The sequence below is a fragment of the Azonexus sp. GW821-FHT04F04 genome (genome assembly GCF_059420025.1).
Genome location: NZ_JBWKSX010000010.1, coordinates 112,346 through 155,173, shown reverse-complemented (window position 1 = coordinate 155,173; position 42,828 = coordinate 112,346). Strand labels below are relative to the sequence as shown.

The following is a 42,828-nucleotide window of genomic DNA, read 5'->3' as shown; positions in this document are numbered from 1 at the left end:
CTTGGCAGGCGATTCCCATCGCCCATTGAAGCAGAGATTTCACTTAACCGGATGTCCTGATTCGCGGAGCCACCTCTGGCCTCCATGCGCCACCGTGCAGCTTATTTGATGAGGAAAGAAAATGTGGGTGCATCCGATCATTCAACGTCGCACCGGATAGGTTGGCGGGCCGCCGGGCGCGATCCGGGTTGCTTCCGGCAACTGCCAGCCCGCGCTCTGGGGTCCGGTGTCAAGCATCCTTGACAGAACAGATAGCCGTTGTTGCCTCACGAAGCAAATCTCCTGGTCGGTCCGGTACACGGATTGAAGCTATTTTTGCGATCCAGCTGCCCCATTGCGCAAAACGGAAAGTCTCATGACACTGCAGCCGCGTTTCGAAACCAAGGTACTCGTCGCATTCATTGCAGCAATGCTTGTGGTGATCGCCCTGGCAACGATGACCTGGAAGGTAGCGGACGACGCCGCTAGTGCTGCACAGACGGTCGAGCACACCCATGCGGTACTCAACAATCTAGCCCGTACTCGTGGCTACACGCTGCAGATCGAGTTGACCACCCAAAGCTTCCGATTGACCGGCGATCCGGCTAATCTCGTCGAACGCAACGCAGCCATTGCGGAACGAGAAAACACACTGGAGCATATCCGGCAGTTGACGGTCGACAACGCCCGCCAACAACAACGCTGGACGGAGTTGCGTGAAATTACGAACCGGCGCCTGGCCATCTCGCGGCAGATTGAATTGCTGCGCAAGACGCAGGGTCAGGGTGCCGCTGATGCCTACGTGGCCACCGCACCGCTACGTGCCACGCGCACCCGCACCTACGAGTTGCTCAGCGAGATGGATGCGGAGGAGCGGCGACTGCTGACCGAGCGCGAAGCAGGGTATGCGCAGGCGCGCCGAATGCTGGTGGTTGCCGGCGCCTTGGTGGCGGCGTTGCTGGCCGCCTTGCTCAGTGCGACCTATGCCTTGATCCGCCAACAACTGCGCGAGACCGAAGCCAGCCAACGCGCATTGGCCGACAGCGAGGAAAGCCTGTCCACCACCCTGCACTCGATCGGCGATGCGGTGATGGCGACCGATACCGCAGGGCGCATTACACGCATGAATCCGGTCGCCGAGCAACTCTCCGGTTGGTCGATCTCCCAGGCGCAGGGGCGCCCAGTGGACGAGGTGTTCCGCATTATCAGCGAGCGGACCCGCGAGCCTGCCGAAATACCGGTCGCCAAGGTACTGACCACGGGCGAAACCCAGGGACTTGCCAACCATACCGCGCTGATCGCACGTGACGGTACCGAGCATCCCATCGCCGACAGCGCCGCTCCGATCCGGGACACCCAGGGGAGGTTGCGCGGCGTGGTGCTTGTCTTCCGCGACGTCTCCACCGAACGCAAGGCCGAACACATTATTCACGAACAAAATGCCCTGCTGGAAGCTGATGTGCGGGAGCGCACCGCAAGATTGCAGGAAAGTGAAGATCATCTGCATAGCGTGATCAGCGCCGTGCCGGCCCTGATTGCCTTTGTCAATGCAGAGCGGCGCTATGTCTACGTCAATGACCAGTACCGTGCGCGCTTCGCGCCCGGTCGCGAGGACATCACAGGCTGCACGGTCGAGGAAATTCTCGGTGAAGAGCGCTATGCCGTGGCCTGCCCGCTGATCAGCAAGGTACTGGCCGGCCAGGCCCAAGGCTACGACTGGCAACCCTTTCCCGGGGTCTGGCAAACCATTCGCTACATGCCCAAGTACAACGCCGACGGAACGATTGCGGGGTATTACGTACTGGGTACGGATATCACCGAACGCAAGCACTTCGAAGAACGTATCCAGACACTCAACACCGAACTCGAGCAGCGCGTTCGGGAACTGGAGCACGTCAGTCGCGCCCTGCGTACCTTGAGTGCGGGGAACCGCACCATGTTGCGCGCCAACGAGGAGCAGAGCCTGCTGGAAAGCATGTGTCAAGCGATCGTCACCGCCGGTGGCTACGGCATGGCCGTCGTCTGGTATTGCGGCGAAAATGCCAACCCGGCCTTGCGTCCCATGGCCGAATGCGGCTACCCAGGCGGGATGGCGGCTCTCCGCCTGTTTGGTCTGAGCCTGACTGATAGCGCGCTGGGCCAAGGCGTGACGTCAACTGCCATCCGCCACGGGGAAGTCCGCCTGGTTCGCAACATGCGATCCGATCCAAACTATGCCCCCTGGCAGGACAAACTCCATGGCGCGACGTCCGGCTTGTCCTGCCCTTTGCGCGTCGGTGGGGAAATCATCGGCGCCTTGTCCATTTATGATCCTGAACCCGATTCGTTCGATGATGACGAGATCGCGCTGCTGACGGAATCCGCCGACGATCTGGCCTTCGGGCTTGCCACCTTGCGCACCCGGGCGGAACAGGAGCGCGTCCAGGCGGCGATGCACCACATGATGCGCCACGATGCACTCACCGGCCTGCCCAACGTAGTCGAGTTCACGGAAGCCCTCGTCGCTGCCATTGAAGACAGTTCATCGCCCAGGGTCCCCTTGGTGGCGCTGCAGCTCAACATCGAACGTCTCGGCGAGATCAACGACGTGCTTGGCTCCGCCCACGGCGATCAGATCGTGCGCGACTTCGGGCAACGCTTGCGCGAAAGCGCGCCTGCCTCCGCCGTCGTCGCCCGACTGCGTGGTGATGAATTTGGCGTTCTGGCACCAGCCCAAGACACTGCTGCGGCAATGGCCGTCGCCGACAATTTGGAACTGGGCCTGGCCCGCCCGTTCCCGGTTGCCGATATCGAGCTCGAGGTCACCGCCAAAACCGGCATCGCACTGTACCCCGCCCACGGATCGACTGCCCAGGAGTTGCTGCGCCGGATGGGCAAGGCTCTCTATCAGGCCAAATCGCGTGGCGTGGACCGGTGTCTCTTCGAGCCTACCCAGCATCAGGATCAGGTCGAGCGACTAAACCTGGCTGGCGAGCTTCGCCGGGCCATCGAGGGCGGCCAACTGAGGGTCTATCTGCAACCTAAAGTCGGCTTTGCGAGCGGACAGGTATGCGGCTCGGAGGCCTTGGTACGCTGGCAGCATCCTCGCCGCGGTCTGCTACCACCGGCTCTGTTCATCGGCCTGGCGGAACAGACGGGTCTGATCAAGCCGTTGACGGAATGGCTGATCGTTGCCGTCCTCGACCTGCTACGAGACTGGCAGGCAAATGACTGTGCCTTGCCGATAGCCATCAATCTTTCGACGCGTAATTTCCGCGACGAACACTTGTTCGACAAGTTCCATCATTGGCAGTTCGAGCGAGGCGTAAGCCGCGGCTTGCTGGAGGTGGAGATTACCGAGAGCGCGGTCATGGAGGATGCCGAGTACGCGTTGCGTGTTCTGCACGCCTTGCGCAGCGAAGGCATCCCCCTCTACGTGGATGACTTCGGCACAGGTTACTCGTCGCTGAGTTACTTGCAAAAGCTCCCGGTCGACTACATCAAGATTGACCAATCGTTCGTTGCCGCCATGTCCGACAACCGGGACTCCGCCATGATCGTGCGATCGACCATCGATCTGGTACACGATCTGGGCCGCAAGACGGTGGCTGAAGGCGTGGAAACGCGGGAGCACTGGGAACAGCTCTCGGACTTGGGCTGCGACATTGCGCAGGGATATTTCATCGCCAGGCCGATGCCTGCCGAAGAATTTCAGCGCTGGGTTGCGGATTTTAGCCATCCGGGAATCGAATAATTTGTGTTGGGGTTGGACGATTGAACGTAAGGAAGAGCCCCCAAGCGATTCCGGTAAGAGCGATACCTTCATTAGGTGCCAGGAATTTTAGTGGCCGATCAGAGCACAAACTGGCCATTGAAATTCAGTTTCCCGCATCAATATGGGGAGTCTCCGGGAATGGCAGCCCCTCGAGCTTGATCAATTCGTCACGATCTCTCGAACCGAATGGTGAGCACAAGGAGAAATGAGCGACAAAACATTGCTGGGGTTTTGTGGAGAGGCCATAAAAAGACATACCTTGGAAGGCATGCATCGCTGACAGCGACTGTTTCCTAGGCGTAGCGACCGACTAACGGAGTGAAAGAAGTGGAATACGAAGAAGCTGTGGTGATCTATCGCAGTCGCGAAACTGGGAAAGGCACGGGGCTGCCACTTGAGGAACCATGCGAGCATCTGAGTGCCCTCGTAAATTCTGTCTGGTACCTGCGTAACGAACGCGGCCTCATCGCGAAGGTGGGAACGACTTGTGCAAATGGCACTCCACTCCGCCAAACGATCATTCCCAATGACTGATCTCGCACCGCATTTGGAAAAACGAATTGACAGAGGTCATTGCTGTCCAACGCCCCGGCAAAAATGGCGCTATTTCTATAGCCATCAGCCGCCTCAATCCATCCTTCAGCCCGTCCGAGCGTCCTGTATACGCAATTGGTGCTAGAAAAAACAAATCGGCTGCAACGTCGGCAGATGCTATGTCTGCTGACATGCGTGCCTGAGCGCTCAGTTGCGTGCTATTACCACTCAAAACCCCAATGTCATTGCGGACCAAATTATCATTACATATCCGGCCTGATGGGGCTGTCGAAAAACTGAAGATTTCCATGAACGCTAAACAAAATTCACTGCTTGACAGTGGCATGGCGCTAGCTGCCATAACGGCATTCTTGTATTGCGCGAGTACTGCCTATACCGGAGGATTCCTTGGCCCACTCGGCCTCGATGGCGATGTCCTTGACCGCAACCTTCAGCAAATCCTGTATCACGGTTTTCTGATTTCATTCGGATCGGCCCTTCTCGCTTTGATCGCATATGTACTCTGCAGGTTTTTATATTCGCATGCGGTTTTGCCCGGAATTAACGATAAGTTGCGAAAGAACTGGAAACTGAAACGTCAGTTTCTAAGGCTGAAGCATCACTGGACGGGGAAGCGAAAAGACTCGGCAATTGAACTGCGTGAGAAGCAACACTCGAAAACGTTTGCCGTGCTCGCTGCTGTCTTCTTCGTGCTCATTTTTTTACTGGTATATTTCGAATTCAAGGGCAGAGAAGCCGCCGCTCTCGTTCGGACAAAGCTTGAAAGCAAGTCGTTCCTCGAACACGAGATGATTACGGTAGTCATCAACGGGCAAGCGCAGAAGCTTCTCTATTTGACATGTGGGGCGCGAAACTGCGCGGGCGTAGATCCCGGAACGAGGATCGTCCAGTACTTTCCACAAAATGGTCATTCATATGTTCTGCCGGTTCTGCCGGAGGCAAAAATGAAGGAACCGGCAAGTCAAAAAGCGCCATCGAAGTGAGTTGGTCAGCCATGTGCAATTTCGCACCATCGTCCGCTCTGCGGACACTGCCATCCTCTTGCTGGCGATCATTCTTGCCTGGCCGGCAGCTCCTCTTCAGGCATTTTTGGCGCGATTGCTCATCGCGGTGCCGATAATGGCGCTCCTCCTCGTCAATGTCCCGCCGGACTTTGTCGGGGTGATGCAGGATTTCAGGGAATATCTTCCGACAGCAAACGTTACACCGTTGGTTTACTGGAACGACTTCCTGCAAACCGGTGGGCCGTTGGCGCTGGCGATAGTAGCCGGCATTCTCGTGGTGTCGGCTGCCGATCGATGTATGCGTGCGTTTGAACGGTAGTTGATGCCGCCGTTATTACTCCGTCGGGTGTCGCACGATGTCACGTAATGCGTTGCCGGGCTTGAAGTGCGACGTCCATTTCCCGGTGATGGCCACCGAGGCGCCTGTCTTCGACTTATGACCCGAACGCAGCGTATGATAATTCAGGCAGAAGGTGCAAAATCAGCAGAGATTAACTCGTTCCGATCACGCAGTCTCTCTCTTAATGCAACCCGTCTTCCGAAGCACAACGGGGGGACTTTAGCCCCCGTTATGATTGATGTGTTCCGGAACTTACTCTTCGAGCAAGCTGCGCAGCATCCAGGCTGTTTTTTCATGGATGTCGATACGCTGGGTCAGCACATCGGCTGTTGGTTGATCGTTGGCGGCATCGACAATGGGGAACAATTTGCGCGCCGTGCGGGCTGCTGCTTCCTGGGCTGTGACCAGATGACGAATCATGTCGGTGGCCTTGGGCACGCCATCCACTTCCGGGATCGAGGCCAGCTTCACGAATTCCTTGTAAGTTCCCGGAGCGGGGAAACCCAGCGCACGGATACGTTCGGCAATGATGTCCAGGGCATTCCACTGCTCGGTGTACTGCCCCATGAACATGTTGTGCAGACTGTTGAACTGGGGCCCGGTCACGTTCCAGTGAAAGTTGTGGGTCATCAGATAGAGCGTGTAGCTATCGGCCAGTAGCGCCGACAAGCCCTTGGCAATTTTCTTGCGGTCGGCATCGGTAATGCCGATATCGATGACAGGGGGAAGTGATTTACTGTCTTTCATGTTCGATTTTCCTTTTCTGGTTTAGTGAGAGTGATCAGCCCAACGTGGTGTCCAGCACCATCATCAGGGCAAAGCCGGCCATCAGGCCGAGGGTGGCGCTCGTCTGATGGCCGTTACGATGTGTCTCGGGGATGACTTCGTGTGAAACCACAAAGATCATGGCTCCCGCCGCCAGCCCCAGACCGATCGGATACGCCAGCGCCAAGCCACCGGCCAAGCCTACGCCGAGCAAAGCGCCCACCGGTTCGAGCAGACCACTGGCCGCAGCAATCAGTACCGAATAGCCCGGCGCAACGCCGGCACTGCGCAGGGCAAGTGCAACGGCGAGTCCTTCGGGAATGTCCTGCAATGCGATGGCGGTGGTGAGCGGCAAGCCTACACCCATGTCCCCTTGAGAAAAGCTGACACCGATCGCCATGCCTTCGGGCAGGTTGTGCAGGGCGATGGCAAAGACGAACAGCCAGACGCGACCACAGATTTCGTAGCCCGGTCCGCAGGGCCCCGTCGTTTCATGCTCGTGCGGCGTGAACTCATCCAGACCCAGCATGAGCAAAACCCCCAGTGCCATCCCGAAGACAACGACTGCCGCACCGGTGCCCCGATTGCCGAGCAGCGACTCACCGGCTTCGAGTCCGGGCAAAAGCAAGGAAAAGGCGCTGGCGGCGAGCATCATGCCCGCCGCCAAGCCCAGCATGCTGTCTTCGACACGTTGTGGCATGCTGCGCATGAGCAATGCCGGCAAGGCGCCCAGTGCCGTGGTCGCAAAACCTGCCACACCACCGTAGAGCGCCAGGCGCAAGCCTGGCGCAGCATTGCCGGCAAGCACCTGGGTAATGCTTTGCCCGAACAGGACGATTACGCCGAGCAAGGCAAGCGCCAATCCCATTGCTACCAGTTTGTGCTGCTGCGCATGCATACGCTGCAGCACAAACCAAGAGGGGCGGGAAGCAAGCCCGTTCAGAGCAATTGTTTGGCCTCGGTCCATCGGCAATCCTGGTTCAAGCCATCATGCCCAGCGCCTTGGCAACACCGGCACCATAAGCCGGGTCGCACTTGGTACAGTTCATGATGTGGCGACGCTTGATTTCTTCAGGCGCATCGCCCATGGCGCGGGCGGTGTTGTCGAACAGACGCTGTTGCTCGTCCGGCCTCATCAGGCGGAACAGGGCGCGCGGCTGGCTGTAATAGTCGTCATCGTCCTCGCGGAAGTTCCAGTGATCGGCTGCGCCGTTGATCGCCAGCGGTGGCTCACGGAAATCCGGTTGTTCCTGCCATTCGTTGTAACTGTTCGGCTCATAGCCCAGCGTCGAGCCATAGTTGCCATCGGTGCGCATCTGACCGTCACGGTGGTAACTGTGCATCGGGCAGCGCGGGGCGTTGACCGGAATGTGTCCGTGGTTGACCCCCAGGCGATAGCGCTGGGTGTCGCCATAGGAGAACAGGCGGCCTTGCAGCATCTTGTCGGGGGAGAAGCCGATGCCAGGTACGACATTGGCCGGATTGAAGGCGGCTTGTTCGACATCGGCGAAGTAGTTGTCGGGATTGCGGTTGAACTCGATGACACCCACCTCGATCAGCGGATAGTCCTTGTGCGGCCAGACCTTGGTCAGGTCGAACGGATGGTAGGGTACCTTCTCGGCATCCGCCTCCAGCATGACCTGAATGCAGAGCGTCCACTTCGGGAAATCGCCGCGCTCAATGGCCTCGTACAGATCGCGTTGGTGCGTTTCACGGCACTTGCCGACGGCGGCTTCCGCCTCGGCATCGGTCAGATTCTTGATGCCCTGCTGGGTGCGCCAGTGGAACTTGACCCAGAAACGCTCATTCTGAGCGTTGATGAGGCTGAAGGTGTGCGAGCCGAAGCCATGCATGTGGCGGTAACTGGCCGGAATGCCGCGATCGGACATGACCACGGTGACTTGATGCAAGGCTTCGGGTAACGAGGTCCAGAAGTCCCAGTTGTTGCCTGCGCTGCGCAGGTTGGTGCGCGGGTCGCGCTTAACTGCGTGATTGAGATCCGGAAATTTCAGCGGGTCGCGCAGGAAGAACACCGGGGTGTTGTTGCCGACCAGATCCCAGTTACCTTCCTCGGTGTAGAACTTGATCGCAAAGCCGCGAATATCCCGTTCGGCATCCGCCGCACCACGCTCGCCCGCCACCGTAGACATGCGGGAAAACAGGTCGGTCTTCTTGCCGATCTGGCTGAAAATCTTGGCCCGGCTATACCGTGTAATGTCGTTGGTCACGGTGAAGGTGCCAAAAGCACCCGACCCTTTGGCATGCATACGGCGCTCGGGTATGACCTCGCGGTCGAAGTGCGCCAGCTTTTCCAGGAACCAGACATCCTGAAGCAATTGCGGACCGCGTGGCCCTGCAGTCATGACATTCTGGTTATCGACCACCGGACAGCCGGCAGCTGTCGTGAGTTTCTTATCCATGTTCGCTCTCCGTATCTTGTTTCAGTTTCAACAAAACGACATTCCTCGCGGGAAATTGGGGCGCAAACTGGAAACAACACCGTCACCCTGAAACGAGGAAAGTGGCTGGCTGGCGGATGGCTGGCTTGTCGGGAAACTGCAGCAACAATCCATTAGGATTTGCTACTGCATCCACTCTAGCTATGGATTTCGCAGGAAACAAGGTCATAAACAGGCACATTCACGGCAATAAACGCTTTGCCACCGACTAATGCATGCCGTGTTGACGTGTATCAATAAGTGCTTGGCTGCAAATGGGCTTTTCATGAAGCCTTGTTCGTGGAGTAGCTACAGACCAATCCCAAGGTTGGCTTGCGCCTGCAACTCGTCGGTCACCGTAATTTTCTATCTAACTGCAGTTCAGCCATTGGCGATATTCCGATTTCCAATAAGTTAGCGGTGGCATAGTAACAGTCAGCTCCATTCAGACTGAATAAGTAACAGGCTTTAATCTGACCAACTACTTCAATAGTTTTGACGTCTCATTACCTGCGGTGCGGCCATCCGGAAAGACGCGAAGATAATCAAAAAGGTCTGATTGGTGAGCGCCAACCATCTGTCCAGCTTTTAGCCCAGGGACGTTACGCGGATCACTGCGGAGCATCCCTTTGATCTGATCCCCAGTCCATTCGGTGACCTCGATCCACATCCATTCCCGACCGTTATCGCGGGTGGTGAAGGGCGCCTTAACAAGCAGATGCTCACCGGGCGTGAGTCCGCTCAGAAAGGCTTTCTGTAAGGCCGGCAATTGAGCGCGGGCATGTGCGCTCGCGGCACGTAGGGCTGCATCATGCTTGGTGTACACCACTTCATCCGGTTCAGCACCAAAAACGGCAATAACAAAATTGGTCTGGTGCTCGGTGACATCACGTCCGGGATAAGAATCAAAGCTCAAGACTGCTAGTGCATTGGCTGGATCCCCCGCCTCCGCCACGGTTTCCAGCAAACGCAGCCTTCCTTCTCCTTTGCCACCGGATAGGATGCCCTCCGACAGGCTGTTGCGTATTCCAACATGACGTAAGCCAGCGATCTTCAAATATAGCGCTCCCTTGTCATCGGGCGGGCCTGCCTCGACAAGTTGTTGGGCCAGAGCGTTGATCGTATTGCCTAAAGGACGATTGAGAGACCAGACACTATCGTTGATTACTAGGTCAGGCAGACCAAGTCGTGCCATGCCCAAAGAGATGGCACGGGTACGTCCGGCATTGTTGTAGGCATGAATTACGATCTGCTTGGATACGTTAGGGATTCCGCCTTCCCACGTTCTTAGGCGATTCTTTTCCCATGCTTCTGGAGTGAAAGCTTCGCGGGTCTCGTCATCCCAAATTATCGCGTCTTCCTGCTTTGCCAATTCGAGGATGAATTCTTCAGCACGCCGTAACCCTGAGGTTTTCTGTTGCGAAGGATGTGCGAAGCCAAGGATTAGTGCACGAGGTGCCTTTTGAAGCGCCAATGCTTGTTCTTGGCTCAGCCCGCGTCCAAAGTAGCGCAGAGAGTCAATTGACGGTGGCGCATACTCCTTTGCTACGTTGCTGCTGAAATTTGCGCTTAACAAGGCTTGGCTTTGTGCCGTCTTGTCGAGCTTGTCCACGATTTTCAACGCGAAACGCTTGTCCGCAGCCAAGGTACGGGCCGCTTTCGCAGGATCAGTGGCCGGTATCTTCAAATAGTACAGACCGATGGCAAAGCCCACCGCCTTTCGCTGCCAGGCTTCAGCCGGGAAGGGCTGACCGGGTGCTGCATGGGCCAAATTCAGGAAGAGCAGACCTACGACAATGAATTTGATTCGACTAAGTAACATTACGATTCGTCGCGTGAGTATTCCGAAGGAGAGGCTGAACGTGCCCAATGTGCCGGAATAGTCTATCAGCATTTTCTTTCGGGCATTTCAGGGTGAATCCCAGGCTTTCAGCCCGGTTATGCCGAACTCGGCGCTGAGGACTAGAATTGCCCCATGAACAAGATACTCGCTGCCATCGCCTTCGCCGCCGACAAACACCGCAACCAGCGCCGCAAGGACGCGGCGGCCTCGCCCTACATCAACCATCCTATTGCACTGGCCAATGTCCTGGCCAACGAGGCCGGGATCGACGATGAACGGGTGCGGATTGCTGCCATTCTGCACGACACCGTTGAAGATACCGAGACCACGGTACAGGAACTGGTCCGGCAATTCGGTCAGGAGATCGCCGATATTGTTCTCGAAGTCACCGACGACAAATCACTCCTCAAGGCCGAAAGAAAACAACAGCAGATAGATCATGCGCCGAGCATTAGTCGACGCGCCAAGCTGGTCAAACTGGCCGACAAGATATGCAATCTCCGCGACATCGCCAGTTCACCTCCGGCAGGTTGGTCCTTGCGCCGCAAGCAGGACTACTTCGACTGGGCAAAAGCGGTTATTGATGGATTGCGCGGCGTCCACCCATCCCTGGAATTCATTTTCGACACTGCCTACAAGGCCCGTCCGACCAAGGCACCCGAAGGCTGATCATGCAAATTGCCATCGAATCCGTTATTCAGCTCTTGCACGAAACCAGCCATGGCGTGCTGAGTATCCTCGGGCGGAATGGCTTCCGAATCCTTGAGCAGGGCAACGAGTTCGGTGTCCGATATCAGGGACAGCACTCGGACGGATCCTGCCGCCGGTTTGCCCTTCCTTCCCTCCGCTTGGAGGAAAACCACCTTGGCCCCGGGGGCCAGGGGTTTCGGAGGGGAAAGTGACTGGGTGCGGTGGAAGTACAGGTCGCCGCCCGGCGCGGATATGAAAACATATTTGCAAATACGTATATTTTGACTAAATATATACGTAATAACGTATATAAATTGTGCTTTGTCTATTGGTGTTATATACGGTTTATCGTATATTTGTTCCATGAAAAATACCCTAAAGCGAATCAAGAACCCTGAGAGCCTGGAGCGACTGGGCAAGCAGTTACGCTCGCTGCGCGAGCAGGCACGCGTTGCTCAGGGCAAGGTGCGGGGCATGCGCCAGGCGACCGTTTCGAAGATCGAGAACGGCGGTGATGTCACACTCGACACCTTCATTTCTTATGCGGCCTCACTCGGTCTGGAAGTTGCCTTGGTGCCGATTGGTCAGGCCATGGGACATGGAAACTTGCCGTCGCTATCCGGTGCCTGGAATGGCTCTTCGACGCCCCGGGCAAACATGCCGGTCGATCTGCTCACCGAGTTCAATGATCTGAAGGATGAAGAATGAGCACTGTCAGCACCCTTGAGGTGCGCCTGAACGATCTGCTGGTCGGCTACATCACACACTATCCAGACGAGAAAACGACCTTTGTCGTTGATGAAGGCTATATCGAATATGGTGAAAATCGCCCGATTCTTTCCCTGTCGCTGGCTCGTCCTGGTGACGAGGAATCGACCCGTGCGCTCCTCGTGGATGACCGGCACAAATCTGCTTCGGTTAAAGCCCCTCCATTCTTCTCGAACCTGTTGCCTGAGGGCGGTTTGCGCAAGAGCATTGCGCAGCGCCTCAAGGTGCACGAGGACCGCGAGTTTCTGCTGCTCTCGGCGCTCGGCGAGGATCTGCCCGGAGCGGTCATCCTGACCTCCGTCGATACACCCAACCACCTGAGGCGTCGCCGCAGTGGTGCCGCTGTCGCCCCGACGGCCGACGACCTTCATGAATTGAAGTTCTCCCTCGGCGGCATGCAGATGAAGTTCTCGATGCTGCGTCAGGGCGAACGCTTCACCTTGGTTGGTGGTAAGAAGCTCGGCAACTACATCGTGAAACCACCTTCCAACGACTTCGAGGCTCTACCAATGGTCGAGGCTGCCACGATGGAGACGGCCCGCGCCGCTGGCATGGACGTGCCAGCGGTACAACTGCTGGCCCCGGACAGGATTCAGGGGCTGCCCAACATGGCTGGCTTCCGTCAGGGCGAGCCGTTTTATGCCATTCGCCGCTTCGACCGGCCGGATGGCGGGCGTATTCATTTTGAGGACTTCGCTCAGGTCTTCAACCTGCGTACCCACCAAAAGTATGGGCGGGTCAATTACGATATGATTGGCCGGACATTGCTTCTCTATGCAGGCGGCCTCGCGGATTTGAAAGAGATGGCTCGGCGCTTGGTGTTCAACGTAGTGATGGGCAATGGTGATGCACATATCAAAAACTGGTCGCTTATCTACGACAACCCGCTACGCCCCCGATTAGCGCCCGCCTACGATCTAGTGTCGACCGTGGCGTACACCACCCACGATACCTCAGTTGCTTTGAATATGGCAGGTGTGAAGCTCTTCCGGGTTATCACGCTCGATACCTTCGCTGCGCTCTTTACCCGAATTGGCATCGTCGATCAGGTGCGCGAGGAGGTTATGGAAGAGGTGATGAGTACTGGGCGTCGGGTGCTGGAAATATGGCGAAGACAGTTTCAGGCGACCGGTGTACCTGAGCAGTTCATCCACCAAGTCGAGGCGCATCAGGCTGAGTTACCTCTGCTGAAAGGGCTGCATGTTTGACAGAGCACGAGTGGGGATCCTCATGACAGCCGCGTAATGCAGGAGGTGTGGTCATTCGCAAGAAGGCCTACGTCGACAAGGAGTTTGTTACAGCATTGAGTATTCTTGAAAGTGGGTACAGCGGAAGTTCATCTCCCAATTGATCCGTAGCGAGATGAGTGTGACGCTCTTGTCCAATCTGACTGGTAAAATAGTCGAACTCGGCACACCGCTTAAATGCGTTGGTACTTTTGTTGGTATATTTAAGAATAAACTTTCGGTGTTCGTTTATATTTCTATGTTCTGGAGCGATGTTCGAGCCCCATCAGTGCCCCAGAATTTAACCCCCGCACACCGCAAGGTCTGCGGGGGTTTTCACTTTTGGAGTTCTGCAACGTGACTAACTCAGTGTTTTCCGGTCTGCAACCAGCGACCGTTTGGGACCATTTTGCAACGCTGTGCGCGATGCCGCGGGCTTCGAAGGCGGAGGCCGGGCTGCGCGACTCCCTTCTGCAGTGGGCCTTGGCGCGCGGTCTGGGGGCTGTGGGCGACGCTGCCGGCAATCTGATTGTCAGCAAGCCGGCGAGTGCTGGTGGCGAGGGGCGGCCGGGTGTCGTGCTACAGGCGCATCTCGACATGGTTTGCCAGAAGAATGCTGATAGCGGGCATGATTTTTCTCGTGATCCGATTGTTCCTGAGTTGCGCGATGGTTGGCTGGTGGCCGAAAAAACGACGCTGGGGGCCGATAACGGGATTGGTGTGGCGCTGATTCTGGCGGCGCTTGAGGATGAAAGTCTTGTTCATGGGCCGCTCGAAGCCCTGCTGACGGTCGATGAAGAGGCCGGCATGGGCGGGGCGCGGGGTCTGGAGGCGGGTGTTCTGCAGGGACGGCTGATGCTCAATCTGGATACCGAGGAATGGGGCGAGTTCTATCTGGGCTGCGCTGGCGGGCTGGATGTCAATGTCGAACGCTGTGGCATGGAAGAGCCTGTTCCGGCTGGATTCGAGGTGGTCCGGATCGCCTTGCGCGGCCTGCGCGGCGGGCATTCCGGCGTCGATATCCATGAGGAGCGAGGCAACGCGATCAAGCTGCTGGTCCGCGTGTTGCGTGAGTTGGAGGAGGTGACGCCGCTTCGGCTGGTCGATCTGGTCGGCGGCTCGGCGCGCAATGCCTTACCGCGCGAGGCGGTGGCGACAGTGGCCGTGCCCGGTGGTCGGGGTGGGCGCTTGGCGGGATGGCTGGCCGGGATGGAAGCCAGCTTGCGAGCGGAATTGCGTGGGATCGATGAGGGTTTGAGTCTCACGGTTTCGGTGGCTGAAGCGACGCAGGTCATGGCGGCAGCAGAGCAGGAAATCTGGCTAGGATCGCTGCACGCAGCGCCGCATGGCGTGCGGAGGATGAGCCGGCAGGTGCCGGGCGTGGTCGAGACGTCGAACAATCTGGGCATGGTCAACCTGCACCCGAATGGTGGCTCGTGCAACTTTATGGTGCGTTCGCTGATCGGGAGCGGCAGTCTGGCGCTGGCCGATGAAATTGTCAGCTTGTGGGCGCTGAGCGGAACGCAGGCTGAAAAATCGGGTTTTTATCCGGGCTGGGCGCCGAATCCGACGTCTGAATTACTCAAATTGTGTCAGTCGGTCTATCGGCGCGATTTTGCGGTGGATTCGAAGGTTCAGGTCATTCATGCCGGGCTGGAGTGCGGCATCATCGGCGACAAGTATCCGGGGATGGATATCGTTTCCTTCGGCCCGACCATCCGTGGGGCGCATGCGCCGGGCGAGCGGGTCGAGATTGCGTCGGTCGAGCAGTGCTGGCGTCTGCTGCGGGCGATTTTGACGGAAATTCGGTAGCCCTCGCATCGGGAGGCGGGCCAAAATCATTTCAATTTTGGCCCTTTTTTCCGGTTGACCGTGGAAGTGGCCTAGCGGCGCCGAATCGCCTCGCGGCGGGCCAGCCCGAGCTTGGTCGAGCGTTCCATCTTTTGCACGAAGGCCGGGAAGTCGAGGCCGAACTTGGCGCGTAGCTCCTTGGCGTAGTTGTGCAGCCAGCGCCAGCGTGGCTCGAAATGACGTTCCTTGAAAGCGTAGAGGATGTGGTTGCCGTCGTCCGGGACCGAAATCACGATGACCTGGTCGTCGAAGACGTGCATCGCTTCGCCGATCAGTCCGGCGTAGGTTTCCTTTTCGCCGGCCAGGTTGATGACGAGAACGCCGTTGCCCGAAAGCTTGGCGTAAGCGTTGTCGAAGAATTCGCGGTTGGCCAGGCTGGGCGCGAAGCCGGTTTTGTCGAAGGCGTCGACGAGCAAGGCGTCGATGCCTTTTTCGGTGTTTTCGAGGAATTCGGCACCGTCGGCTTCGAGAATCTGCAGGCGCTCATCGTCGGGCGGCATGAGAAAGGTGTCGCGGAAGGCGATGACGTTGGGGTCAAGTTCGACGGCGGTCAGCTGTGTGCCGGGCATGCGCTGGTAGCAGAACTTGATCAGCGAGCCGCCGCCGAGGCCGATCAACACGATGCGTTTCGGGCGTGGCAGGAAGAGCAGAAAAGCCATCATTTTCTGCGTGTAGCGGATGGCCAGGTCGTGCGGCGCCTTGAGCGACATTTCGCTCTGCATGAGGCGGACGTTGAAATAGAGAAAACGCGATTTGCCGTCATCGATGACGAAAGGCTTGGGGTAGCTTTCGTCGAGCAACTGGGCGCGTAGCTCGCCTTCGCGTGCCCATGATGGCTCATGCATGAGCACGGTGCCCGTTTCGACTTCGAACGGGCTGGGCATTTCGTACAGCTGGTTCAATCCGGTAGATCGGCGGCGTGGAGCAGAAAGACGAATTCGTCGCCGGCGGCGGTGTCGAGCCAAGTGAAGGGCAGTGTCGGGTAGGCGGCTTCGAGATCGTCGCGGTTGTGGCCGATTTCAACGATCAGGATGCCGTTTTCGGTCAGATGCTTCTTCGCTTCGCGCAGGATGATGCGCGTGAAATCGAGGCCGTCTTCGCCCGAGCCAAGGGCCAGTTCCGGCTCGTGCAGGTATTCCGGTGGCAGCGCGGCGACCGATTTGGCGTTGACGTAGGGCGGGTTGGAGATGATCAGGTCGAACTTGCGGCCGGCCAGCTTGGCGAAGGCGTCGGACTGAGTCAGTTCGACGCGGTCGGTCAGGTGGTAGTCGGCGACGTTGCGCTGGGCGACGGCGAGGGCATCTTCGGACAGGTCGACCGCAGCGACTTCGGCATTGGGGAAGGCGAGGGCGGTCAGGATGGCCAGGCAACCGGAGCCGGTGCACAGGTCGAGGGCCGATTCGATGGCCCACGGATCGTCGATCCACGGCGTGAGCTGTTCGTCGAGTAGTTCGGCGATGAAGGAGCGCGGGACGATGACGCGGTCGTCAACGTAGAAACGGTGATCGCCGAGCCAGGCTTCGTGGGTCAGGTAGGCGGCCGGCAGACGGTCCTGGCAGCGGCGCGTGTAGATGTCGAGCAGCAGTTCGCGCTCATGCGACAGCAGGCGGGCCTCGAGGAAGGGTTCGAGGCGGTCGAGCGGCAGGTTGAGCGTGTGCAGTGTCAGGTACACGGCTTCGTCCCAGGCATTGTCGCTGCCGTGGCCGAAGAAGAGCTGGGCGGCATTGAAGCGGCTGACGGCATAACGGATGTAGTCGCGAACGGTGAACAGTTCGGTTTTGGCGGCAGTAGTCATGCGGTCAGGAGTTGTTCCAGGATGCGGCGATAAATGGCGGAGAGCTTGGGCAGGGAGTCGACTGCGATGCACTCGTCGATCTTGTGGCTGGTCGCGTTGACCGGGCCGATTTCGAGCATCTGCTGGCAGATTTCGGCGATGAAGCGACCGTCCGAGGTGCCGCCGGTGGTTGAAAGCTCGGTGGCAATGCCGCAGATTTCGCAGATCGCCGAGCTTGCTGCATCGGCCAGCGGGCCGCGACCGGTCAGGAAAGGGCGGGCGCCCAATGTCCAGTGGATGTCGTAGTCCAGATTGTGCTTTTCGAGGATGGCGCGCAGGCGCTGTTGCAGGCCTTCCGGCGTGCTGGCCGTGGAAAAGCGGAAATTGAACTTGATTTCCAGTTGACCGGGGATGACGTTGGTCGCGCCGGTGCCGCCGTGGATGTTGGAGACCTGCCAGGTGGTTGGCGGGAAGTATTCGTTGCCTTCATCCCAGCGCGTCGCGGCCAGTTCGGCCAGGGCCGGGGCGGCTTCGTGGATCGGATTGCGACCCTTTTCCGGGTAGGCGATGTGGCACTGGATGCCCTTGACGGTGAGCGTGCCAGACAGCGAGCCGCGGCGGCCGTTCTTGATCATGTCGCCGAGGGTGTTGACCGAAGTCGGTTCGCCGATGATGCAGAAATCGAGGGTTTCGCCGCGTGCCTTGAGCGCTTCGACGACGATGGTGGTGCCGTCGACGGCATCGCCTTCTTCATCGGAAGTGAGGAGGAAGGCGAGCGAGCCGGGATGGTTCGGGTTGGCCGCGATGAAGACTTCGACCGCGGTCACCGAGGCGGCGACCGATGACTTCATGTCGGCCGTGCCGCGCCCGTAGAGCATCCCGTCGCGGACTTCCGGGGCGAACGGCGGCGAGGTCCATTTGTCGAGCGGGCCGGTCGGTACGACATCGGTGTGGCCGGCAAAGACGAACAGCGGCGCGGTTGTGCCACGACGTGCCCAGAGATTGGTGACGCCGTTGCGGTTGATGTATTCGATGGAAAAACCGAGCGGTTTCAGGCGCTCGCTGATGATTTCCATGCAGCCGCCGTCTTCCGGCGTGACCGAGTGGCAGGAAATGATCTGCCGGGCCAGTTCAAACGTGGGGTCGGACATCAGTTGGTTTCTTCGTCGTGGTCGGCCAGGCTCAGCGTGAATTCCTTGAAGGAGGTGCCTGCTTCGCTGGTGCTGTCGAATTCGAGCGCGACGTCGGTCTTGCGGTCGTCCTTGCCATTGCTGCTGCCGAATTCTGAATTGTTGATCAGCCAAGACAGGTTGGTCGGCGAATCGGCGTTGGCGAGCGCTTCGTCGATGGTGATCGTGCTGCTGCTGTAGAGCCTGAACAAGTCCTGTTCGAAGGTCTGCGATCCCGGGGCCAGGGTCTGTTCCATGGCGTCCTTGATGCCTTGAACTTCGCCGCGCTCGATCAGTTCGCTGATGTGGCGGGTGTTGAGCATGATTTCGCAGGTCGGGATGCGCTTGCCATCCGGCTTCTTGACCAGACGCTGGGAAATGATGGCGCGCAGGGCGACGGACAGGTCGAGGAAGAGCGCCTGGCGGTTTTCTGCCGGGAAGAAGCTGATGATGCGGTTCAGCGCGTGGTACGAGTTGTTGGCGTGCAGCGTGGCGAGGCACAGGTGACCGGTTTGCGAGTAGGCGATGGCCGCCTGCATGGTTTCCTTGTCGCGGATTTCGCCGATCAGGATGCAGTCCGGGGCCTGGCGCATGGCGTTCTTGAGGGCCGACTGCCAGTCCATTGTGTCCATGCCGATTTCGCGCTGGTTGACGATGGATTTCTTGTGCTTGAACAGGAATTCGATCGGGTCTTCAACCGTCAAAATGTGGCCGGAACGGTTGGCGTTGCGATGGTCGAGCATCGAGGCGATGGTCGTCGACTTGCCCGAGCCGGTAGCGCCGACGATCAGGATCAGGCCGCGCTTCTCCATGATCAGTTCGCCGAGGATGTTGGGCAGGCCAAGGTCGTCCATGGCAGGGATGTTGCCCAGGATGAAGCGGATGACGATGCTGGTCGAACCGCGCTGACGGAAGATGTTGACCCGGAAGTTGCCGACATTCGGCACACCGAAGGAGAGGTTCATCTCCCAGTTCGCCTCGAAGGTCTTGATCTGGTCCGGCGACATCAGTTCGTAGGCGATCTTCTCGATCATGTCCGGCAGCATGACCTGCTGGTTGACCGGGAGCGTATTGCCCTGGATCTTGATATGGATCGGCGCACCCGCGGATATGAAGATATCCGAGGCCTGCTTTTCAGCCATCAACTGGAACAGTTTGTCGAGAATCATGACAAGACCTTCTTGGTGGTTTGACTTACGGGCGCAGCAACTCGTTGATGCTGGTCTTCGAGCGGGTTTGCGCGTCGACCTTCTTGACGATGATTGCGGCATACAGGCTATACGCGCCGTTGGCCTTCGGCAAGGTGCCGCTGATCACAACGGATCCGGGCGGGACGCGACCGTAGGTGACTTCACCGGTTTCTCGGTCGTAGATCGGCGTGCTCTGGCCGATATAGACGCCCATGGAGAGCACGGAGTTTTCACCGATGATGACGCCTTCGACGACTTCCGAACGGGCGCCGATGAAGCAGTTGTCTTCGATGATGGTCGGGTTGGCCTGCAGTGGCTCAAGCACGCCGCCAATGCCGACGCCGCCGGAAAGATGCACGTTCTTGCCGATCTGCGCGCAGGAACCGACGGTAACCCAGGTGTCGACCATGGTGGCTTCATCGACGTAGGCGCCGATGTTGACGAAGGACGGCATCAGTACGGCATTCTTGGCAACGAAGGAGCCCTTGCGGACGATGGTGCCCGGGACGACGCGGAAGCCGCCCTGACGGAACTGCTCTTCGCTCCAGCCTTCGAACTTGGTATCGACCTTGTCGTAAAAGCGGATGTCGCCGGCTTCCTGGACGCGGTTGTCGCGGACGCGGAAGGAAAGCAGCACGGCCTTCTTGATCCACTGGTGGGTGACCCAGTCGCCGTCAATCTTTTCGGCAACGCGCAGGGCGCCGGAGTCAAGCATGCCGACAACCTGGTTGATGGCGGCGATGATGTCGGTCGGGGATTGCGGGGACAGCTCGGTGCGGCGTTCCCAGAGTTGTTCGATGATGGCTTGTAGCGGATGGCTCATGTGCTGTTCTCTCTGATTACAGTTGTTGGGCGAATTGGCGAATACGTTGGGTGGCTTCGAGGCATTCGGCCAGCGAAGCGACCAGGGCGATACGAATGAAATTGGCCCCCGGATTGACGCCGCGGACTTCGCGCGCCAGGAAGCTGCCGGGCAGGACCACGACATTATAGTGTTCGAGCAGGCCGCGGGCGAACTCGGTGTCGGCGATGGGGGTTTTGGCCCACAGGTAGAAGCTGGCGTCCGGCATGCCGGTGCCGAGCACTTCGGCAATCAGCGGCGTGCAGGCGGCGAACTTCTCGCGGTACTGGTTGCGGTTGTCGAGGACGTGCGCCTCGTCGTTCCAGGCGGCGATGGAGGCGGTCTGCACCGGCGGCGACATGGCGCAGCCCTGGTAGGTGCGGAACAGCAGGTATTTTTTGAGAATGGCCGCGTCGCCGGCAACGAAGCCGGAGCGCATGCCCGGCACGTTGGAGCGCTTGGACAGGCTGGAGAACATGACCAGCCGTTCGTTCGAGCGGCCAAGCAGTTTGGCCGCCTGGAGGCCGCCGATGGGCGGGTTGGCTTCGTCGAAATAGATTTCGGAATAGCACTCGTCGGAAGCAATGACGAAGCCGTACTTGTCGGAGAGGGCGAACAGCGTCTTCCAGTCGTCGAGCGACAGCACCTTGCCGGTCGGATTGCCCGGCGAGCAGACGTAGAAGAGCTGGACGCGCGCCCATTCTTCTTCGCTGAGGCTGGCGTAGTCGAAGGCGAAATCGTTGTCGGGTAGGTTGTTGAGGAAGCGTGGCTCGGCGCCGGACAGGTAGGCGGCACCTTCGTAGATCTGGTAGAACGGGTTCGGGCTGACGATCAGCGGAACGTGGCCCCGGCTGGTGTCGATGACCGTTTGCGCAAAGGAGAAAAGCGCCTCGCGCGAGCCGTTGACTGGCAGGATTTCGGTTTCCGGATTGAGCACCAGATCGTAGCGACGCTGGCACCAGGCGGCGATGGCTTGACGGAGCACCGGGACGCCCTGCGTCGTCGGGTAGTTGGCCAGGCCCTTGAGACCGTTGGCCAGCGCATCCATGATGAAGGCCGGCGTTGGATGTTGCGGCTCGCCGATGGAGAGCTTGATCTCCTTGTATTCCGGGTTGGGCGTGACGCCGGCGAACAGGGCGCGCAGCTTTTCGAAGGGGTAGGGCTGGAGTTGGGCGAGATGCGAATTCACGTCGGGCGTCGAATGGGTGTAAAAATGTCAATTATCCTCGAAAACCTGAACGCTGCCTTGTGAACAAACGCGGAATTCCCTTGATGATCGTCGCCGCCTCGCTGCTGGCCGCCTGCGCCATTGGCTATCAGGCCCGCGGCAGCCTCGGCGATGTGCCGGGCGAGCTGCGCGGCAAGGGCTTTCCCGGTAATGCGAGTGGCGGCGGGCGGTTCATTCTGGCCGATCGCGATGGTCGCCTGCAATGCGACGGGCAGCTCTCGCCGCCGGATATTTCGCCAAATCCCGGCAGTTGCGAGGGCGAGGCCGGGAAAGGCGTCGTCCGCTGCAACGACGGCCGCGAAGTGCCAGTGCGGTGGACGGCGATTACCTGTCGTTCATTCGAGGGCGGCGGCGAAGACAAATTCGGAAATCGGCTGATTTTTCGGGTTGACCGTAGAAAGTAGCTTTCCGGCCGGCGCTGTTGAAATAGTTGTCGCCTGATCCGGTCTTGTCATGGAGGGCAATTGAATGTCTGGTGTATTCATCAGTTACCGTCGTGACGACCAGGCCGGTTTTGCCGGGCGTCTGGCCGATGTTCTGGCCGCGACCTTCGGCGCGGACAATGTGTTTCGCGACATCGAGGATATCCACCCGGGCGAGGATTTTGTCGTTGCCATCGAGAAACAACTGGCTGCCGTCGATGTGATGCTGGTCATGATCGGCCCGGCGTGGCTGACGGTGAGCCGCAATGGCATTCGCCGCCTCGACGAGCCGGATGATTTCGTCCGCCGGGAAATCGAGGCAGGCCTGAAATCAGGCAAGACGGTGTTGCCGGTGCTGGTCGGCGGGGCGGCGATGCCGGCGGAAAAGGATTTGCCGGCGTCCATGGCGGCGCTGGCCCGGCGCCAGTCGTTCATTCTCTCGGATAGCGGATGGACATCGGATGTGGCGCGGCTGGTCGAGGTCATCAAACCGTACTTTCCGGCCAGTCGTCGTCCTGCACGGCACTCCGGGCTGCTTTGGTGGTTAATCGCCCTGGCCGTGAGCGTGTGGCTGGTGGTTGCCTTGACAGGCAACTGGCCGGGGCGGTCATCGGATGAGACGAAGCCGGGTTCCTCTGAACTGGCACAAAGCCTGTCCGGGCACTGGGTGGCTACCGTCAAATACGACTGGGGCGCCGAGCACGCCGAGCGTTTCGAACTACGTCCGGAAAATGGCGAGGTGCATGGCACGGCCAGCTATCTGCGGGTGGCGCGGACCGTCGAGCAGGGCGTCATCAAGGGCGAGCAGTTGAATTTCGTCACCCACAGCCAGGAGACGGTGGGTGGTGCTCCGGGCCGTGAGGTGACCCATCGTTACCGCGCTGTGCTCAAGGCCGGTGAACTCCATTTTGTGCTGGAAAGCGGTGGTGGCTACAGCGTCCACCCGCCGGTCGAGTTCGTTGCCCGGCGGGAAGCCGGGCGGTGATGGTTGCCAGCTGGTCAGGCGTGTTTTTCGCCGCCTGATTCGGTCAGTTTCTGCACGATCAGGCTGCCGATCATGTCGCCTTCGACATTGACCGCCGTGCGCACGGTGTCGAGGATGCGGTCGATGGGCAGCAGGATGGCGATGGCGGCGGTGGGCAGGCCGACCGATTCGAGCACCAGCACCATGCTCAGCATGCCGACGCTGGGAATGCCCGGGGCGCCGATGGCGGCAAGCATGGCGACGAAGAAGATGATGAGCTGGTGGGCGAGGTCGAGCTCGATGCCGGCCAGGCGGGCGACGAACAGCGCGGCGGCGGCTTCGTAGAGCGCCGTGCCGTCCATGTTGGCGGTGGCGCCGAGCGGCACGACGAAATTGGCGATGTCCTTTTTGACGTGCAAATGCTGTTCGGTGCAGCGCAGCGTGATAGGCAGCGTGGCAGCGCTCGAACTCGTGGCGAAGGCGGTGATCAGTGCTTCCTTGGCGCCTTTCCAGAAACGCAGCGGCGACATCCGGGTAACCAGCCAGAGCAACAGCGGCAGGACGACGATGCCGTGGAACAACGTGGTGCCGACGACGACGCTGATGAAATGGGCCAGGCTGGCGAGCAGATCGGCGTTTTGCGTAGCGACCAGTTGCAGCAGCAGTGCGGCGAGACCGAACGGGGCAAGGTGCATGATCCAGCCGACGACGAGCAGGCAAAGCTCCTGCAATTCCTGAATCAGCACGCGCAGGTTCTTGTAGCGCTCGCCGCCGATGACCAGCGCAATACCGAGAAAAAGCGCAATGATGACGACGGCCAGAATGTCGCCCTGGGCCAGCGCCTTGAAGGGGTTCTGGAACAGGCCGCGCATGAACTGGGCGATGTAGTCGGGCAGCGGCATCTGACGCGCCTGGAAATCCCGCGTGGCGTCGGCGAACATGGCCAGGTGCAGGCCTTCGCCGGGGCGGAAGAGGTTGGCGGCGCCGAGGCCGAGGACAATGGCCAGCGCCATCGACAAGGCAAAAAAGGCCAGCGTGGTAGTCCACACTCGGTGCATCTGCTGATGGGCGCGCAGGTTGGCGACGCCAACAACGATGGACGAAAAGACCAGTGGCACGAGCACCATGCGCAGCAGATCGAGAAACAGGTTGCCGAGCATCTTGGCGCCGTACAGCGTGTTGCCGACGACGGGCGCCGAAGCTGGCTCGGTAGCCAGCCATAGACCGCCAGCAATGCCGAGCAGGCAGCCGATCAGGATCTGGGTGTTGAGCGAGGGACGGGGCATCGGGTGCGTTGAGGTAGAGGCTGCGCCATTTTAGCGGCATCGGCAAGGTTTTCGGGTTAGCGGTCAGCCCTGTTTCGTTTCAATTTTGGCCGATTTTTCCCGTTCACCGTCGGAATCGTTGTGCGAACAGGCTATGCCGAAAGTTCTAGAAAATGATGCAGAATAGCTGCTCCCCAGCGCCCAATAATTAATAACAATGCCATCCGATTTTTCTGCTGCCACGCTCCGCCGCCTGTTGCTGGCGCTGCTGCTTTGCTTGCCCTGTTCCGTGCGGGCCGCAGCACCTGAAAAGGTGGTGTTGCAGCTCAAGTGGTTCCATCAGTTCCAGTTCGCCGGGTACTACGCTGCCAAGGCCCAAGGCTACTATGCAGCCGAGGGGCTGGATGTGGATATTCGCCCGCTCGAACCGAAAAAGACCGTAGTCGAGCAGGTCGCCTCCGGCGAAGCGCACTACGGCATCGGCGATTCCGGGATCATTGCCGCCTATGCGCAGGGGGCCAGGATCGTGGCGCTGGCGGCGATCTTCCAGCACGATCCGCTGGTCTTCATCAGCCGCCGCGAAGCCAAGATCATCAGCCCCTACGAAATGAAGGGCAAGCGCCTGATGTATGACAGCCAGGGCAGCGACGAGGGGCCGCTGCGCGCCATGCTGGCCGAAGCCGGGGTGACGCCGGGCTCCTACACCTACGTTCAGCACACCTATGACAAGGACGACCTGGCGAGCGGCAAGGTGGACGTCATGTCGGCCTATCTGACCGACCAGCCGTATTATTTTGCCAAGCGCGGCATCGCGATCGACATCATCAATCCGCAAAGCTACGGCATCGACGTCTATGGCGACATGCTGTTCACCAGCGAAAAGGAGCTGGAAAAGCATCCCGATCGCGCCGAACGCTTCCGGCGCGCCAGCCTGAAAGGGTGGGAATATGCCTTGGCCCATCCCGAAGAGTTGATCCAGCTGATCCGGCAGGAATATCAGAGTGCCCTCAGTCTCGGCCATCTGCGTTTCGAGGCCGAGGAAACCCGCAAGCTGATCGTGCCGGACAGCATCCCGCTCGGCTTCATCGATGCGGGCCGTCTGCGCCGACTGGCCAACGTCTATTCCGAACACAAATTTGCGCCGCGCCTGTCCGAGAAGCAATTGCACAATTTCGTGTGGGGCAATCGCCAGTCGCTGGCGCTGACGACCGAGGAGCGGCAATGGCTCAAGGATCACCCGGTCATTCGCGTCGGCATCGACCGCGACTTCGCCCCCTACGAGTGGCTCGATGAGAAAGGCCAATTCATCGGCATGAATGCCGACATCCTGCGCCTGCTCGAAACACGCCTTGGCGTGCGTTTCGAGGTGACCAAGGGGAAAACCTGGCAACAGACCCTCGACATGGCGCGAGCAGGGGATCTGGACATGCTGACGGACGCGGTCAACACGGCGGAACGCCGGGCCTACCTGGCCTTCACCAAGCCGTTCATCAGTTCGCCGATTGTCATCATCAACGACGGTCGCAATGGTTTCATCGGCAATCTCGGCAATCTCCAGGGCAAGCGGGTGGCGGTCAAGCAGGGCTACTTCATGCAGGAGGTCCTGGCGCGCGAGTACCCGAAAATCGAGCTGGTTCCCACGGTTGACGAGCTGGCTGCCTTCGAGCTGATCGAGGCCGGCCAGGCCGCAGGGTATGTCGGCGACGCAACGGCGCTCAATTACCTGATCCAGCAGACCGGCGCGCTGGACTTGCGATTTTCCGGCAATACGGAATTCACCAGTGGTCATAGCATGGCGGTCACCCATCGTCATCCCGAGTTGCTGAGCATTCTGGACAAGACCCTGGCGGCCATACCGCAAAACCAGATGGACGACATTCTCAATCGCTGGATGAGCGTGCGCATCGAGCAGGGCATTTCGAAGGAAAAGGTCCTGCTCTATGGCCTCGTCATTCTCGTCGTGTTGTTGCTTGTCGCCCTCTGGAACTATCGCCTGCACCACGAAGTCGCGGCGCGCCGGCGGGCGGAAGAGAAACTGGCGGAGTTCAGCCGGGATTTCGAATCATTTCTCGAACAAACCACCGACTTCATCTACTTCAAGGATGCTGACAGCCGTTTCCGCTTTTGCAGCCAGACGCTCGCCAACATCACCGGGCACGCCAGCTGGCGCGACATGATCGGCAAACATGATGTTGACGTTTTTCCGCCGGATGCCGCGCGGATCTATTCCGAAGAGGAGTCGCCGGTCTTTGCCGAAGGCAAGCCGCTGTTGAACAGGGTCGATCCCTACTACGACCCGCAGGGGCTGCCGGGTTTCGTGCTGACCAACAAATGGCCCTTGTTCGACGGGCAGGGCAAGGTCGTCGGCATCTTCGGCATCAGTTGCGACATCACCGAGCGCATGCGGATCGAGCAGGAGATGGAGGCCTATCGGAACGATCTGGAGAGCATGGTCGAACTGCGCACGGCCGATCTGAAATCAGCCCACGCCAAGTTGCTCGACACCCAGTTTGCGATGGAAAAGGCCGGTATCGGCATTCGCTGGATCGACGCCAACACCGGCCGGATTCTCTACACCAACCACTATGCGGCGGAAATGCTGGGGTACAGCACGGAGGAGATGCTCGGCATGAGCGTCCAGGATTACGACCCCAATTACCAGGCGGCAGAGCAGCAAGGGCTTGTCGAGCATCTTCGGCAGGAAGGGCAGGGCGAAGTCGAAACGCTCAACCGTGCCAAGGATGGTCGCCTGATCCCGGTGGCGATTTCCACTTATTTCATTCCGGCTGACGGAAACAATCCGGCGCGGCTGATCGGCTTCGTCAAGGACATCACCCAGCGCAAGGAAACCGAGAAGCTGCTGCATGACGCCAAGGAGGTGGCCGAAACAGCGAACGTGGCCAAGAGCGCCTTCCTGGCTAACATGAGCCACGAGATTCGCACGCCGCTCAATGCCATTACAGGCATGGCCCACATCCTGCGGCGTACCGGCCTGACCCCGGTGCAGGCCGAGAAGCTGGGCAAGATTGAAGCGGCCAGCTCCCACCTGCTCGAGATCATCAACGCCATCCTCGACCTGTCAAAGATCGAAGCCGGCAAGTTCGTTCTGGAGAACGTACCCGTTCATATCGAGGCCATGCTCGGCAACATCACCTCGATGCTTTCCCAGAAAGCCGTGGAAAAGGGCGTCGCCTTCAATGTCGAAACGGTTGCGCTGCCGCACAACCTCCATGGCGATCCCACCCGCCTGCAGCAGGCCCTGCTCAACTATGTCGCCAACGCCATCAAGTTCACCGAGACCGGCCGAATCACCCTGAGGGTCAAGGAGACGTCGCATACCAGCGAGACGGCCACCCTGCGCTTTGAAGTCGAGGACACCGGCACCGGCATTGCTCAGGAGGTCATCCCCAAGCTCTTTGGCGCCTTCGAACAGGCCGACAACTCGACGACGCGCAGGTATGGCGGCACCGGCCTCGGCCTGGCGATCACCAAGAAAATCGCTGAAATCATGGGCGGAGAGGCTGGTGTTACCAGCACCGAGGGCCAAGGTAGCACCTTCTGGTTCACGGCTGTCCTCAGGAAGGACGGGCAGACAGCCACGAAATCGGTCAGCGCCGAACTCGAAGCCGCCGAGCGGGCGATCCGGCGCAACCATGCCGGCAAGCGCATTCTGCTGGCCGAGGACGAACCGATCAACCGGGAAATTGCGCAGATGCTGCTCGAGGACGTCGGGCTCGAGGTCGACCTCGCCGAAAACGGCCGGGATGCCGTCGACAAGGCCAGTTCAGGCCGCTATGCCGTGATTCTCATGGACATCCAGATGCCGCTCATGGATGGCCTGGAAGCGACGCATCGAATCCAGCAGCTGACCGGCCGAGAAGCGACGCCCATTCTGGCGATGACGGCGAACGCCTTCGCCGAGGACAGGGTTCGGTGTATGGAGGCCGGGATGGACGACTTCATCGCCAAGCCGATTACCCCGGAGATCCTCTACGTCACCCTGTTGAAATGGCTGGGCCAGGTGGAGCGTTGAGCGCCATTCTCGCGGTATCGCCCGATTCCACCATGCCCGCTGTGGTGCGAGGATTTCGATTTTGGCTGTTTTTTCCGGTTGACCGTGGGAGTGGGAAAACCTCTCGGGGCGGAGGAGCAGGCCGGTCAACATCCTGGTGCTATCCGGTTTTGTTTGACCGGACGTACCAGGATGGGGCGCCCCAGACCCACTGACCGCTCTTGGCAGTCTGACCGCATCGCTGCGCCGGTAGTCATGGTCGGGGGAACTCAACGGAGCCCCGGAAGATTGCCTAGCTGGGGGCTTTGCTGAGGGTCGAAGCCGGCGGCAGATAGGCGGGCACCTTGTTCTTCACGGCCGGTTGCGCCTTGAGGTAGGCAAAAATGGCGCGCAAATCCCTTTCGGGGAGCGAGGCGATAGCCTGCCACGGCATGGGCGGAAGGATGGGGCGGGCGACGCCGACGTGCTTGCCGGTGCGCATGGCCTGGATGAAATCCTGCTCGCGCCAACTGCCGATACCGGTCTCGCGGTCCGGCGTCAGGTTGCTTGAATAGGTCGTTCCCCACGGGCCGCTGAAGGCCGTCATGCTGGCCGAACCGGCCCAGTTCCAGGCGTTGTCGAGCTTGGGCGAAGGCGGCAAGCGGAGTTCTTCGGGGTGGCCGGAAAGTCCCCGGCTCATGTCCTTTTCAGGCCCGTTGGCACCCATCTTGAAGGGGGTGTGGCAGTCGACGCAGCCACCATAGGCGATCAATTTTTCGCCTCGTTTAACCTGTGCCGAGTTGTTGTCGGCAGCAAGGGTGGCGGTGTTGAACAGGGCGCAGGCCAGGGTGGTGGCGATGAGGGTGTTGGGTTGCATGTTTTTTCCTTTTTGAATATTGAGCTTGGCGATCAGGGCTTTTTTGCAGGCGCGGCCGGGCTCGTTGCCAGTGGCTTCGGGGTCAAGACTGCTCCGGTCGTTATGCGATGGAGTGAGTCTAGACCGCCCGAAAATGCTGGCAAGACAGCCGAATGCTGCTTACGATTCTTTTAAGAAACGCTGAATGAAGAATTAAGAAGAGGCGAGCCAAGCCCGCGAAAATCAGTTCTCGACGAGCTGCAGCGGGTGGTCCACTGCCAGCGAGAAACGGCCGCGCCCGGTCTTGGTCAGCCGGATGCCGGCGTCGCGTTCGTCCAGTCGGCGCTGCAAGAGCACGAGGCGAGCTTCGAGGTTGTCGCTGACGCCCGGCAGGCGGATGCGGGGATCGACCCGCAAGCCCTTGTTGGTAAAACTGGTGCGCCGACGTTCGGCAAAATCGCTGAGCAGTACCCAGAGTATGGCCCCGGCGACGCCCTTGATCAGGTAGTCGTCGTCGATGAAAACGCTGTCGGTGGCAGCGAAGTGGCGAATTGTCAGCGGTGTGCCGGCGACGGCTGGAGCCGCTTCTTCGTTGCTGGCCGGCTCGTCGGGCAGATCGTCGGCCGGCAGGTGGTGGACGATGGAGAGACCCAGTTGGGCGGCGAAAGCGACGAGGGCGTCTTCTTCGTCGTAGCCGAAATGCAGGTCGGACACGCTCTCGACGTAGAGCACGCCGAGCAGGCGGCCGGCGACGCAGATCGGCACGGCCATCTGGCTCGCTGCGTCGGGCAGGCCGGGCAGGGGAATGGCTGTTTCGAGGGCGTCGGCTTGGCCGTCGGCCGCGATGCCGTCGCGCACGGTACGGCTGTAGGCGTACTCGCTGTTGGTGAAGCCGATCCGGATCGGCGTGCGTTCGCGGGCGCAGATGCCGATGACGCCGGTACCAACCGGAATTTCCGAGCCGATGCCGGATTCGGAGTAGCCGCGGCTGGCCAGGGTGTAGAGCCGGCCGCGCGCCTCGTCGTGCATGAGCAGCATGAGATGGGCGATGCCGAACTCGTTTTCCAGGCAGTCGACCGCTTTTTCGAGCAGGCATTCCAGTGTGTTGCAGGTAGCCAGGCGGTCGACCGTCCGGCGCAGGGCGTTCAGGCAATTGACCGGTGGCGGAGGCGGCGCCACGGTCTCGCCGGCCACCTGTTCGATGTTCAACACACGGTAGATGTCGGCGCCGAGCAACTGAAAGATGCCGGCCATGCCGGTATGCGAGGCGATTCCGGCCAGTTTGGCCCGCATCCGCTCGAAGAGCGGACCGGCCGCCTCGGTGCGCAGGTAATGCAGGGTCAGCCGGTATTGGGCGGCGGTCAGATGGCTGGTCAGTAGCAAGCGCACAGGTGAGTCGGCCAGGATGTTCTGCCGGGTGCGGTTGAAGAACTGGTAGGACAGCGCGACGTGCTCGTTGTCGATGAACTCGACCTGGGAAAGGTAGGCCAGGTTGGGCATTCCCTCCTTGTCGCAGGTGGCGATGTGGCCCGGGATGATGCCCTCCAGGCATTCGCGGATGGTTTCGAGGCGCAGGGTCATGGCGCAGTGCCCAGCGGGTCGCCGGCTTTCGGCCCGGGCGTCTGGGTGAAGGCGGCGTTTGGTGTATAGACCACGGTCACCAGATCGTCGACCGTGTAGGCGAAGAGCGCCCGAATTATGTTCTCCGGCATGCCGAAGGGGATTACCTCTTCGAGGAATTGTGGAATGTGGGATTCGATCACGGGTAGATCGGCCGGATCGAAAGGCAGAATCTGCGCATCGACACCTTTCAGTTGCACGGTGCGGTTGCTGCTCGGCAGGTTGAAGACGTTGGCGACCCGGCTAGTGTTGCGGATATTTTCGAGTAGTTCGGCCGACTGCGAGCGCTTGATGAATACCGCAACTTGACGCCCGCCGTCGATGAGTTTGCAGCCCAGGCCGCGGCTCATGCAGGGCAGGCGATCGACATTGCAGGCGGCCAGGCTGATGCTGACTCCGGTCTGGATGAAGGCGGCGTTGTCGCTGTCGAGCATGGCGGTTGGATTATTTGGGGTGTCGGGATGATTTAAACATAGCAAGCCGCCGTTTGTTATTTCAAATTTGGCCGTTTTGTCCGGTTGACCGTGGAAGTCAGGAAATCACGGTTTTTTGAGCTTTTCTGGCCGAGCAATTGCCAGGTCTATAGCCTTCCAGGCGCGTTCCAGGACTGCCAGCGTGGCGGGTGTGCTTTCGCCCGGACGGGTCGCATAAAGCGCTATGACCAGGCGTTCATCGAAATCGATGTAGAGGCTGGTGCCGTGCGCCCCGATCAGGGCAACCCGATTCGGGGAACCACCGAGATGGACGAAGCCGTATCGCTGCTCACTACCTTTTGCGAGGCCCTTGATTTCGGCTGAGCGCATGCCCGATGAGGCGGTCAGCGTTTCGATGAACCAGGCCGGAATTTTGCCGCGATTTCGGCTGCTCCGGGCATCGACCAGAACCTGGCCCAGTTTGGCAAAGTCGCGCAGCGACAAACCCAGCCCGGTCGCCAATTCGACGCCTTGCGAGTCACTCAGCCAGATGACGGGATATTCCGGCGGGTGGCGGCTGAGGAGTCTTTCGCAAAACAGTTGCGCGAGTGGCGTGGCATTGCTCTCGGCCAATACGCGGGCCAGCAGATCATCATCCGGGGTGGCGGCAAAGCTGGTCGTTTCCGGTTCGTCCAGTGGCTTTTCCCAACGCCCGGCTTGAGAAAGCCAGGCATGGATGCCGTTGCCGGCCTGATTCGTTGTCCAGCCACCCGCTTGTTGCCAGGATTCGAGGTCTTCCGGCGTCCACGCATGGCGTTCCTTGCTTTCGAGCAGGCGCCGGATCGACAGCTTGCGCAGACCGGCTGACGGCGGCATGTTGGGAAGAAAACGGCTGACCGACTTGTCAGCGGCCAGTTTGCCCTGGCTGACGCTGATGGCGCCGAGCAGGTTGAGCAACGGACGGGTTGCTTCGAGCAATAGCCTGGGTTTGTCAGGTGTCAGCCCATTGCGATAGCGTTCGGTGACAACCCGGCCGTTACGCAGGACGACGAGGCCGTCGGCATAGAGGCGACTGTCGAGCAGGAATGCGAGGTCGCGCCGGCTGCCGTCGAGCGGATCGACAACCGGAAAGTCATCTATCGGGCGTAGCTTCACGGTCGTGCGCTGACCGTCGCCAGTCGGGGCCAGCCGCCAGGCGGGCATGAATACTTCGCCGGCTTGCAAAGTCAGTCGCTGGTTTTCAATGTCCAGCCAGTTGCTCTTGTCGATCCAGGGACCCAGTTTTTGTGGCCCGGCCGGCACCTGCTCAAATTGGCAGGTCGAGTTCGCCGCCCATGTACCCGTGGCGATGAACAGTGACAACAAGGCTGCAGGCAACCGGCGGATCATTTTTTTCTCCTGAAATTAATTGTTATTGCCCATCAGCCGTTCGCTGGCTTCGCGCACCACATCGTTCAAGTTGCCATGCTGCTTTTCTCGTGCCCGCAGCCAGGCTGCATCACCCGTATTTTCGGCGACTGCCTGCTTGAGCGGGCTCAGCCAGTGGGCGCAGTCCAGTTCCCGGGCGTCCTCCGAAACGGCTTCGAGCAAGTCGGCCAGGGTTTGCTTCAATGGTGTCTGGCACAGGTTTACCGGATCGGAAATCATCGCCTCCAGGCCATAGCGGCAGGCCTGGAATTTGTTGTAACGGGCAACATGGGCTTGTTTGGCGGTATGCTGCGGCGGACGGGTGCGCAACAGCCAACGGGCAAGGGATTGGGCCAGGGCTGCCAGCGAGGTCGCCTGTTCGATGGTCAGCGGCGTATCGCAGACGCGTATTTCAACCGTGCCGAATTCCGGTTTCGGGCGGACGTCCCAATACAGATCCTTGATGCCCTGGGCGATGCCACAGGCTTGCAGGAAGGCAAAGTGTTCGGTGAATTCCTGCCAACTACCCAGCGGCGGGCACTGTCCGCTCAGCGGAAAGGCTGAAACGGCGTTGAGCCGGGCCGACTGGTAGAAGCTGTCCACGCCATCGACAAAGGGGGAGGAGGCGGACAGGGCGATGAAGGCTGGCACGTGAACGCCGAGCGCCTGAGTCAGCCAGATGGCCTCGTCGGCCGAGGTGCAGCCGACATGGATGTGCTGGCCGAAGACGGTGAATTGCTTGGCCAGGTAGCCGTAGCGCTGGTAAATGTCATTGAAGCGGTCGCCGGGACAGATGCGTCGTTCCGGCCAATGGTGGAACGGGTGCGTGCCGCCGCCACAGACCCCGATGTTGTTGCGCTCGCAATGCTGGCGCAGGGTGTCGCGCAGGCCGCCGAGGTCAGCGGCAATGCCGTCGACGGTCGACTGCGGCTGGGTGCTGATTTCGATCATGCTTTCGGTGATTTCCAGCTTGATCTCGCCGAAACGTTCGTCGTAATCGAGGCTGCCGAGCAGGTCGGTGGCGCCTCGCGTCAGGTCGAAGTCGCGCTTCGAAACGAGTTGCAGTTCGAGCTCGACACCCAGGGAAAATGCGGCGCTGTCCTTGAAGTCGCCCAATGCTTTGGTTGTCATGCAATACCTCCTTGACTGCGCTCACCGCTCTCGCATTCGCCGGATTTGTGCAGCGCCAGTCGGCACAAGGCAGGGCCGACCAGTTCCATCATGGCGGCGGCGAACAGGGGCAAGGTCAGGGCCGAACGGCCGACTTCCGGATACAGACTGGCGAGTTCGTAAGCCATGAAGACCGCCGTGGCCGATAGTGGCTGGATCCCCATGCCGACCAGCAGGCGTTTGGGCAAGGGCAGGCTGCCGCCCGACCAGGCCATCGCCCCGGCTTTGGCCGCCGCGCGGACCAGCAGCAGGCCGAGTGCCTGCAGGCCAGCCAGCCAGGTGAAGTCCTGCCAGGGCAAGGATGCGCCGACGATGACAAACAGCACGATGGCGAGTAGCCAATGTCCCTCGGGCAACGCGGTGTAACGCAGGGTTTGTTGCCGGTCACGCGAAGCCAGCAGAACGCCCATCAGAAAGAGCGTCAAAAAGACCGGCACGGCGAGCATGCGTGCGATGCCGACGGCCAGCAGGGCGCAGGCAATCAGGACAAAAACCTGGGCCAACGAGCCTTTTGGCAAGGTTCTGGCAATGCGCAGCGCCAGCCAGGTGCCAAGACCGCCGACCAGCAAGGCGCCGACGACGACCCACAGCGGATGGACAAGGGCATTCAGCCAGTCTTCGCTCAGTTCGGCGTGAACGATGCCGAGCACGATGGCGAAGGCGACAAAGGAGGCGGCCGAACTGATTGCCGTATGCAGGATGATGCGTTCGGTCACCTGTCCCTGGGCCTTGGCTTCCTCGATGGTGAGCAGGACCACGGCCGGGGCCGAAGCCATGGTCACGGCGGCTGTGGCGGCGGCCCAGGCAGGCGTCAGACCGACCAGCCAGAGGGCAAAAATGAAGATCAGGGCAAACGACAGCGTGATGTCAGCCAAGGTGCTGCGCAACAGTTCGGGATTGTGGCGCAGCCAACTCAGGTCGAGACGCCGGCCGACCTCCATCATCAGCAAACCGAGTGCCGCGTCGGCAATCGGTCGCGCCTGCGCCAGGGCCTCGATGCTGATCCAGCCCAGCGCTGACGGGCCGAACACGATGCCGGCCAGCACGTAGCCGGTGACCTTGGGCCACCGGGCGTGAGCGTGCAGCCATTCGCCCAGGAGCAGGCCGACGACCAGCAACAGGCTGAACAAGGCCAGCGAATCAATGGTCTCGGGAAAGGGCGGCAGGAAGAACAGGCGTTCGAGCAGGCTTTCCCAGATGGTGCGCAACGGCGAAATGATCGTGTCGATCATGCCTGGCCCCTTGCTACGGTCAACGGCAAAAAACCGTCAAAAATCACCAACGTCGGCCTCGTGCTGCACTCAGAAATTCATCAAGTATCGGATTGCAGTTCAGCAAATCCGGCGCGCCCGGCGGGTGAAACTCGGGGTGCCACTGCAGGCCGAGAACATAGGGTTTGCCTTCGAGACGGATCGCTTCGATCAAACCATCTTCGGCACTGCGGGCCTCGACGCGCAGCCCCTTGCCGAGGGCCTTGATGGCCTGGTGATGAATCGAAATCACCTTGCTGGCGTCTTGTTCAGGATACAGCTTGGCCAGACCGCTGCCGGCTTCCCAGGTGATGTTGTGGGCGAATTTGTCGTAGTCCGCGTGTACGTGGATTTGTGGCGCTTCGTACTGTGTCGCGATGTCCTGGTACAAGGTGCCGCCCAGCGCCACGTTGATCAGTTGGGCGCCCCGGCAAATGCCGAGCACCGGCCTGCCGGCTTCCATGAATTCGTGCAGCAGCTCCATTTCATAGGCATCACGCAGGCGGTCGCCCGCCCACTCGGCTTGCAGCGGTTGTTCCCCGTAGGATTGCGGGCTGATATCGGCGCCGCCCTGCAGGACCAGCCCGTCGAGGTATTGCGGATAGTCCGAGAGGCGGATGCTGCTCCGGTGCACGATGCCGTCACCGCTCACCGAGGGGATCATGAAAACCATCACCTCGCGTGACATCACCCAATGCGCCACCGACTGTTCAAGGTATTGCAGGGACTTGGACTGGAGCCCGGTGGCCCCGGGCAGCGGATGGTAAATCCGGGCCGAAAGCCCAATACGCAAAGGGCGTCTGCTCATGATGTGCCTCCATTGTTCTCTGCTGCTATTCCGCTGCTGGCTGAGGTCGGAAGTCGAGTCGCTTCGCCGAACCCCTTGATTGCCGTTTGAGTCGCCAGCGGGCCAAATAATTGCATCAGCAGGATCGTTGCCATCAACATGCCAACCAGCCGGGCATCCATCCCGCTGTAGAGCATCTGGGTGTTGACCAGAAGTACCAGGGCGATGCTCGACATCGGTTGCAGGCCGACGCCCAGAAAAACGCTCTCACGCGCTGTCAGGCCGATGCTTTTACGTGAAATCAGGATCGCCAAGACCTGGCCGGCCAGTCGTGTCAGGGCAATCAGAATGGCCTCCAGCCAATAATCACGCAGATAGGCAACGTCCAGTGCGGCCCCGGCGAGGACGAAGGTGATGACGAGAAACACGCGGGCATCACTGGCAATCCGGATGGCGATGACCTTGTGGTCACGGTCAATGGTGCTGACCAGAATGCCAAAGATCAGCATGGGAAGAAAGACGGAGACGTCCAGATAAATGGCCGTACCGACACCGAGCACGATGGTGCCGAGAATCAGTAGATGCTGGTGTTCGGCCTGTCTTTCCAGCCGATCGGCGCCAAGCAGGACCAATCCGGCACAGGCCCCACCGAGAACGATGGAGCCGATGATGCTGCCCAGCGCATTGCTGATCCGCACAAAGCCACTCAGCGGCTCGCTGTCGATCAGGAACGGGACAAGCAAGACCACCGCAGCAAAAGCAACGGCACCGTTGATCGCCACCATGGTGTACAGCAATCCGGTGCGCTCGCCTTTGGCCCCGACGTCGCTACAGGTGGCAATGGTGATGGCCGGTGAAGTAGCCACACAAAGCGCTGCCGCAAACAGGGCAGAGCCTGTGGAAAACCCCCAGTAGAGAAACAACAGCAATACCAGCAAGCCTGCCATCAGCGAAATGACACAGCCTGCCAGCAAGCGGTTGCGCCCGGCCTCCGGGGTGCTGCGCGGAACCAGATAACCCAGTTCGAAGAGAATCAGCCCCAGCGCCAGGTCGATGAAAAGCTGTGCCGACTCGATGTCAAAGTGGGTAACCCAATTCAGGCCGCTCTGACCGACCAGCAGGCCGAACAACACGTAGCCGGTGGTTCGCGGCAAGGCAAGAACTCTTCTTGACACTTCGCCGGCGGCCAAACCACCTAACAAGACCAGACCGAAGAGTTGGATCGAGTTGAACATAAAAAATGGGGGGCAAGCCCCCCGAAAACCCTTGTCGATAAGGATTGTTGTAAAAGCAGTAAGAACTGCATTGGTTAGCAATATAATTTGAGCCCCAAATTAGTGCAACCGATCATTTACATGAATGCCTCTACGCCGCCATTGGCACTTGAAGTTCTGCAGCAGTTCCGGGTGATTTATGGAACGATGCGCAAGTATTTTCGTGAGCTTGAAGAGTGCTGCGGACTGCCCGGGTCGCAGATGTGGGTTCTTCAGGAAATTGAGCGGACTCCGGAAATCGGCGTCACCGAACTCGCCGGCAGGTTGGGAATCCATCAGTCGACATGCAGTCAATTGGTCGACAAGCTGGTAGCCAGGGACTGCCTTGTCAAAAAGCGGCATAGTGTCGATCAGCGACGCGTCGGGCTCTTCCTGGCGGACGAGGGACGAAAGGCCATTGCCTCGCTTCCGGGGCCGGCTGAAGGCATTCTCCCTGAGGCTCTGGCGAGCATTCCCGATGTCGCTCTAAAAACATTGAATATCAATCTAGCTGAATTGATTGATCATCTGCCGGTCAAGGACGATGAATTCGCCTCGACGCCGCTGGCGGAAATGGTGCGTGACTAAGGTGCGAATGACTCTGTATTTTCCCGCGGCCATCCTTGGTCTTTCACTCTCGGTAGCTCTTTTGTCGGGGTGTGGCACGACGTCTCAAGCGGAGCGGCCGGTTCAGCAAGTGCTCAAGCCACCGGCGCCCTCCGCAGCGAAGGTTGACTCGTCACCGAGCAGTACATCCGGCCTGTCCGAGAAAAAAGCCGAGCCCGAAATCGACGAAAAGACGAGCGTTTTCTTTGTTTTCGGTTCAAGCACCGTTGGCCAAAGTGAAAAGAGCAAACTGCGCGATGCAGCAAGCCTGCTCAAAGAGGATGGTGACTTGTCAGTCACCCTGATTGGGCGTGCCAATGACCATGGGAGCCGCTCGGTTAATCTGGCGGTGGCCGATGCGCGGGTTGAGGCGGTTGCCGCCATTTTGAGAAAGCTCGGCGTGAAAGCATGGCAAATTAAAAAGAATGTAATCGGTGGCGAAAAACTGCCGGGCAATTGTGTGACAACAGAGTGCCGCCGGACGATGCGTCGCGTCGAACTTGTGTTTTCAAAGGGTGACCGGTGAAACGTCGAGTAAGCGTGCCGTGGAAGGCGGGGGCTAAAGCACAGCCGGTTTGAAGCTGGCGGCGCATTTCAAATTTGGCCATTTTTCCCGGTTGACCGTGGATTTCCGTATTCGGTTTGTCCTGGCACCCAAAATGAAGAAGCCCGCCGATGGGCGGGCTTCTTGTCGTGCAACTCGGTGCTGCCGCTATCGATTAGCGTGCAGCGCGGCGACGGGCGACGGCGCCAAGAATGCCCAAGCCGGCGAGTAGCATGGCATAGGTTTCCGGTTCAGGAACCGGCAAGGTTGATACGGCGAAAACGTATTGCCCACCGAGGCTACCGGTTCCCGTGCCAGAGACGGTGAAGTAATAGTCGTTGGCCGGCGCAAATACCCCGGAGCCTTCTTTATAGTTGGCCGAGCTGCCTGAAGTGCTATCAAGGTTGACGATCACGGTATTGGTGTTGTCGTACAACTGAACTGAAAGTCCGCTGATGTTGTATAGATCACCCACATTCGTAATGGAAATTTTCAGGTTGCTGACAGAGCCACCGGAAAACAACGCGGTGGGGATGTCAAATATCCATTGGTCGGAAAAGCTGCCGACGGCAACCTCAACAACGTCGGAATAGGTCGATGGTGCGGTCACCGCCCCCAAGTCATATGTCGTGGCATTCGCCCCAACAACAAAGCCCAAGCCCAAGGCAAGAGCGACTGCAGATTTCGTGATATTCATAAAGTTGGACTCCAAAAAAGTGAACAGCATCGCCCGCGTGTGCGAGGATCCAGGATGGACCTTAATCATGATTTGCTAATATTTCAGCGGTAATGGTCGATGGATAGGAAAAAGTAGTCTGTTCGGACTACCGCGACGCCAATTCGACTCTGGTCAAATACGGTGGTCGCAGGGAGCGTTTGCTCCCATGGCCGCTGGATGCGGATTGCGCCATGTCGCGGCAGATTAGCCGAGCAGCGTGATCTTCAGTTTTTCCAGAAAGTTCAGCTCGGCCCACCAAGCCAGGCCTCTTTCCCTGAACTCGCAGCCTTTTTCTGTCAGCGCCAGCTTGACGGCGCCGAACTCGGTCTTGCCGCTGGCAGCGATGAAGCCTGAGTCCATCAGGAAGCGGGCGATGGCGGGTTGGACCTGTTGGCCGGAGAGCGTCCAGCGCGAGCCGTAGCCTTCGTCGTCGCCGGTGAGCATCAGGATAGGTTCGAACGGACCCATCAGGCGAAGCACCTGCAGGGTTTCGGCGCGCTGCGGGATGGTGTTGGCGTGCATGGTCCTGACCAGCGAATCAATAGGGGATTCGACCAGGATTGGCCGCCCAGTGTTCCAGCGGTTCGAGCGCACCGGGCATCGGGTGGTGTTCCATGACAATGCTGCGGGCTGAAAAATGGCGGTTCAGTTCGCTGTACAGCTCATCGTCGCAGAAGCCGATGGCGGCGGCTTCGGCCCGGCTGTTGGCGAACACGATGCGGTCGATGTGCGCCCAGTAGGCGGCGGACAGGCACATCGGGCAGGGTTCGCTGGAGGCGTAGAGGGTGCAGCCGTGCAAGTGGAAGCTACCAGCACCGGCGCAGGCGGTGCGGATGGCGCTGATTTCGGCGTGGGCCGTCGGATCGTGGCTGGCGACGACGCGGTTCCAGCCTTCGGCGATGATCTTGCCGTCGCGCACGATGACGGCACCGAACGGGCCGCCTTCCCCGCTTTCGCTGCCGTGCCGGGCCAATTCGATGGCGCGGGCGAGAAACTGGTCGTCGAGGTTCATCGGAACGATCCTTCCTGAGGGCCGGGCGATCAAATAGTCGATGTTATTATACGGCCCCCATCATGGCGGAGGCATGTGCCCCGCCGGAATCAGGCATGCGTCTTACCAAGCTCAAACTCTCCGGCTTCAAGTCCTTCGTCGATCCGACCTCGGTGGCCGTTCCCGGCCAGCTCGTCGGCGTTGTCGGCCCCAATGGCTGCGGCAAATCCAACATCATGGATGCCGTGCGCTGGGTGCTGGGCGAATCGAAAGCCTCGGAACTGCGCGGCGAGTCGATGATGGACGTCATATTCAACGGCTCGTCGAACCGCAAGCCGGTGTCGCGCGCTTCCGTTGAACTCATTTTCGAGAACCTGCTTGGCCGGGCGCTCGGCCAGTGGTCGCAATACACCGAATTGTCGGTCAAGCGCACGCTGACGCGGCAGGGGCAGTCGGATTACTTCATCAACAACCTGAAGGTCCGGCGCAAGGACATCACCGACCTGTTCCTCGGCACCGGCCTCGGTCCGCGTGCCTACGCCATCATCGGCCAGGGCATGATCTCGCGGATCATCGAGGCGCGGCCGGACGACTTGCGCGTCTTCCTCGAAGAAGCGGCCGGCGTCACGCGCTACAAGGAACGGCGCAAGGAAACCAACGGCCGACTGGAAGACACCCGCGAAAATCTCCTGCGCGTCGAGGATATCCGCCAGGAGCTCGGCAACCAGATGGAGCGGCTCGAGGCGCAGGCCGAAGTGGCGCGCCGTTATCAGGGCCTGAACGAACAACTGGTGCTGCGCCAGCAAGTGCTGTGGCTGCTCAAGAAGCGCGAAGCCGAGGCGGAACGGCAAAAGCTGTCGCTCGATGTCGAGCGGGCAGCGACCGATCTGGAGGCGCAGAGTGCCGCCTTGCGCGAAACCGAGGCGCGCGCCGAAGAAACGCGTGAAGCCCATTTTGCCGCCGGCGACGCTCTACACAACGCGCAGAGCGACATGTACACGGCCAATGCCGAAGTTGCCCGGCTCGAAGCCGAAATCCGCCATCGCCGCGAATCGCGCAGTCAGCTTGAGGCGCGCCTGACTCAACTCGAAGACGAACTCAAGCACTGGAGCGAGACGGCCGAGAAGCTCAGCGAGGATCGCCTGAAATGGGAAGAGGCGCAGGAAATCACCAAACTGCGCGTCGAAGAAGCCGAGGCGCGTCTGCACGAGCAGATGAACATCGCGCCGCAGGTTGAGGAAGACCACGCCCAGGCGCAGGAAGAGCTGCAACGTCTCAAGGCCCGGTCGACCAACGGCGAGCAGAAGCTCGAAGTCGAGCTGACCAACAAGGCGCATGCCCAGCGCGCCCTGCAGGCCATTACGCTGCGCCGCGAGCGACTGCGCGAGGAGACTGGCGGCAACGATGCGCCGGACGAAATGGACCTCGCCGAGAAGGAAGAAGAACTCAGTCTGTTGCGTGAGGAACTGGCCGGCGATCAGGATCAACTGCAGCAGTTGCAGCAGGAAATGCCGCAGCTCGAAGCCCGGCGCAAGGAAGCGCAGGCCGAAGTGCAGCGCATAGAGCGCGAACTGGCTGCCGGGCAGGCTCGTCGCGCCGCGCTGGAACAGATGCAGGGGCGTACCCAGCAGAGCGGCAAGCTGCCGGAATGGCTGCGTCGCCACGACCTCGAAAACGCTCCGCCGCTGTGGCAAAGGATTCACGTTGAAGCCGGCTGGGAAGAGGCGGTCGAAGCGGTACTGCGCGAGCGTCTGAGCGCCATCGCCTGCGACGATCCGGCCAAGCTCGACGCCTGGCTGGATGACCGGCCGGAAGCGCGGCTCAGTGTGGTGCTGCCGGGCGATTTCAATTTTGGCCAAAATTTCCGGTTGACCGTGGAAGTGCTCTCGGCGCGGGTGCGCAGCGACGAACCGGCTCTGCAGGCCGTGCTCGACGACTGGCTCGGTCAGGTGCGCACGGCGGAAACGCTGGCCGAGGCGCTGGCCGTGCGCGCCGATCTGCCGCCAGGGGCGGTCATCGTGACGCGCGGCGGCGATCTGGTCAGTGCGGCCAGTGTCACCTTCTTTGCGCCGGATCAGGGCGAACACGGCCTGCTCGAACGTCAGCGCGAAATCGAAGCGCTCGGCGAGGGCATCGCCATGGCCGAGGAAAAAGCTGAGGCCATCCGCGAGCAACTGGTCATGCTCGACGAACAGGTCGAGGACAAGCAGGCAGAAATGGGCGAAATCCGTCAGTACGTCGCCGATCGCCAGCAGCGCGTGCACGCCGTGCAGGTGGAAGTCCTCAAGCTGTCGCAGGCCATCGAGCGTCACAAGGAGCAGAAGGAACGCCTGCAGGAACAACTGGCCGAACTGGCCGAGGAAGAAGAAAGCGAACGCGAACGCGACATGTCGGCCGACGAACGCATCGCGGAAATCCGCGACGGGCTGAGCCGCATCCGCGTGCTGGTCCATGGCGCGCAAACCCGGCTCGATGAATGCGAGCGCGCCGTACGCGCCGAGCGCGAGCGCAATTCCGATTTCGACCGGGCGCTGCGTGAAGCGCAGTTCTCGCTGCGCGAAAGCGAGGGCAAGCTGCAGGACGTTTTCGCCCAGCAGGCCATGGCCCAGCGCGAACTGAACCGGATTGAAAAAGACCGCGCCCAGTGCGCCGAGCAGGTCGAGGCGGCGCCGCCGGATGTCATGGAGGGTGCCTTGCAGGCGGCGCTCGAAGCGCGTCAGGCAGCGGAAAAGATCCTGGCCGAAAAACGCGACGCGCTCGAAGCGGCAACCAACGCCCTGCGTGGTTTCGAAGAACAGCGCCTGCGCATCGAGCAGGGCCTCGAGCCGCTGCGGGTGCGCATCGGCGACCTCAAATTGAAGGAGCAGGCGGCGGCGCTCAATGCCGAGCAGTTCGCCATGCAACTGCTCGAAGCCGGTGCCAATGAAGAGGCGTTGCAGGCCGAACTGGGCACGGCCCGGCCGCCCGCGCTGCAAGGCGAAATCACCCGGTTGACCAACGCCATCGCCGAACTTGGCGCCGTCAACATGGCGGCCTTGCAGGAACTCGAAACGGCGACCGAGCGCAAGGGCTACCTCGACATGCAGGCAGCCGACCTGACCGAGGCCATGGAGACGCTGGAAAACGCCATCCGCCGCATCGACCGCGAAACGCGCG

37 protein-coding genes and 1 pseudogene (1 of these 38 running past the window's edge) are annotated in these 42,828 nt (G+C 60.0%); 13 read left to right on the top strand and 25 right to left on the bottom strand.

What is annotated here, in order from left to right:
* Window positions 1–355: 355 nt before the first annotated feature.
* The 3 genes from AC07TV_RS18210 to AC07TV_RS18200 all read left to right on the top strand — a co-directional run bounded on the left by AC07TV_RS18210 (window position 356) and on the right by AC07TV_RS18200 (window position 5,611).
* Window positions 356–3,712 carry an EAL domain-containing protein gene (locus AC07TV_RS18210; RefSeq protein ID WP_494649785.1) on the top strand — a complete coding sequence of 1,119 codons (3,357 nt, stop codon included), beginning with the start codon at window positions 356–358 and terminating at the stop codon, window positions 3,710–3,712.
* An 863-nt stretch (window positions 3,713–4,575) separates the two neighbouring features.
* On the top strand, window positions 4,576–5,271 hold the full coding sequence (locus AC07TV_RS18205) for a hypothetical protein (protein WP_494649784.1): 696 nt from the start codon (window positions 4,576–4,578) through the stop codon (window positions 5,269–5,271).
* Between the two features lie 13 nt (window positions 5,272–5,284).
* Window positions 5,285–5,611 carry a hypothetical protein gene (locus AC07TV_RS18200; RefSeq protein ID WP_494649783.1) on the top strand — a complete coding sequence of 109 codons (327 nt, stop codon included), beginning with the start codon at window positions 5,285–5,287 and terminating at the stop codon, window positions 5,609–5,611.
* 15 nt (window positions 5,612–5,626) lie between these two features.
* On the opposite strand, the pseudogene AC07TV_RS18195 reads toward AC07TV_RS18200, so the two are convergent.
* From AC07TV_RS18195 to AC07TV_RS18175, 5 genes and pseudogenes are all read right to left on the bottom strand, one after another.
* Window positions 5,627–5,761, bottom strand: a pseudogene (locus AC07TV_RS18195) (HU family DNA-binding protein); the annotation flags it as partial.
* A 123-nt stretch (window positions 5,762–5,884) separates the two neighbouring features.
* On the bottom strand, window positions 5,885–6,379 hold the full coding sequence (locus tag AC07TV_RS18190; protein WP_494649782.1) for a Dps family protein: 495 nt from the start codon (window positions 6,377–6,379) through the stop codon (window positions 5,885–5,887).
* A 34-nt stretch (window positions 6,380–6,413) separates the two neighbouring features.
* Entirely contained in the window at window positions 6,414–7,295 is an 882-nt protein-coding gene (locus AC07TV_RS18185; protein WP_494649781.1) for a ZIP family metal transporter, read from the bottom strand.
* 82 nt (window positions 7,296–7,377) lie between these two features.
* Window positions 7,378–8,817, bottom strand: coding sequence for a catalase (locus AC07TV_RS18180; protein WP_494649780.1), 1,440 nt, complete (start codon window positions 8,815–8,817; stop codon window positions 7,378–7,380).
* A gap of 499 nt (window positions 8,818–9,316) precedes the next feature.
* Window positions 9,317–10,729 carry a DUF2314 domain-containing protein gene (locus AC07TV_RS18175; RefSeq protein WP_494649779.1) on the bottom strand — a complete coding sequence of 471 codons (1,413 nt, stop codon included), beginning with the start codon at window positions 10,727–10,729 and terminating at the stop codon, window positions 9,317–9,319.
* Between the two features lie 81 nt (window positions 10,730–10,810).
* On the opposite strand from AC07TV_RS18175, the gene AC07TV_RS18170 reads away from it, so the two are divergent.
* The gene (locus AC07TV_RS18170; protein WP_494649778.1) at window positions 10,811–11,347 is read left to right on the top strand and encodes an HD domain-containing protein; all 537 of its coding nucleotides are present in this window, start codon (window positions 10,811–10,813) and stop codon (window positions 11,345–11,347) included.
* On the opposite strand, the gene AC07TV_RS18165 is transcribed toward AC07TV_RS18170, so the two are convergent.
* Window positions 11,311–11,484 carry a hypothetical protein gene (locus AC07TV_RS18165; protein WP_494649777.1) on the bottom strand — a complete coding sequence of 58 codons (174 nt, stop codon included), beginning with the start codon at window positions 11,482–11,484 and terminating at the stop codon, window positions 11,311–11,313. The two genes, AC07TV_RS18170 and AC07TV_RS18165, sit on opposite strands and share 37 nt — an antisense overlap.
* A gap of 247 nt (window positions 11,485–11,731) precedes the next feature.
* Here AC07TV_RS18165 and AC07TV_RS18160 point away from each other — a divergent pair, with 247 nt between their 5' ends.
* The 3 genes from AC07TV_RS18160 (at window position 11,732) to AC07TV_RS18150 (ending at window position 15,174) form a co-directional block, all read left to right on the top strand.
* Window positions 11,732–12,076, top strand: coding sequence for a helix-turn-helix domain-containing protein (locus AC07TV_RS18160; RefSeq protein ID WP_494649776.1), 345 nt, complete (start codon window positions 11,732–11,734; stop codon window positions 12,074–12,076).
* Window positions 12,073–13,344, top strand: coding sequence for a type II toxin-antitoxin system HipA family toxin (locus tag AC07TV_RS18155; protein WP_494649775.1), 1,272 nt, complete (start codon window positions 12,073–12,075; stop codon window positions 13,342–13,344). Before AC07TV_RS18160 ends, AC07TV_RS18155 begins: the two co-directional genes overlap by 4 nt.
* A 375-nt stretch (window positions 13,345–13,719) precedes the next feature.
* Entirely contained in the window at window positions 13,720–15,174 is a 1,455-nt protein-coding gene (locus tag AC07TV_RS18150) for an aminoacyl-histidine dipeptidase (protein WP_494649774.1), read from the top strand.
* 71 nt (window positions 15,175–15,245) lie between these two features.
* Here AC07TV_RS18150 and AC07TV_RS18145 read toward each other — a convergent pair whose 3' ends face one another.
* The 6 genes from AC07TV_RS18145 to dapC are packed head-to-tail and all read right to left on the bottom strand — an operon-like array spanning window position 15,246 to window position 21,376.
* A complete protein-coding gene (locus AC07TV_RS18145) occupies window positions 15,246–16,097 on the bottom strand; it encodes a spermine/spermidine synthase domain-containing protein (RefSeq protein WP_494649773.1) in 852 nt (283 codons plus the stop codon).
* Between the two features lie 14 nt (window positions 16,098–16,111).
* Window positions 16,112–17,008 (bottom strand): 50S ribosomal protein L3 N(5)-glutamine methyltransferase, encoded by an 897-nt coding sequence (gene prmB / locus AC07TV_RS18140; protein WP_494649772.1) that lies wholly within the window; start codon window positions 17,006–17,008, stop codon window positions 16,112–16,114.
* Window positions 17,005–18,138 (bottom strand): succinyl-diaminopimelate desuccinylase, encoded by a 1,134-nt coding sequence (gene dapE, locus AC07TV_RS18135; protein ID WP_494649771.1) that lies wholly within the window; start codon window positions 18,136–18,138, stop codon window positions 17,005–17,007. Before dapE ends, prmB begins: the two co-directional genes overlap by 4 nt.
* Window positions 18,138–19,325 carry a PilT/PilU family type 4a pilus ATPase gene (locus AC07TV_RS18130; RefSeq protein ID WP_494649770.1) on the bottom strand — a complete coding sequence of 396 codons (1,188 nt, stop codon included), beginning with the start codon at window positions 19,323–19,325 and terminating at the stop codon, window positions 18,138–18,140. Before AC07TV_RS18130 ends, dapE begins: the two co-directional genes overlap by 1 nt.
* A 25-nt stretch (window positions 19,326–19,350) precedes the next feature.
* The gene (gene dapD / locus AC07TV_RS18125) at window positions 19,351–20,169 is read right to left on the bottom strand and encodes a 2,3,4,5-tetrahydropyridine-2,6-dicarboxylate N-succinyltransferase (protein ID WP_494649769.1); all 819 of its coding nucleotides are present in this window, start codon (window positions 20,167–20,169) and stop codon (window positions 19,351–19,353) included.
* Window positions 20,170–20,185: 16 nt separating this feature from the next.
* Complete coding sequence (dapC, locus tag AC07TV_RS18120) at window positions 20,186–21,376, bottom strand: succinyldiaminopimelate transaminase (RefSeq protein ID WP_494649768.1); 1,191 nt, start codon at window positions 21,374–21,376, stop codon at window positions 20,186–20,188.
* An 83-nt stretch (window positions 21,377–21,459) separates the two neighbouring features.
* Here dapC and AC07TV_RS18115 point away from each other — a divergent pair, with 83 nt between their 5' ends.
* Together AC07TV_RS18115 and AC07TV_RS18110 are read left to right on the top strand one after the other, a co-directional pair.
* Entirely contained in the window at window positions 21,460–21,819 is a 360-nt protein-coding gene (locus AC07TV_RS18115) for a hypothetical protein (protein ID WP_494649767.1), read from the top strand.
* Window positions 21,820–21,883: 64 nt separating this feature from the next.
* Complete coding sequence (locus tag AC07TV_RS18110) at window positions 21,884–22,822, top strand: toll/interleukin-1 receptor domain-containing protein (protein ID WP_494649766.1); 939 nt, start codon at window positions 21,884–21,886, stop codon at window positions 22,820–22,822.
* A 14-nt stretch (window positions 22,823–22,836) separates the two neighbouring features.
* On the opposite strand, the gene AC07TV_RS18105 is transcribed toward AC07TV_RS18110, so the two are convergent.
* Window positions 22,837–24,087 (bottom strand): dicarboxylate/amino acid:cation symporter, encoded by a 1,251-nt coding sequence (locus tag AC07TV_RS18105; RefSeq protein WP_494649765.1) that lies wholly within the window; start codon window positions 24,085–24,087, stop codon window positions 22,837–22,839.
* Window positions 24,088–24,150: 63 nt separating this feature from the next.
* Entirely contained in the window at window positions 24,151–24,396 is a 246-nt protein-coding gene (locus AC07TV_RS18100) for a hypothetical protein (protein ID WP_494649764.1), read from the bottom strand.
* Here AC07TV_RS18100 and AC07TV_RS18095 point away from each other — a divergent pair.
* Window positions 24,383–28,099: an ABC transporter substrate-binding protein gene (locus AC07TV_RS18095; protein WP_494649763.1), complete on the top strand. Its 3,717-nt coding sequence runs from the start codon at window positions 24,383–24,385 to the stop codon at window positions 28,097–28,099. The two genes, AC07TV_RS18100 and AC07TV_RS18095, sit on opposite strands and share 14 nt — an antisense overlap.
* A 271-nt stretch (window positions 28,100–28,370) precedes the next feature.
* Here AC07TV_RS18095 and AC07TV_RS18090 read toward each other — a convergent pair whose 3' ends face one another.
* The 8 genes from AC07TV_RS18090 to AC07TV_RS18055 all read right to left on the bottom strand — a co-directional run bounded on the left by AC07TV_RS18090 (window position 28,371) and on the right by AC07TV_RS18055 (window position 36,795).
* Complete coding sequence (locus tag AC07TV_RS18090; protein ID WP_494649762.1) at window positions 28,371–28,934, bottom strand: diheme cytochrome c-553; 564 nt, start codon at window positions 28,932–28,934, stop codon at window positions 28,371–28,373.
* A gap of 222 nt (window positions 28,935–29,156) precedes the next feature.
* On the bottom strand, window positions 29,157–30,494 hold the full coding sequence (locus AC07TV_RS18085) for a GAF domain-containing protein (protein ID WP_494649761.1): 1,338 nt from the start codon (window positions 30,492–30,494) through the stop codon (window positions 29,157–29,159).
* The gene (locus AC07TV_RS18080) at window positions 30,491–30,967 is read right to left on the bottom strand and encodes a hypothetical protein (RefSeq protein ID WP_494649760.1); all 477 of its coding nucleotides are present in this window, start codon (window positions 30,965–30,967) and stop codon (window positions 30,491–30,493) included. The genes AC07TV_RS18085 and AC07TV_RS18080 overlap by 4 nt, the downstream gene beginning before the upstream one ends.
* Window positions 30,968–31,072: 105 nt before the next feature.
* Entirely contained in the window at window positions 31,073–32,335 is a 1,263-nt protein-coding gene (locus AC07TV_RS18075; protein ID WP_494649759.1) for a serine hydrolase, read from the bottom strand.
* Between the two features lie 15 nt (window positions 32,336–32,350).
* A complete protein-coding gene (locus tag AC07TV_RS18070; RefSeq protein ID WP_494649758.1) occupies window positions 32,351–33,484 on the bottom strand; it encodes a YbdK family carboxylate-amine ligase in 1,134 nt (377 codons plus the stop codon).
* Entirely contained in the window at window positions 33,481–34,755 is a 1,275-nt protein-coding gene (locus AC07TV_RS18065) for a cation:proton antiporter (RefSeq protein WP_494649757.1), read from the bottom strand. The genes AC07TV_RS18070 and AC07TV_RS18065 overlap by 4 nt, the downstream gene beginning before the upstream one ends.
* 43 nt (window positions 34,756–34,798) lie before the next feature.
* Window positions 34,799–35,581 carry a gamma-glutamyl-gamma-aminobutyrate hydrolase family protein gene (locus AC07TV_RS18060; protein WP_494649756.1) on the bottom strand — a complete coding sequence of 261 codons (783 nt, stop codon included), beginning with the start codon at window positions 35,579–35,581 and terminating at the stop codon, window positions 34,799–34,801.
* Window positions 35,578–36,795, bottom strand: a complete 1,218-nt coding sequence (locus AC07TV_RS18055) for a cation:proton antiporter (RefSeq protein WP_494649755.1) — start codon at window positions 36,793–36,795, stop codon at window positions 35,578–35,580. The genes AC07TV_RS18060 and AC07TV_RS18055 overlap by 4 nt, the downstream gene beginning before the upstream one ends.
* Before the next feature lie 120 nt (window positions 36,796–36,915).
* On the opposite strand from AC07TV_RS18055, the gene AC07TV_RS18050 reads away from it, so the two are divergent.
* Window positions 36,916–37,401 carry a MarR family winged helix-turn-helix transcriptional regulator gene (locus AC07TV_RS18050; RefSeq protein ID WP_494649754.1) on the top strand — a complete coding sequence of 162 codons (486 nt, stop codon included), beginning with the start codon at window positions 36,916–36,918 and terminating at the stop codon, window positions 37,399–37,401.
* Window positions 37,402–37,408: 7 nt separating this feature from the next.
* Window positions 37,409–37,945, top strand: coding sequence for an OmpA family protein (locus tag AC07TV_RS18045; protein WP_494649753.1), 537 nt, complete (start codon window positions 37,409–37,411; stop codon window positions 37,943–37,945).
* 193 nt (window positions 37,946–38,138) lie between these two features.
* Here the strand turns inward: AC07TV_RS18045 and AC07TV_RS18040 are convergent, their stop codons facing one another.
* The 3 genes from AC07TV_RS18040 to AC07TV_RS18030 form a co-directional block, all read right to left on the bottom strand.
* Window positions 38,139–38,660 carry an FxDxF family PEP-CTERM protein gene (locus tag AC07TV_RS18040; RefSeq protein WP_494649752.1) on the bottom strand — a complete coding sequence of 174 codons (522 nt, stop codon included), beginning with the start codon at window positions 38,658–38,660 and terminating at the stop codon, window positions 38,139–38,141.
* Between the two features lie 225 nt (window positions 38,661–38,885).
* On the bottom strand, window positions 38,886–39,203 hold the full coding sequence (locus AC07TV_RS18035; RefSeq protein ID WP_494649751.1) for a hypothetical protein: 318 nt from the start codon (window positions 39,201–39,203) through the stop codon (window positions 38,886–38,888).
* A gap of 16 nt (window positions 39,204–39,219) precedes the next feature.
* Window positions 39,220–39,693, bottom strand: a complete 474-nt coding sequence (locus AC07TV_RS18030) for a nucleoside deaminase (RefSeq protein ID WP_494649750.1) — start codon at window positions 39,691–39,693, stop codon at window positions 39,220–39,222.
* A 95-nt stretch (window positions 39,694–39,788) separates the two neighbouring features.
* On the opposite strand from AC07TV_RS18030, the gene smc reads away from it, so the two are divergent.
* Window positions 39,789–42,828: the 5' portion of a chromosome segregation protein SMC gene (smc, locus tag AC07TV_RS18025; RefSeq protein ID WP_494649749.1), read on the top strand. 473 nt of this gene lie beyond the right edge of the window; only the first 3,040 of its 3,513 coding nucleotides appear in the window; its start codon is at window positions 39,789–39,791; its stop codon lies off the right edge, out of view.

Excerpts from the sequence above, each read along its gene's own strand:
- AC07TV_RS18205 (WP_494649784.1), top strand. The coding sequence starts at position 4,576 with ATGAACGCTAAACAAAATTCACTGCTTGACAGTGGCATGGCGCTAGCT.
- AC07TV_RS18075 (WP_494649759.1), bottom strand. The coding sequence starts at position 32,335 with ATGATCCGCCGGTTGCCTGCAGCCTTGTTGTCACTGTTCATCGCCACG.
- AC07TV_RS18180 (WP_494649780.1), bottom strand. The coding sequence starts at position 8,817 with ATGGATAAGAAACTCACGACAGCTGCCGGCTGTCCGGTGGTCGATAAC.
- dapE (WP_494649771.1), bottom strand. The coding sequence starts at position 18,138 with ATGTCCGACCCCACGTTTGAACTGGCCCGGCAGATCATTTCCTGCCAC.
- AC07TV_RS18110 (WP_494649766.1), top strand. The coding sequence starts at position 21,884 with ATGTCTGGTGTATTCATCAGTTACCGTCGTGACGACCAGGCCGGTTTT.
- AC07TV_RS18045 (WP_494649753.1), top strand. The coding sequence starts at position 37,409 with ATGACTCTGTATTTTCCCGCGGCCATCCTTGGTCTTTCACTCTCGGTA.
- AC07TV_RS18175 (WP_494649779.1), bottom strand. The coding sequence starts at position 10,729 with ATGCTGATAGACTATTCCGGCACATTGGGCACGTTCAGCCTCTCCTTC.
- AC07TV_RS18185 (WP_494649781.1), bottom strand. The coding sequence starts at position 7,295 with ATGCATGCGCAGCAGCACAAACTGGTAGCAATGGGATTGGCGCTTGCC.
- AC07TV_RS18155 (WP_494649775.1), top strand. The coding sequence starts at position 12,073 with ATGAGCACTGTCAGCACCCTTGAGGTGCGCCTGAACGATCTGCTGGTC.
- AC07TV_RS18210 (WP_494649785.1), top strand. The coding sequence starts at position 356 with ATGACACTGCAGCCGCGTTTCGAAACCAAGGTACTCGTCGCATTCATT.
- AC07TV_RS18145 (WP_494649773.1), bottom strand. The coding sequence starts at position 16,097 with ATGCCCAGCCCGTTCGAAGTCGAAACGGGCACCGTGCTCATGCATGAG.
- AC07TV_RS18105 (WP_494649765.1), bottom strand. The coding sequence starts at position 24,087 with ATGCCCCGTCCCTCGCTCAACACCCAGATCCTGATCGGCTGCCTGCTC.
- dapD (WP_494649769.1), bottom strand. The coding sequence starts at position 20,169 with ATGAGCCATCCGCTACAAGCCATCATCGAACAACTCTGGGAACGCCGC.
- AC07TV_RS18115 (WP_494649767.1), top strand. The coding sequence starts at position 21,460 with ATGATCGTCGCCGCCTCGCTGCTGGCCGCCTGCGCCATTGGCTATCAG.
- AC07TV_RS18065 (WP_494649757.1), bottom strand. The coding sequence starts at position 34,755 with ATGATCGACACGATCATTTCGCCGTTGCGCACCATCTGGGAAAGCCTG.
- AC07TV_RS18050 (WP_494649754.1), top strand. The coding sequence starts at position 36,916 with ATGAATGCCTCTACGCCGCCATTGGCACTTGAAGTTCTGCAGCAGTTC.
- AC07TV_RS18080 (WP_494649760.1), bottom strand. The coding sequence starts at position 30,967 with ATGCTCGACAGCGACAACGCCGCCTTCATCCAGACCGGAGTCAGCATC.
- AC07TV_RS18160 (WP_494649776.1), top strand. The coding sequence starts at position 11,732 with ATGAAAAATACCCTAAAGCGAATCAAGAACCCTGAGAGCCTGGAGCGA.
- AC07TV_RS18070 (WP_494649758.1), bottom strand. The coding sequence starts at position 33,484 with ATGACAACCAAAGCATTGGGCGACTTCAAGGACAGCGCCGCATTTTCC.
- AC07TV_RS18130 (WP_494649770.1), bottom strand. The coding sequence starts at position 19,325 with ATGATTCTCGACAAACTGTTCCAGTTGATGGCTGAAAAGCAGGCCTCG.
- AC07TV_RS18035 (WP_494649751.1), bottom strand. The coding sequence starts at position 39,203 with ATGCACGCCAACACCATCCCGCAGCGCGCCGAAACCCTGCAGGTGCTT.
- AC07TV_RS18040 (WP_494649752.1), bottom strand. The coding sequence starts at position 38,660 with ATGAATATCACGAAATCTGCAGTCGCTCTTGCCTTGGGCTTGGGCTTT.
- AC07TV_RS18170 (WP_494649778.1), top strand. The coding sequence starts at position 10,811 with ATGAACAAGATACTCGCTGCCATCGCCTTCGCCGCCGACAAACACCGC.
- AC07TV_RS18030 (WP_494649750.1), bottom strand. The coding sequence starts at position 39,693 with ATGAACCTCGACGACCAGTTTCTCGCCCGCGCCATCGAATTGGCCCGG.
- AC07TV_RS18060 (WP_494649756.1), bottom strand. The coding sequence starts at position 35,581 with ATGAGCAGACGCCCTTTGCGTATTGGGCTTTCGGCCCGGATTTACCAT.
- AC07TV_RS18055 (WP_494649755.1), bottom strand. The coding sequence starts at position 36,795 with ATGTTCAACTCGATCCAACTCTTCGGTCTGGTCTTGTTAGGTGGTTTG.
- AC07TV_RS18090 (WP_494649762.1), bottom strand. The coding sequence starts at position 28,934 with ATGCAACCCAACACCCTCATCGCCACCACCCTGGCCTGCGCCCTGTTC.
- AC07TV_RS18085 (WP_494649761.1), bottom strand. The coding sequence starts at position 30,494 with ATGACCCTGCGCCTCGAAACCATCCGCGAATGCCTGGAGGGCATCATC.
- prmB (WP_494649772.1), bottom strand. The coding sequence starts at position 17,008 with ATGACTACTGCCGCCAAAACCGAACTGTTCACCGTTCGCGACTACATC.
- AC07TV_RS18190 (WP_494649782.1), bottom strand. The coding sequence starts at position 6,379 with ATGAAAGACAGTAAATCACTTCCCCCTGTCATCGATATCGGCATTACC.